A 48,585-nucleotide genomic window follows, 5' to 3' on the forward strand; every position below is an offset into this window, starting at 1 on the left:
GTTGGGGTCGAGCCCCTCCAGCGCGGCGATCGCGGGCGAACTCGGGCTCCGGTACTGCTTCGCGGCGTTCATCCGGCCGCAGTTCGCCGTCCGGGCCTTCGAGGAGTACCGCGAGCACTTCCGGGCGTCGGCGCTCGGCGGCGGCGTCGACGAGCCGACCGGGACGATCGCGGTGAACGCGATCTGCGCCCCGACCGACGAGACGGCGGCGCGGCGCCGGGCGGTGGCCGAGGCGACTTACAAGCGGATGCGGCGCGGCGAGGTCGCCACCAGACCCTCCGTCGAGGAGGCGATCGACGAACTCGGGGGCGTCCCGGCGCCGACGCCGGCGACGCTCGACGACGACGAGTGGCCCCGGGCGATCTCCGGGAGCCCGGAGACGCTCGCGGGGCTACTCGACCAGCTCGCCGACCGCGTCGGCGTCGACGAGGTGATGATCCAACACGTCGTCGGCGACCACGAGCACGCGCTTCGCTCGCACGAACTGCTGGCCGACGGCGTCGGGCTCGAATCGCGGTAAGGCGAGGTCGGTCGGCGGCCGCTCAGTCCTCGGTCCAGTACATCAGCGCCTCCTTTGGCTCCCCGCAGTTCGGACACTTCTCGGGGAGGCCGCCGTCGATCTCGCCCATCTCGCCGCACTCGGTACACCGCCACATCAGCTCCGCCTCGCCGAAGTCGTGGCCCGCGCGGGCGTGCTCGACGCTGAGTCCCTCGACGCCCTCGCGAGTCGTCACGAAGAACCCGCCCTCCTCGAACCCCCGGATCGTCCCGAGCTCGGTCCCGTCCTCGTCGTAGACGGTCGCGCCCAGATCGAGCCGCATGATCGCTTCCTCCGCCTCCGGTTCCCCCTCCTCGGCCGGCGTTTCACCTTCCCCACTCATGGGAGAGGCTACGCTCTCGGACCTGATAAACTTCCTCGCCCGAAAACGGATCGGCGACCGACCCGAACGCTCGACCCGTCGCGTCGAACCGAAAAAGACCGACTCCGAGGCGAGTCCGCCGGGCCTCAGGCGATCTCGTCGTACTGCTCGGAGAGCTTGTCCGCGGCCTCACCGAGCTGTTCGCGCTCGAACTCGGTGAGGTCCCACTCGACGACCTCCTCGACGCCGTCGGCGCCGAGCTTCAGCGGCACGCCGAGCGCCACGTCGTCGTGACCGTACTCGCCGTCGAGCTTGATCGAGCCCGGCAGTACCTCGCCGGTGTCGCGGACCACGGCCTCGACCATGTGGCCGACGCCGGTCGCCGGCCCCCACTCGGTCGCGCCCTTCTTCTCGATGACGTTCATCGCACTCTGCTGGAGCTCTTCGAGGATCTCCTCTTTCTCCTCGTCGCTGAACTCGGGGTCCTTGCCGTTCGCGCGGACCTTCGAGAACACCGGCACCTGAGCGTCGCCGTGCTCGCCGAGGATCGTCGCCTCGACGTTCCCGACCGGCTCGTCGAACCGCTGGCTCAGCACGTAGCGGAACCGCGCGGAGTCGAGCCGGCCGCCGAAGCCGATGACCTGCTCGCGGGCGCGGTCGCCCGTCTCGTAGAGGTGGCGGTTCAGCAGATCGACCGGGTTCGAGGTCGTGATGGTGACGAAGTCGTCGTTGTGCTCGGCGATCGAGGAGCCGATGTCCTCCATGATCGGAGCGTTGTCGCCCGCGAGGTCGATGCGGGTCTGGCCGGGCTGGCGCGGGATGCCGGCCGTGATGACGACCACGTCCGAGCCCTCGGTCGCGGCGTAGCCGCCCTGTCGGACCGTGGTGTTCGCGTCGTAGGCCGCGCCGTGGTTCACGTCGGCGGCCTGCCCGACGGTGTCGTCTTCCTTGTCCGGGATGTCGACCAAGACCAGTTCGTCGGCGATGTCACGAAGCGCGATGTTGTACGCCGCCGCGGCCCCGACCGTGCCGGCCGCGCCGACCACACTGATTTTCGTCATACCACCTGAGATACTGCCCGCAAATCGGTTAAGCGCTTCGAAACCTCGAAAAACAGAGAGGCCGGTTCCCGCGACGCGTCGGGCCTCGATCGGCGATGTCGGTCCCGCCACGGCCGCGAGCGCGACACTTTTCGGCCCCGACCGCCTTGTGGCACGTATGAGCACGGACGACGGCGACGACGACGGATTCGACAAGGAGGCCGAGCGCGAGAAGCTCCGAGAGAAGTACGGGAAAGACAAGCAAGATCGGGAGTCGACCCAGCGGATGAGCGAACTCCTCCTCCAGGGCGCGACGATGACGGGCAAACACTGCAACAACTGCGGAGACCCGATCTTCCGGTCCGACGGTCAGGAGTTCTGTCCGACCTGCCAGCACGAGGGCCAGCAGGCCCGGAACGCCGACGAGACCGAGCGTCCGGCGGGCGCGGACCGCGCCGACGCCCCGGGACCCGACGCCGGCGAGGTCGCATCCGGATCGGCCGGCGACCCCAGCGCGCAGTCGGGCGACGGCGAGCCGCGGGTCGAGATCGACGACGTTCGGGTCCCAGACGCCCACGCCGACCGGTCGGAGCTCCGAACCCCGCCGTCCCAGCGGGACCGAGACGCCGGCGCACGGGCGCCCGAGCGCGACCGGGATCGTGCCCGCGGGAGCGGTCGGGGCGCCGGCGACCGGGCGCAGGGCCGAGAGTCGACCCGAGATGCCACTGCGAGCGCGGGCGGTATCGACGCCGCGCGAGCCTCGCTGGTCCGAACGCTGAACGACCTCGCGCGGCGCGCGGAGGACGCCGACGACGTGGCCCGCACGCGGGACCTCCTCGGCGCGAGCCGCGAGGCCGCCGAGGCGCTGGCGGCGCTCGACCGGGCGAGTCGGTAAATAGGCTCGAAGAAAACGCGGTTATCGCTCGCTCGTCTCGGCGGTCCGGGTCGCCCGCGAGCCGAGCGAGTCCGGCTCGAGCGGGGCGTTCCGGAGGCGCGCGAACAGCAACTCGACGTCCCAAGTCTCGGCCACATCGGCGGACTCGTGCTGGGGCTCGCCGTAGAGGGCCTGTTCGTCGCGGGCGTCGCCCGGCTCGTGGCACGGCTCGCCGTACAGGCACTGCTCGTCGACCGGGCCGCGGTCGGGGTCGGCCCGCGAGCGCGCCGAACCGCTTCGGGAGGTGTCGAAGACCATACCTACCGTACCGTATCGGCGCCCTTAACTGGGGGACGCCGTTCCGACGAGTTTCGATCCCAAACGCGCGATTGAACCCCGACCGTTCGAACCAAGGCGCTGTTTCTACCCCCGGGGTCGGGCTGACCGTTCCGGAGAAACGAGTCGTTTCTCCCCCGGAGCGGGCCCCGACGGCCGGTCACTCGTCGTAGTCGCTACCGACGACCTCCCGAATGCGCTCGGCGGTGACCTCGCCGACGCCCGGGACCTGTTTCAGGTCGTCCTCACGGGCGGTCATCACCGCTTCGACGGTCCGAAACTCCTCTAGCAACGACCGGGCGGTCACGGGCCCGACGTCGGCGATCGAAGCGACCACGTACTCCTGCTGTTCGGCCAGCGTCTTGCTCGCCTTCTCGCCGTGGACCGACACCTCCCTGTCGTCGGTCTCCTGCTCGCGGGTGGCGATCACTTCGAGCAGGTCGGCGGTGTCGTCCTCGTCTCTGGTTCGGAGCACGCTCGCCCCGAAGTCGACCGCCAGCGACGACAGCGCGCCTCGGATCGCGTTCGGGTGGACGTTGCGCTCCTCGTAGAGTTCGCCGCCCTCGAGGATCAGGACCGGCCGAGCGTAGTGGCGCGTCGCGTCGCCGACCTGCTCGAACAGCGACCGGTCGCCGCCGGTCAGGGTGTCCAGAAAGTCCGATACGGACTTGCGCTCGACCACCACGCGGTCGCTGAGGACGTAGTCGCCGACCGAGAGGGTCTCGAGACGGGTCTCGATCCCCTCGCGGGTCGAGAGGTCCCGCGCGATCGTCGAGTCGAGTTCGCGCTGGTCGGCCACGATCTCGACCGTCCCGTCGTCCGGGGCGGCCGTCGCGACCGCGCCGGCGTCGGCTTCGTCTGTTCCGCCGTCGTCGGGGTCCGCGTCGTCTGGTCCGTCGGCGCCGGCATCGCTCGACTCGTCGCTCGAATCGAACGCCTGTAAGCCGGGCTCGACGTCGGTTCCCGAGGCTTCGGCCTCGCCGGCGTCGAAGTCCCCGAGCCGGCGCTGGGAGTCGTCTAACTCCGCTTCGACCTCGTCGGCGACGCCCTTGAGCTTCCGAAGTTCGTCTTCCATCTCGTCCTCGCGGCGCTTCGAGATCCAGAAGTACGCCTCGTCGCGGGTGTCCTCGGCGAGCAGGACCGCGACCTTCCCCTCGGCCTGCCGGCCGGTCCGGCCCTTGCGCTGGATCGATCGGATGGCGGTCGGGACCGGCTCGTAGAACAGCACGAGGTCGACCTCCGGTACGTCGAGGCCCTCCTCGGCGACCGACGTCGAGACCAGCACCTCGAACTCCCCGGCCCGGAAGCGATCGAGGGTCTCTTGCTGTTCGGTCTGGGTCATCCCGTCGCTTCCCTCCTTGTCGCCCTGCCCGACGAACCGCTGGGTGTCGAAGTGCTCGCCGAGGAACTCGGTGAGCGCCTCGGCGGTGTCCCGTGACTCGGTGAACACGATGACGCGCTCGCCGCCCTCGATCCCGAGCGTCTCGGCAATCCGGATCCGAGCCCGCGAGTACTTGGGGTGGAGGCCGTCGTAGCTCTCTGCTTTCCGCATCGACTCTTTGACTTTCGGCTCGCTCACGAACCGCTGGCTGGCCTTCGACGCGCCGGAGCTCCGGGCGGCGTTGCGCTGGCGCTCGAAGTACCGCCCGAGCGCCTCGACGCTCTGGGTCTCGACGTACGTCACCGCGGTCCGGAGCTTCCGGATCTCCGCCAGCGCCGACATCCCCTGATATCCCTCCGACTGGTCGTTGTCGATGAGCTGTTGGAGCTCCGCGCGCATCTTCTTGATGTCGGTCTCCGAGAGGTCCGCGCTCGTCTTGCGGGTGATGCCGAGCTCCTTGAGCTTCGCGAGTCGGTCCTCGACCACCTCGTTGAGCGCGTCCCGAATGTCGAGTATCTCGTCGGGAAGCTCGACGCGCTCCCACTCGACGTCGGTGTCGTGGGTGTAGGCGTCGACGTCGCTGTCGTCTTCGGTCATCACCTCGACGTTCTCGATGCCGAGGTTCTCACAGACGTCGAGGATCTCCTCTTCGTCGCCGCCCGGCGACGCGCTCATCCCGGTCACGAGCGGGTCGGCGGCGTCCTGGTGGTAGCGCTCGGCGATGTAGTTGTACGCGTAGTCGCCGGTCGCGCGGTGGCACTCGTCGAACGTGAGGTGGGTCACGTCCCGGATGTCGATCCGGCTCCCAACGAGGTCGTTTTCGACCACCTGCGGAGTGGCGACGACGATCCGGGCGCGTTCCCAGAGGGCGGCGCGGTCGTCGGGGCTGACCTCGCCGGTGAACATCACGATGTCGTCGTCGGGGATCTCGAGGGCTTCCCGGTAGAAGTCGGTGTGTTGCTGGACGAGGGGTTTGGTCGGCGCGAGAAACAGGCTCTTGCCCTGCGCGTCCGCGAGCCGCTCGGCGGTCACCAGCAGGCTCACCGTGGTCTTGCCGAGCCCGGTCGGCAGACAGACCAGCGTGTGTGCGTCCTTGGCCGCCCCCGCAAGCTGGAGCTGGTACATCCGCCGCTCGATGAACTCGGGAACGAGGAGCTCGTGGTCCACGTACTGCTGCTCGCCGGTGGTCGCCATTCGACCCACGGTTGGTCGGCAAGCGATTAAAGGGTTCGCCTATCGGGGTGAAAGTGAAACGAGCGGCCGGAGGCGCCTCAAAACGTCACTTCCGGCAGGTGGCGCAGCGACAGGTAGATCACGACCGACGACCCCACCGGAATCGTGAGGTTATCGTCGATGACGTAGCCCGCGACGACCGGCTTCGCGCCGTCGGCCAGCGTCGCCGCGAGCGCGCCGAGCACGGCCGCGACCACGGGAAGCCCCGAGAGGCTCGCGATCAGCACGCAGACCCCGAAAGTGAGCAAGAGCGTGTGGGTCGCTTTCACGCCGAGCTCGCCCGAACTCGCCAGCCCGCTGATCGGGTCCGCGATGGTGAGCATCAGCATCGCGGGGACGGCGACGCGGGGCTCGAACAAAAGCGCCGCCACGGTCATCCCGAACAGGTAGAGGGCGTAGCCCGCGAGGTTGTCGTGCTCGTACTCGCGGGTCAGCTCGTCGAAGATCCGCCAGTCGAGACCGACGAGCAGTCGGATCGTCTCCAGTCCGAGCGCGACGGCCGAGCTCGCCACCAGCAGAAGCTGAAGCTGGCGGTAGGAGACGAGGTCCAGCACGAACAGCGCCGGGTAGCCCGTGCCGCTGACGTGGACGAGCCGACGCTTGACCTCGCTCGATAGCGACACAGCTACTGGTCTGGGGTCGGGGCGTCCAGTTCGCCGAACGCGAGGTCGCCGGATCGGAGGTCCGCGAGCAGGTCGGGCAGATCGTCGACCGCGACCCGGACCTGCTCGGTCGAGTCCCGCTCGCGGAGGGTGACGGTGTCGTCGTCCAGGCTGTCGTAGTCGACCGTCACGCAGAACGGCGTGCCGACCTCGTCTTGGCGGCGGTAGCGACGGCCGATGTTACCGGAGTCGTCGTAGGTGACGTCGAAGCCGGCCGCCCGGAGGTCGGCGGTAACTTCGCGGGCGGTCTCGCCCATGCCGTCTTTGTCCATCAGCGGGAAGACGCCGACGAACGTGGGCGCGACCTCGGGTTCGAGCGCGAGCCGAGTCCGGGCCTCGCCCTCGATCTCGTCTTCCTCGTAGGCGTGGTCGAGGACGGTGTAGATGACGCGATCGACGCCGATCGACGGCTCGACGACATGGGGCAGGACGTGCTCGCCGGTCTCTTTGATCTCGTCGACGCTGAAGCCGGTCTTCTCGACCGGGATCGCGTGGGTCTCGCCGTCGACCTCGACGGTCACCGTCTCGGCGTCGAAGGCGGTTCGATCCCGCTCGGCGAGCGTCTCGAGGGCGTCGGCGACGTCGCCGGCCGCGCCGCCGAACTCCGGGCCGAGGTAGCTCATGTCGGGGTCGACGGTGGCGCGCTCGACGACCGTCGGCTCGTCGTACTGCTTGAACACCGTGAAGTCGTCGTCCGAGTGGTCGTCGTGCTTGCTGAGGTCGTAGTCGCTCCGATAAGAGTAGCCCGAGATCTCGATCCAGTCGCCGTCGACCTCCGACTCGGCGTCCCAGCAGTCCGCCGAGTAGTGAGCGAGCTCGCCCGGGAGGTGCTGGCGGAACCGGAACCGATCCATGTCGACGCCGATCGACTCGTACCACTGCTTGCCGACACCCAGATAGTAGGCGATCCACTCGTGGACGATGCCCTCGTCGACGGCCTCCCGGACCGTCTTGGTGAGGTACTCGCCGTCCTCGCGCTCCTGCTCGTCTGCGGGGTAGAGGGTGAGCTCCACGTCGGCGACCCGATCGAGCGGCGGCTCGTCGGCCTCGGGGTCGACGAAGTGTTCGAGCTCGGCCTGCGTAAACTCCCGGACCCGGATGATCGACTTCCGGGGGCTGATCTCGTTGCGATAGGCCTTGCCGATCTGGGTGATGCCGAACGGGAGCTGGTTGCGGGCGTACTCGGCGAGCTGGGGGAACTCCACGAAGATGCCCTGTGCGGTCTCGGGGCGCAGGTAACCCGGCGAGGAGCTACCCGGACCGATGTTGGTCTCGAACATGAGATTGAACTCCTCGACCGACTGGCCCGCCAGTTCGGCGTCGCAGTTCGGACACCGCAGGTCGTGGTCGGCGATGAGCGTCTCGACCTCCGGGATCGGGATGCTCTCGGCCTCCTCGATCTCGGTGTTGTCCTCGACGAGGTGGTCGGCGCGGTGGCTCTCGCCGCACTCGGGGCACTCGACGAGCATGTCGTCGAAGCCGTCGAGGTGGCCCGACGCCTCGAAGACGGGCTCGGGCAGTACGGTCGGCGCGTCGATCTCGCGGTGGCCCTCTCGCACCTGGAAACGCTCGCGCCACGCGTCCTCGACGTTCTGCTTGAGCGTCGCGCCCTCCGGGCCGTAGGTGTAAAAGCCCGAGACCCCGCCGTAGGCGCCGGCCGACTGGAAGAAGTACCCCCGGCGCTTGGCTAGCTCCACCAGGTCCCGACTCATCGCAGCGCCTCCAGCAGATTGATGTCCCGGACGATGCCGGTGAGCTCGTCGCCGCTCACCAGCGGGATCTGCTCGATGTCGTTGCGGAGCATCATCTGGGCGGCCTCCTTGGCGGTCTTGGTGCCCGAGACGGTCACCACGTCCGCGGTCATGAACTCCGCGACCGGCGCGGCCGGGATCTCGACGTTCCGGGTCGGGAGGTAGCGCTTGCCGACCGCCTTGATCGACTCCCACTTCCAGTCGTCGTCGTCGTCGGCGATCGAGTCGCCGGTGTCGGCCTCGCCCTCGACCACGCGGGCCACGTCGATGATGTCGACCTCGGTCAGCACGCCGTCCATCTCGCCCGCGTCGTCGAGCACGACGGCGTACGGGAGGTTGGCGTAGTAGAGTTCGCGCTCGGCGACCGTCAGCGGCACCTGATCGTGGGTGGTGTTGACGTCGCGGGCCGCGAGGTCGCCGACCGCGGTGGACCCCTCGGCGTCGCCGTCGGCGATCGCCCGGATCACGTCGGTGACGGTGACGATCCCCTCGAGCCGACCGTCGACCACCGGGACCCGGCGGGTCCCCGATTCGACCATCAGGGACGCCGCCTCCTCGATGGTCGCGTCCTGCGTCGTGGACGGGACCTCCCGCATCAACAGCGCGAGCTGGTCCTCGTCGGGGTTCTCGATGAGGTCGTCTCGGGAGATGAGTCCGCGGAACTGCTCGCCCTCGTCGGTGTGTTTGATCACGGGAACAGACGAGAACGACCGTTCCTGCAGGTATTCGAGCACGTCGTCGCGGGTGCCCGGAAGTTCGACAGTGACGACATCCGAGCGGGGCGTCATGGCTTCGCCGACGTTCATGTTCGCCGCGTACGGGTTGGGCCTTCTTGTAGTCTACGAACACGAGAGCGCCTCGACGCGCTCGCTCGGCGGGGCGGCTCGCGGAGAAACTGGGAGACAGGTCACTCGTCGTCGGACGAATCGGCGCCGAAGTCGACCTCGTAGTCCTCGTAGCGGTGGGGGTTCGGGAAGAAGTGTTCGACCTCGTCGTGGCGGAACGACGCGAGGTGGGTCTTGTCGAGCTTCTGGAGGTGGGTGTACATATCTTCTTCTTCGAGCGCGGTCTTGACCAGCCCCGGCGCGTGGCGCAGTTCGAAGTTGCCCGCGATCAGGATGGCCTGCTCGGTTTCGGGATCGAGCAGTTGGGTCACCATGAACACTCGGCCCTGCATCTCTTTGCGGAACACCCGGTACTGCGGGAACGCCCCCGTCTCGACGGTCTCTTCGATGTCGTCGGCCTTGTTGCCCGGAACGACGTGGACCAACCCGAACCGGTCGGTCGCGCCCGCGTCGGGGTTCGTCGGCGCGGTGTGACCCGCCGGAATCGTCAGCACGTCCCACCCCTCGTCTTCGAGGTCCTCGGCGATCGCGTTCATGTCCTCGACGGTCTGTTGCCACGCGTTGCTGTGGACGTCGGCGCTGGCCGCGATCCGCTCGGCGTAGTCGGGGCCCTCGTCGCCCGTCCCGGTTTCGGTCATGTGTACGCGTCTCGACCCGCTGGCGGTAAAAGCTGTTGTTCGAACCCGGGGTCAGGCCGCGACCCCGAACACCGTCTCCAGCGCGTAGGACCACCCGAGCACCGCGAGGCTCGCGAGAAACAGCTTCGCACCGGGCGACAGCCGGTCGTCGGGCGCCAGCGAGTACCGCGACAGCGGCGGAATCCGCTGGACGGCCGCCTGAAACCGGGTCTCCTCGCGGGAGCCGACGACCCGACCCGACGAGTCGTTCTCGACGACGCGGATCTCGCCGTCCTCGCCCGACTCGGTTCCCCACGGCGGGGCGGGTCGGAGCTTGAACGTCCCGTAGCCGAACAGGAGGAGGCCGACGACGAACATCACGAACTTCGCGGTCACCAGCGCTCCGCCGACCGCGACGCCGACCGCGACGCCGACGAGGAACACGACCGCGGCGACTGCGAGCGCGTACACCGCGGCGTCGAGGGCCTGTCGAGCGCGGTTCGGGGCGGTCTGAGACATCAGCGTTCGGTGTAGGGCGTGAACTCGTCGGGCTCCTGGTAGTCGGGCAGATGACGGTGACAGTTGCTCGTCCGGCCGGTGTCACTCACGACGTGCATCGACGGGTCCTCGGCGTCACAGATGCTCCCGAACTCGTCGGCGAGATATTCGCGGGCGGCGTGCTCGTCGTTTTGCTCGACGTGGTTCGCCGCGACCTCGACGTGTTCGCGGACGCGGCTCGGCACGTCGAGATCGCCGAACAGCTCGGTCCGGATCTCGTCGATGTCGGAGAACCGCGTCTCCATCCCGAGTTTCTCTTTGGCGATCTCCGTGAGGCTCTTCTCGGCGCGGGCGCGCTCGCGGAGCACCTCCCGGAACACCTCGATGGCGACCCAGAGGTCCGGGTCGATGTCCTCGTACTTTTCGGGCCGGATCTTCATCGGACACCGGGTCGTGAACGGACAGCCCGCCGGCGGGTCCCGCGGGCTCGGCGGCGTCCCGCGAAGCGTGACCCGCTCTTTGTCGGCGGTCGGGTCCGGCTCCGGAATCGCCGACAGCAGCGAGTGAGTGTAGGGGTTCTTCGGGTTGGCGAACATCTCCTCGGTCTCGCCGAGCTCCATGACGTTCCCGAGGTACATCACCGCGACCCGGTCGCAGATGTGGCGGACGACCGAGAGGTCGTGGGCGATGAACAGGTAGGTCAGCCCGAACTCGTCTTGGAGGTCCTCGAGGAGGTTCAGGATCTGGGCCTGCACGCTCACGTCGAGGGCCGACACCGGCTCGTCGAGCACCACGAACTCGGGTTCGAGCGCCAGCGCCCGCGCGATGCCGATCCGCTGGCGCTGGCCCCCCGAGAACTGGTGGGGATACCGGTAGTAGTGCTCGGGCTGAAGCCCGACCACGTCGAGCAGTTCCCGGACCCGTTCGCGGCGCTCCTGGGGCGTCTCCCAGTCGTGGACGTCGAGGGGCTCGCGGATGATCTCGCCGACCGTCATCCGGTCGTTGAGGCTGGACTCGGGGTCCTGAAACACCATCTGGCTGTTGCGCCGCCAGTTTTTGAGTTCCGTGCCCGACAGCTCCGTCACGTCGGTGCCGTCGAAAAGCACCTCGCCGGCGGTCGCGTCTTCGAGTTGGATGAGCGTCCGGCCGAGCGTGGTCTTCCCACAGCCGGACTCGCCGACCAGCCCCAGGGTCTCGCCGCGCTTTATCTCGAAGTCGACGCCGTCGACCGCCTTGACGGGGTTCGAGTCGATGATACCGCCGTCGTCGTAGTAGGTCTTCAGCCCGTTGACGTCCACGAGCGTCTCGCCCGTCTGGACGCCAACCGACTCCTGTCGTACTTGTTCGCTCATCGGTCGGTCACCTCCTCGCCGTCGCCGCGCCGCTCGTGCAGTTCGACCGCCTCGGCCTCCGAGACGTCCTCGGGGTACAGCAGGCAGGCGGCGGTGTGATCGTCAGCGCCGTCGGTGACCGCGACCGGCTCGGGGTGGACCCGCGTACACTCCTCGAACGCCTTCGGGCACCGGGGTTCGAACCGACAGTAGGTCGCGGGCTCGTTCGGCGTCGGCACGTCGCCTTCGATCGTTTCGAGCCGATCGGCGCCGGGCTGGTTGCCCGGGATCGAGTTCAACAGCCCCTCCGTGTAGGGGTGTCGGGGGTTCGCGAACAGCTCCTCGACCGGCGCGGTCTCGACGATCTCGCCGGCGTACATCACGTTGACGCGGTCCGAGATCTCCGCGATCACGCCCATGTCGTGGGTGATGAACATGATCGCGAGGTCCCGCTCCTCCTGGATGTCGTCGAGCAACTCCAGGATCTGGGCCTGGATGGTCACGTCGAGCGCCGTGGTCGGCTCGTCGCAGATCAGCAACTCGGGATCGCAGGCAAGCGCCATCGCGATGACGGCGCGCTGGCGCATCCCGCCGGAGAACTCGTGGGGGTACTCGTTGACCCGCCGGGCGGCGTCCGGGATGCCGACCGCTTCGAGCAGGTCGATCGCCTCCTCGGTCGCCTCGGCCCCGCGCATGTCCTGGTGGAGCCGGAGGGACTCTTTGATCTGGTTGCCGACGGTGTACACCGGGTTCAGGCTCGTCAGCGGGTCCTGAAACACCATCGCGATGTCGCCGCCCCGGATCGAGCGGTACTCCTTTTCGGACTTGTCGGTGAGTTCCTCGCCGTCGAACCGGATGGAACTGCCCTCGAGCACCCGGCCGGGCGAGTCGACGAGCCCCATGATCGAACGGGCGGTCACGCTCTTGCCCGACCCGGACTCGCCGACGACGCCGACCGTCTCGCCGCGCTCGATGTCGAAGCTCACGCCGTCGACCGCGCGGATGACCTCCTTGTCGGTGAAGAAGGCGGTCTGGAGGTTCTCGATCGACAGCAACGGCTCGGACTCGCCGCGAGTCGCCGTCGCGTCGGTTCGGGCCATCAGGCACCACCTCCGCCGGCCGCGACGGCCTCACTGCCCTCGCCTTCGCCCCCTTCGCTCTGGGGGTCGATCGCGTCGCGGATGCCGTCGCCCAGCGCGTTGAACGCGGTCACCACCAGCACGATGAGGATGCCGGGGATGAACGAGATGTGCCACGACGTCGTGGTGACGTACGACTGGCCGATGTCGATCGCCCGTCCCCACTCGGGCGTCGGCGCGCTGACGCCGAGGCCGAGGAACGACAGGCCCGCGACGCCGATGATGATACCCCCGAGGCTCATCGAGGAGTACACCAGCAGATACCCCAGGATGTACGGCGCCATGTGTTTCTGCATCGTTATCCGGGGTTTCTGTCCGAAGCTTTTGGCGGCGTCGATCCACTCCTGTTCGGCGATCTGGAACGCCGGACCGCGGACCGCGCGCCACAGGATCGGCCACCCGGTCGCCGCGAAGATGAGCGCCAACAGCAAGCCGCCGCTGTAGATGCCCGCGATCCACGTATCGGCGAGCACGACCGACAGCAACATCACGAACAGGAGCCGCGGCAGCGACATGATCGAGTCGCCGGTGATGACGACCGCGAGATCGACCAGCCCCTTGTAGTAGGCGGTCAGTAGCGCGAACGACGCCGCGATGAAACCGCTCAGCCCGATCGAGAGGAGCCCGATGAACAGCGACACCCGGGCGCCGGCCGCCATGAACGTGAACATGTCTTTGCCGGACGGTAACGTCCCGAACGGGTGGAACCGGCCGTACTCGTCGTACTGCATCACGCCGACGTTCTGGTCGGGGGTCCCCTGCGAGCGGGCGCCGAGGTTCGCCTGCCCGACCGTGACGTTGGCCAGTTCGCCGTTCTCGTCGTAGTAGTCGACCGTGTAGGAGTACGGGTCCTGAATGGTGCGTTCGACCGTCGTCGGGCCGAGCGCGGGAGCAAACATCGCCATGATCACGAACGCGAACACGATCACGGCGCCGAACTGTCCCCAGCGGTGGCCCCGAAGTCGGTCGATCATGTCGTCGCGGGGCGTCCAGTCGGCGTAGCGGTAGTGCTCACGGAAGACGAGATAGCCACGCCAGAGCCACCAGGTACAGACGATGGCGTAGACGTAGACGAGCGCGACCCGAATACCCCACGCGACCGCGGGCGACAGCCCGAGGAACGTCTCCTTCCAGACGCCGGCAGGCGTCTGGAACCCGTTGTTCGGGATGAGCTCTCGCGAGAGCAGGGTCGGGAGTTCCATACCGGGACCGAACAGGCCGGTCACGAAGTTGACGACCGCGCCGGCCTCCAGCGCGAACAGCAACAGCGCGCCCGCGAGCCACCGCATCGCCGGCCCGGGGTCGTCTTGAATCCGTTCGAGCAGCGTCGCTTCCTCTGGATCGTCTGTCACGCTCATATCAGGCACCTCCGTCGTAGCCGACTCGGGGATCGATTATCGTGTACAGCAGGTCCTGGACGATGTTGATGACGACGACGAGCAGGATGAACACGAACATCAGCGAGCCCACCAGCGGCATGTCGCCGTTCTGGATGCCCTGGAAGAACAGGTAGCCGATGCCGCTGATGTTGAACACCGTCTCGACGAGCACCGAGCCGCCGATGAGCAAGAACGCCTCGCCCGTGATGATCGGCACGAGCGGGATCAGGGCGTTCCGGAAGATGTGTTTCCACACCAGCGACCGCGGCGGGACGCCTTTGGCCTTCGCGGTCTCGATGAAGTTTGAGTTGACCGTCTCGAGGACCGCGGTCCGACCGATACGCATCTCGTTGCCCATCGACGCCGACCCGAGGACGATGGCGGCCGGCGCGATCTTCTTGAGCGCGGGGAAGAAGTGGTCGGGACTGGTGAGCAACGTCACGAGGTCGCCGGGAAGCGGCGGCGGTCCGGTCACGTTCGTCTCGTAGAGCCAGTTCTGCCAGCTGAATCCGAACAGGCTCTGGGACTGCGAGAGGACGCTCATCAGGATGACCGCCAGCCAGAAGTTCGGCATGGCGCGCCAGACGATGCCGCCGAACGAGGCGAGGTAGTCGCTGAACGTGTTGGGGTTCAGGCCGGCGTAGAACCCGAGCGGGATGCCGATGAAGACCGCGATGAGCACCGACCAGAACCCGAGCCAGATAGTTCGGGGCGCGTAGGAAGCCAGAAGCGAGTACACGTCGCGCTCGGGCTGGACGACCCACGATTCGCCGAGCTGGAAGGTGAAGAGGTCGACCATGTAGTCGATGTACTGTCGCCACAGCGGTTCGTTCAGTCCGAGTTGCTCTCGAATCCGGTTGTACGCCTGGGGATCACCCTGCGGGCCGATGATCGCCGACACCGGGTCGAGCGGTCCCGCCCGGATGACCAGAAAGGTGATCGAAGCCCCGAACACGAGCACCGGGACCGACAACAGCAGCCGCTTGCCGAAGTACTGCCAGCGACTCACGGCACATCACCGCCGCCCCCACGGCAATGAGTGTCGAGTGGTACGTGTCCACTTTGGACTGCGAGCATGCGTGATGAATTTGATGGTCCTCTCATTATGTCTTGCGTTTTCTGTATCCGAAATCGCGGCCGCAGACGGTTCTAAGCGGCCGAAAGCTGTCGAGCCGTGCGACGAAAGAAGCGCGTTCGAAACCGCGAGACCGGGTCAGTTGCGCTCGCCGACGCTCACGTCGTTGAGCAGCTGGCGGGTCGGACCCGCACCGCCGAACGGTTCGATGTCGACCCAGTCGTACCAGAAGCGGTCCTTGTAGTCGTGGAACAGCGTCAGCATCGCGACGTCCTCCCAGTTGGCCTCCTCCATCTCGATGGCGGCATCGTCGCGGGCCTGCTGGGCCTCGTCGGTCGGCTGGGGGTTGCTCGAGATGGTCTGCCAGGCCTCGGCCGCCCGGTCGGACGCGTCGGTCCCCTGCCAGTTGATGTAGGAGACGGGTGCGTCCGAGGAGGTGTCGGTTTGGGGCGGGTTGAGCAGCTGGAGGAAGTTGTCCGGCGCGGGCCAGTCCATGAGCCAGCCGAGCGTGTACACTTCGAGCTTGCCGTTGAGCCCCTGCTTGCGCAACGCCGCGAACGGCGCGACGTCGACGGTGACGTCGATGTACGCGCTGGTGAGCTTGTCGCGGAGCAGGCGTGCGGTCTCCTGGAAGACCGGCGACGACTCGTAGGCCGTGATCGTGACTTCGGCGCGGTTGTCCTCGCCGTAGCCGGCCTCCTCCATGATCTCGCGGGCCTTGTCGAGGCGGGTCTCGGTGCTACCGTACGGGTAGTCCTTGGCGTGTTCGTCGTAGCCGGTGGCGCCGCCGGGGAAGATCGCCGGCGGAACGAAGTGCGATGCGGGCTTGACGGTGCCCTTGAACACGTCCTCGGCGAGCGACTGGTGGTTGGCCGCGTACGCGAACGCCTGCCGGACGGGCTTGTCGACTTTCTCGACGTTGAATCCGAGGTAGTAGTTGCCGATGGTCGACGTCCGGACCATGTTCACCGTCTCGCCGTTGCGGATCTCTCCGTACGAGCCGAGCGTGGAGGACCCGCCGTTGGCGTCCCCGCCGTCGAGCGACATCTTCGACGGATCGAACTTGTTGGTGGGGATGGGGAAGTAGTCCGCGTTCTTGTTCATCGCGTAGTTGTACCGAGCGTTCGCGTCGGTCACGATGTTCCAATGGATCCCGTCGACCTTCGGGACGGTGCCGTGGTAGTCCTCGAAGCTCTGGGCCATGGCTTCGGTGTCGGGCGACCAGCTCTCGAACTGGAACGGACCCGCGCCGACGGGGTCTTTCCCGAACTCGCCCTGCTCCATCTCGCCCTCGTAGCCGTCGATGTCGCCCACGATTCCTTCGGGGACGACCGCGAAGGACGTGTACGCGATGACTTCGGGGACCGAGTGGAACGGCTCGGAGATGGTCATCTCGACGGTGTAGTCGTCGACGGCCTCGACCGCCATGCTCCCAGGCTTGTAGACCTCTCTTTCCTCGCCGTCGTCGGTGGTCTTGGTGGTCGTCTCGTGCTCGACGCCGATCGAGTCGAGGATGAAGTACGCGCGCTTGGAGGCGTCGGAGGCCGCGAGACGCTCCCACGAGTAGACGACGTCGTCGGCGGTGACGTCGTCGCCGTTGTGGAACGTCGCGTTCTCGTTGAGTTCGAAGGTGTAGGTCTTCAGATCCTCGGAGATCGAGTAGTCCGTCGCCAGACGGGGCTCGACGGTCGCCGTGGCGTTGGCGTAGTTCATCAGGGGCTCGTGGATCTGCTGAATGACCTGCCCCTCGGAGGTGCCCGTCGCCGCGATGGGGTCGAGCGTCGACATCGTGCTGTTCGTCAGCCGGAGGTACGTCCCGTCGAGGTCTTCGGCGACCTCCTCGGTCCCGTCGGTTTCGTTGCCGGCCGACTCGTCGGTCGTCTCGTCGCCGGTGTCGCCGGTACAGCCGGCGAGCGCGACAGCCGATGCCGCACCGCCCGTCGCCTGCAAGAAGCGACGACGGCTCAGATTGTCAGTATCTGTCATCCAACCGCTCCTTGAAAACCGACGCGGATAAATTTACCGTTTGGAATTAGATGTTGCTCTCAGTTTCCGTTCATAACGCGTCGCTGTCGTAGCTTTTCTGCGCTAACCGAGCGCGCGATCGTCGAGCCGACCAGATCCCGGTGCCGGCGCGTCGCCCCCGGACTCCGAAGCGCGGCCGACCGGCGTCGGCGCCGGGGTCGTTTCGGAGCGTTTATACGCCGTGATACCAAGTGTCACATATGGCCCCCAACACGGCCACCGCGTCCGAAGCTCTCGCAGAGCGCGAAGTCATGGCCTCGGTCGACGACGACGGACGGACGGAGCGACTCATCATCGCTGACACCACCGCAGATGGGGCGTGGCTTTCGATCCCGGTATCGGAGGGCGTCTCTCTCCGAGAGTGGGAGTAATCGGTCGGACCCGACAGCAGGGGGACGACGGCATCGGTCCCGCGGCGGTAACGCGCCAATACTCAACCTTTTTGCCGCAGGTGTTCGTTCTCGTGAGTATGAACTACCGGGAGGTCTCAGGGGATCGCGAGTTCGTCGCTCGACTGGGCCACGGCGAGGACTGGCGTTCGGAGATCGAGTCGCTGGCCGACGAGGCGGACGTCGACGCCGCGTGGTTCCTCGCCATGGGCGCGGTCCAGGACGCGACCGTCTGGTTCTACGACCAGACCGAACTCGAGTACACCGAAGTCGAGTTCGACGAACCGCTCGAAGTCGCCGCGTGCGTCGGGAACGTCGCGTGGCTCGACGGCGAGCGGTTCGCCCACACCCACGCCGTGCTCTCGCGCCGGAGCGGCCAGACGCTCGCGGGCCACCTCGACTCGGCGACCGTGTTCGCCGGCGAACTCTACATGCGGAGCTTCGAGAGCGACCTGACCCGCGACCACGACGAGCCCACTGACCTCGACCTCTGGCTATAATGCGGCCGGAAGACGAACGCTACTTCGAGCGGGTCGAATCCGACCTCGACGAGGCCTTCGAAGTCGCCCGCCGAGCGCGCGCAGACAGCGCCGACCCCAAGCCCGAGGTCGAGATTCCGGTCGCGAAAGACATGGCCGACCGGGTCGAGAACATCCTCGGCATCGAGGGCGTGGCCGGGCGCGTCCGCGAACTCGAAGGCGAGATGTCCCGCGAGGAGGCGGCGCTCGAACTCGCCGCGGACTTCGCGGAGGGACGGGTCGGCGACTACGAGTCGAAGGCCGGCAAGGTCGAGGGCGCGGTCCGGACCGCGGTCGCGCTACTCACCGAGGGCGTGGTCGCCGCGCCGATCGAGGGGATCGACCGGGTCGAACTGCTCGAAAACGACGACGGCACCGAGTTCGTCAACGTCTACTACGCCGGGCCGATCCGGTCGGCCGGGGGGACCGCACAGGCGCTGTCGGTCCTCGTGGCCGACTACACCCGGGCGCTCATCGGCGTCGACGAGTACAAGCCCCGAGACGACGAGATCGAGCGCTACGCCGAGGAGATCGGCCTCTACGACAAGGAGACCGGCCTCCAGTACACGCCCAAGGACAAGGAGTCGAAGTTCATCGCCGAGCACATGCCCATCATGCTCGACGGCGAGGCGACCGGCGACGAGGAGGTCTCGGGGTTCCGGGACCTCGAACGGGTCGACACCAACAACGCCCGGGGCGGGATGTGTCTCGTGCTCGCGGAGGGCATCGCGCTGAAGGCGCCGAAGATACAGCGCTACACTCGGAATCTCGAGGAGGTCGACTGGCCGTGGCTACAGGACCTCATCGACGGCACCATCGGAAACGACGACGGCGACGACGCCGAGAGCGAAGACCAAGACGACGCGGCCGGCGACGACGACGCCGAGGCCGAAGACCGAGACGACGCGGCCGGCCCGCCCCGCGTCGAGCCCGCCACGAAGTTCCTCAGGGACCTCATCGCGGGCCGTCCGGTGTTCGGCCACCCGAGCGAGGCCGGAGGGTTCCGGCTTCGGTACGGCCGGGCGCGCAACCACGGGTTCGCGACCGCCGGCGTCCACCCCGCCACGATGCACCTCGTCGACGACTTTCTGGCGACCGGCACCCAGATCAAGACCGAGCGGCCCGGCAAGGCCGCCGGCGTCGTGCCCGTCGACTCCATCGAGGGGCCGACGGTGAAGCTGGCGAACGGCGACGTGCGCCGGATCGACGACCCCGAACAGGCCCTCGAACTCCGCAACGGGGTCGAGGCAATCCTCGACCTCGGGGAGTATCTCGTCAACTACGGCGAGTTCGTCGAGAACAACCATCCGCTCGCGCCCGCCTCCTACACCGTCGAGTGGTGGGTGCAGGACTTCGAGGCGTCGGGCGCCGACGTGCAGGCGATGCGCGACTCGCCCCGCGTCGACCTCGACGACCCCGACGCCGACGAGGCCTTAGAGTGGGCCGGCGAGTACGACTGCCCGCTCCACCCGAAGTACACCTACCTCTGGCACGACATCACCGTCGATCAGTTCGAGGCGCTGGCCGACGCGGTGGTCGCGGGCGGCCTCGACGACGGGACGCTCGTGGTCGAAAACACCGATCCCGTCCGGGAGGCCCTCGAAAAACTGCTCGTCCGTCACTCGGAGGGCGACGAGCGCATCCGGATCCGCGAGTGGCTCCCGCTCGCGCGCTCGCTGGGGCTGAGCGCCGACCGCGAGCGGACGTGGGAGGAGCTCTCTACGACCGCCCGCGAGTGGGGCGAAGCCGAGTCGGGCGACAACGCGGTGAAGGCCGCCAACGAAGTCGCGCCGTTCGAGATCCGCGAGCGCGCCCCGACCCGGATCGGCAACCGGATGGGCCGCCCCGAGAAGTCCGAGTCTCGGGAGCTCTCGCCGGCGGTCCACACCCTCTTTCCCATCGGCGAGGCCGGCGGGAGCCAGCGCGACGTGGTGGCGGCCGCCGCACACGCCGAGGGGATGGCCGACACCCCCGGGGAGGTCGAGGTGCAGGTCGGCCGCCGGGAGTGTGCCGACTGCGGCGAGCACACCTTCAAGACGACGTGTCCGGACTGCGACGGCAACACCGTCCCGCACTTCACCTGTCCGGACTGTGGCTCAGTGGTGGAACTCGACGAGTCGGGGCGGGCGGTCTGTGACCGCTGTGAGGTCGAGGCCTCGTCGGTCGAGACCCGCGTCGTCGACGTGAACGACGAACTCCGGTCGGCGCTGGCGGCGGTCGGCGAGCGCGAGAACGTCTTCGACACGCTCAAAGGCGTCAAGGGGCTGTCGTCGTCGTACAAGACGCCCGAGCCGATCGAGAAGGGCGTCCTCCGGGCGAAACACGGCGTCTCCTCGTTCAAAGACGGGACGGTCCGGTACGACATGACCGACCTGCCCGTCACCGCGGTCCGGCCCGCGGAACTCGACGTGAGCGCCGACCGCTTCCGGGCGCTCGGCTACGAAGAGGACATCCACGGCGAGCCGCTTCGCCACGACGACCAGCTGGTCGAGCTCAAGGTTCAGGACGTCGTGCTCTCGGACGGCGCGGCCGAGCACATGCTCAAGACCGCGGACTTCGTCGACGACCTGCTCGAGAGCTACTACGGGCTCGACGCCTTCTACGAGGTCGAGGAGCGCGACGACCTCGTCGGCGAACTGGTCTTCGGGATGGCGCCCCACACCTCGGCGGCCGTGGTGGGGCGGGTCGTGGGGTTCACGAGCGCGGCGGTCGGCTACGCGCATCCGTACTTTCACGCCGCGAAGCGTCGCAACTGCTTCCATCCCGAGACGAAGGTCTGGTACGAAGACGAGTCAGGGGAATGGCACCACAACCCAATCGAGACCCTCGTCGAGGAACGGCTCGACCCTGAAACCGCGGACGAGGACAGTTTCGGCGCGCTCGTCCAGCACCTCGACGGCGACGTATTCGTCCCATCCATCACTGAAGGCGGCAAGCAGACTCTCCGGCGGATCGAAACAATCTCGGAACACCCCTCGTCCGACCACCTCGTGCGCGTCGAAACCAAAAGCGGCCGCGAACTGACCGTGACGCCGGACCACTCGATGCGACGCTGGAAAGACGGCAGCGTCGAGCGCGTCACGGCCCACCGTCTCACCGAGGGCGACGCGATACCCGCACCGAAGCAGGTCCCGGTCGACGGTTCGGTCGAGACGTACGACTTGCTCGCCGAGTTCCTCGACGCCAACTCTATCCCGAACGAAGACCTGACGATTCGCGGAATCGGGGAAGCCAACCTGAAGGAACTGCTAGCCGACGCAACCAACGCGGATAGCTACCTGAAGCCCGTCGCGGATCAGCTCGGCCTGAACGACTCGACGGTGTACAACTGGATATCCCGCGACAGCATCCCCGCGAGCGCACTCCTCAAATTTTTCAACCGCGAGACTGTTCTCGACCAGGTTCCCGACGGCGTTACGCTCGGTGTTCGACGCGATACCGCGGAGGTTTCTCGCTTTTTCGATGTCGACGAATCCGTCGGCACGCTGCTCGGCTACTACGCAGCGGAAGGCTTCACGCGGAAGGAGAAGGGATCATTCTACCAGACGACCATCTGCACGCCAGACGAGGCTCCTCGAAAGGAGCTGGCAGAGACGTTCGAGGAGACGCTGAACGTCGACGCATTCGAGGAGAACGAGTGGAAGGTCACGGTGTCCAGTCGCCTTGTGACGTCCCTGTTTGCGGATGTCCTCGACGCCGGTAGCCGCGCCCAGACGAAACGAATCCCGGACTGCATCCTTTCCGCGCCGGACTCCGTACTACGCTCATTCCTCGCAGCGTACTTCTCGGGCGACGGCAGCACCGCGAGCGACCGCGTTGAGGTGCGTGCGCACACCGTCAGCGATGACCTCAAGTCGGACCTCGTCGCGGCCCTCAAACGGTTCGGTGTCGGCGCGAAAACGTACCGGGAAGAGCGAACACCCAAGACCGGCGCGGTCGCAAATTTCTACGACGAGTCCAAATCATTCGAGACGTGGGTGCTGAAGATCACCTCGCAGAACGCGGTTCGGTTCGCAGACCGGGTGGGTTTCGATCTCGATCGAAAATCCGAGACGCTTGACGATGCTGTTGAAGATGTCGAAACTCGAACACAACGCCTCTTCGGTGACGGCGGCGACGTATGGCTTGACGAGATCGTCAGTATAGAGGTCGTTGAATCGTCCGTCGAACACACGTATTGTGTCACCGTCGAGGATACTCACACGCTCGTCGCGGACGACGTGTTCGTCGGCCAGTGCGACGGCGACGAGGACTGCGTGATGCTCCTCATGGACGGCCTGCTAAACTTTAGCAAGGAGTTTCTCCCCGACCAGCGCGGCGGCCAGATGGACGCGCCGCTGGTCATGTCCTCACGGATCGACCCCTCCGAGATCGACGACGAGGCCCACAACATGGACATCGTCCGGGAGTACCCACGGGAGTTCTACGAGGCGACCCGGGAGCTGGCCGACCCCGGCGAGGTCGAGGACGTGATGACCATCGCCGAGGAGAACCTCGGCACCGACCGGGAGTACACCGACTTCCACCACAGCCACGACGTGACCGACATCGCGATGGGACCGGACCTCTCGGCGTACAAGACGCTGGGGTCGATGATGGACAAGATGGACGCCCAGCTCGAACTCGCCCGGAAGCTCTACGCGGTCGACGAGACCGACGTCGCCGAGCGGGTGATCGAGTACCACTTCCTGCCGGACCTCATCGGCAACCTCCGGGCGTTCTCACGACAGGAGACCAGATGTCTCGACTGCGGCGAGAAGTACCGCCGGATGCCCCTGACCGAAGAGTGTCGGGAGTGTGGCGGCCGAGTGAACCTGACGGTCCACCAGGGGTCGGTCAACAAGTACATGGAGACCGCGATCCAGGTGGCCGAGACCTACGACTGTCGAGAGTACACCAAACAGCGCCTCGAAATCATGGACCGGCGGCTGTCGAGCATCTTCGAGAACGACAAGAACAAACAGGGGAGCATCGCGGACTTCATGTGAACCTTTTGCTGCGGGCGCGCCCCGAGCGGCGCGCCCTTGCAAAACGTTCATGAAAAGCGCGGCGTTCCTCCCTGCGGTCGTCACTTGGCCCGCTCGCTCGGGCTCTGCCCTCGCTCGCGATCGGACTCGCGGCGATCACCGCGACCGTACCGCGACCGCACTGCGACCGTACCGCGACCGCACTGCGATCGTACCGCCACAGCGCCGCGACCGCACTGCGACCGTACCGCCATAGCGACGCGACCGCAGGCGGTCTACCGCCCCTCCGCGAGCCGACTGCCGATCCGGGAGGGGAGACCCGCCTCCTCGACCGCGCGCTGGACCGCCTCGATGTCGTATTCCACGCGACGTTCCTCGACGGTCAGATCGTCGAGGTCCAGAATCGCGTAGGCGGCGCGGGGATCGCTGTCGCGGGGCTGGCCGACGCTCCCGGGGTTCAAGACGACGCCCTCGTCGTACACCTCGTGGTGCTGGACGTGGGTGTGACCCATGATCAGCGCGTCCTCCTCGCCGAGGAGGTCCGGACCGAACTCGTGGGGGCGAGTGTAGTGGTCGGGGTCCTCGGGATGGCCGTGGACGATCTTCACCCGATCGTCGAACTCGCGGCGCTCGTCGGGGAGCTCGGCGAGCCACGCGCGCTGGTCGTCCGAGAGGCGTTCGTCGGCGTGTTCGACGCCCGCCTTCGCCATCGCGTTGAACCGGAAGGCGGTGCCGGTGGCGACCGCCCGATCGTGGTTGCCCATCACCGTCGGGACGCCGCGGGTCCGGATCGCCTCGACGCACTCGGCGGGCCACGGGTTGTACCCGACCACGTCGCCGGCGCAGACGAGCGCGTCGACGTCGGGGAGGTCCGCGAGCACGGCTTCGAGCGCGATCTCGTTCGAGTGGACGTCCGAGAGAACGCCGACCTTCATGGTCGACCGATGGGTCGCCTGCGACTTAGTTCCCGTTCTCGATCGCGAGCGAGAAGCCGTCCTCGGCGCGGGCGAGCCCGGCCGCACACACCGCGTGTTCGAACTCGAGGTCGTAGACCTCGCGGGCGGCGTCGGCGGCCGTCGACGCCTCGAAGTCGAACGCCTCGGGCGCGTCCTTCTCGTAAGTCGCCACGAGCGTCGGCTCGTCGACCTCGCGGACCAACAGCGCGTCCCGGCGGACGGTTCCGACGAACGCCCCGTCGTCGCCGACGACGCCCGCGATGCGGGGCGTGTCGTAGTCGTCTTTCTCGTAGTCCAGCGCGAGCAGGCTCTCGGCGAGCGCGTCGCGCGCCGGGTAACCGAGATCGAGTTTCTCGGTGATCGGATCGACGTGCGAGCCGTTGCCGACGACCGCCGACTCGCCGGTCGTCCGGACGCAGTTGTACGAGACGTACGGGTTGTCAGTCTCGGGCGCGTCGGCGGTCGGCGCGACCGTCAGTGCCGCCTCGCGCTCGACGACGCGTCGGTTCGGGAACGACCGCGAGGAGACGCGGTAGGCCGCCAGTTCGGGCGCGACGATCAGAAACCGTCCGATGTACATACACGAACGTGCGTACTTTTCGGCCAAATACGTGTTGGTTCATGCACGGACGACGAACAGTTCGGGAACGGGAGGCCGCCCGACGAAACTGCGGTCGGCGCGGACCGAACGAGAGTGAGAAACCGTCGCAGGGCGGACCGAACGCGCAACGCTTACAATCCCCCGGCGACTACCCGAGAGTGCAGAGTCCCATGGGGTAGTGGCCAATCCTGAAGCCTTCTGGGGGCTTCGACCCAGGTTCGAATCCTGGTGGGACTATTCTTGGTTTCCCGTCGACTCCGAGCGAATTCTTACTTTCGAGTTTCGATCTCGGCATCGGGCGCCGTCTCGTCGGAGTTTCGCCTCCGAGGAGAGCGATACCGAAAGAGATTAAACAGCCGGTTCCGAAACCGACAAAGCGCAGAAATCGGATCGTACGGGCTCTTATACCCCCCTCGAAAGCCTCGGCTCCGTCTCTCGATTCAACCCCTTCGTTTCGACTGGAGACGAGGACCGGGCCCGCCACAGCTAGTTCGAGTTCGCGTTCGACTCGTCGTCGGTCGCGTCTCCGTCGAGCGCCCCGAGGTCGCGCTGGTCGTTGTACTCCTCGGGCCCCGCCGCCGCGCCGGTGATCTCGCCGTATATCGCTTCGCGGGCCTCGTCGGCGGACTCGAACCGCTCGTCGACCAGCCGATCGAACACGCTCCCGAGCGATTCGGTCTCGTTCGCGAGGTCGAGGGGCTGGTCGCCGTACTCGGCCGCCAGTTCCTCGCTGGTCGCGGGGTACTTGTGTTCGCCGAGCAGTTCGCCGGCCTCCCCGAGCATCGACTCGACGCTCTCGGTCCGCTCGCGCCGGCGTTCGCGGGCGCGTCGCTGCTCTTTCTCGGCGTCCGGATCGTAGTCGGACATGGATTCGGCTACGGTCGTGACGTCCCTAACCTTGCTGGCTGTCGAGCCGGCGAGCGCTCGGCGCGGCCGGCGTCGACGAAGGTCACTTCTCCACGTCGAGCAGGGCGACTCGCTCGCGGACGAGCTCCGCGAGCGTCGCGTCGGTGGCGGCGAGTTCGGCGTCCGAGACGTCGAAAAACTCCCGAACCGCCGGGGTGTCGATGCGGTCGGACGAAGCGGCGTCCGGGTCGGTCGAGGCCAGCAGGTCTCGGACCGCGTCGGCCGCGGCGGCCTCGTCGGCCGCCGGGTCGAGACCGTTCACGGCGACCGCCACGGGCGCGTCGCCCTCGCCGACCCCCAGACGAAGCGCGCGGTTGATCTGGCGTCGCCCCGCGGCGTACAGCAGTATCTCGACTGCGGGGTCGCGAGCGACGTTCTCGCCTCGCTTGAACGCGCGGTCGGCGTGCTCGACCGCCGCCCGGAGATGTGACTCGCCGACGACGAGGTCGGCGTCGACCGCTTGGACCGCACAGTCGTGCTCGTCGCCGATCGCCCTCAACCGGTCGAGAAAGCGATCGAGGTCCGCGATCTCGGCCCGGCCGTCGACGATCTTCATCGGTCGGCCCCCGTCATTCGAAATCACCGAGGCTCTGCTGGCCGCCGTCGCCGGCGTCCGCCGACGACTCGGTGTCGAGTTCGGTGTCGGCCTCCACGCCGGTCAGGTCGGGGTCCTTGCGGCCGACGTTTTCGAGGATGGTCTCGGCGGTCTTCGTGCGGCCCCGGACCGCCCCGAGAACGACCGACTTGTCGGCCTCCCGGAGGTCGGCTCGCGACTCGACGCCGGCCTCGTAAAGCCGCCGAGCGCGCTTGCGACCGACGTTCCGGACGCCCGCGAGGTCCAACAGCTCCTCGCGGACGCCATACTCGACGCGCTTGCGCGCCTCCCGGATCGCGGGCCCACATTCGAGGTCGAGTTCGCCCGCCAGTCGCTCGGCGGCGTTGAGCAGCCACTCGGCGGTCTCGACCTTCCCGCGGATGTCGCCCGGGCCGACGCCGTAGCGCTCGGCGATGGCGTCCTCGTCGGTCTCGGACGCCCAGTCTTCGAGCATCCGGGCGGTCTTGAGCGCCGAGAGCCAGTCTTCAAACGCGCCGTCGTCGAACTCCGAGGGCATCGAGCCGAGGAACTCCGTCTCGCGCTCGTAGGCGAGTTCGGTGTACTCCTCGCGGTCGCCCGACCGGAGGTAGAGTTCGTACATGTCGGGCGTGCGCGCGACGAGGTGGTAGAGCCCGAACGCTGTCGGGCGGTCCTCGGCGTCCCGTAGCCCGTAGATGATCTCGGCCGCGCTCATCGGGTCGACGTACAACTGTGAGACGCGGTGGCCGAGACCGGTCGCGCGCAGGCCCCCGTTCTCGCGTGCGAGAAACTCGTTGCGTTCGAGGTAGTCCAGAACGTTCTGTGTCACCGTTTCGAGCCGGCCCGTCTCGTCGGTCTGGGTGGCGTAGAGAGTGCGTTCGAGAAACGACACCAGCTCGTCTTCGGTGTCGGCGAACCCCGTCGCGACGGTCGCGAGGATGTGAGTCCGGAGCGCGGGCTCGGCCGCGAGTTTGGAGCGCACCGGCTCGGGGTCGGCCCAGACGTAGCGCTCGAACAACTCGTCGAGCTCGTCGTGGCTGTTGGCGATGAGCACCGCCTCGCCGTAGGGGTCCAGTCCCGGCCGGCCGGCCCGGCCGAACATCTGGTGGACCTCCAGCACGTCGAGGGGCGCCATCCCGCCGACGTCGCCGTCGTAGCGCCGCCAGTCCCTGACGATGACCCGACGGGACGGGGTGTTGACCCCCGCCGCGAGCGTCGGGGTCGCGGAGATGACTTTCACGAGTCGGTCGCGGAAGGCGTCTTCGACGAGCGCGCGGTGGTCGCTCGCGAGCCCGGCGTGGTGAAACGCCGCGCCCTTCGCGACGGCGTCGGCGAGGTCCTCGCTGGTCTGGGTGTCGCTCGCTTCCCGGATCTCGTCGGCGATCTCCGCGAGCCGGTCGCGCTCCTCGGGGTCGAGGTGGTCGCGGGTCACGTCCGCGAGTCGGCGCGCCGAGGCCTCGGCGTTGCGCCGAGAGTTGACGAACACCAGCGACGATCCCTCGTCGGTCAGGGTATCCTCGACGAGGGCGGCGGTCGCCTTCTCGTTGCCCCGCGAGATCTGGGTCTTCGAGCCGTCGTCGAAGTGGAGCGCCTGCCCGTAGAGGACCCCCGATCGGAGTTCGATCGGCCGCCACGTCGAGTCGACCAGCGTCGCGTCGAGCCAGTCGGCGATCTCGTCGGCGTTGCCGACCGTCGCCGAGAGCGCGACCGTCTGGAGGTCCTCGTTGAGCTTGCGGAGCTTCGCGAGGGTGACTTCGAGCGTCGGGCCGCGGTTGGGGTCGTCGACGAGATGGACCTCGTCGGCGACCACGCAGGTCAGGTCGTCGACCCATTGGGCGCCGTTCCGGACGAGCGAGTCGACCTTCTCGCTGGTGGCGACGATGATGTCCTTGCTCGCCAGCCAGTCGCCGTCGCTGTCGTAGTTGCCGGTCGAGACGCCCACGTCGATCCCGTACTGCTCGAACTCCTCGAACTCGGCCTTCTTTTCGCTGGCGAGCGCCCGGAGCGGAACGATGTAGAGGGCCTTGCCGCCGCGGGCGACGCTGGTGAGCATCGCGAGTTGCGCGATGAGGGTCTTACCGCTGGCGGTGGGGACGCTGGCGACCACGCTCTCGCCGTCGGCGACGCCGGCCTCGACGGCCTCGCCCTGTGGCGGGTAGAGCTCCTCGATGCCCTGCTCGCGGAAGTGGTCGGCGACGCCCTCGGGGAGACCGTCGATGTCGGCGATCTCGACGCTCACGGGGTCCACCTCCGGCGTCGGGGGACGAACGGGTTCATTACACCCGCTTTGGCGCGTCTCGTGGTTTAAACTGTCGGGTCGATGTGGGCGAGATTCGGGGGCCCGAAGGCGGATCGTGTGTCCGTACTCGGGCCTCGAACCGACCACCAACTCCGGGACCTGCACCGGGCACCTGAGGGCTCGGCGCGAGGTTGGGTCGCGGTGATTCATAAGCGACGGGAGTCGCTGGCGGTTCGTCGCCGCGAGTGTTCGGAGTCGTTGGTCCGCGGGTTCGGTGTCGCCGAAGACGCATACGGGAGTCCGCCATCGCTTTGGGGGTGCCCCCCAAACGTCGAACCATGCGAATCGAGTTCGACCGCGACACCTGCACCGGGATGTTCCAGTGTACCGCCGAGTGGGAGGCCTTCGAGGAGAACCGCGAGGACGGCAAGGCCGACCTCCGGGACGGCGAGGAGGACGAGCCGGACCTGTTCGTCCGCGAAGTGCCCGAGGACGCGGAGTTCGACGCCAAGATGGCCGCCCGCGTCTGTCCCGTCGACGCAATCGAGGTCTACGACGACGACGGCGAGCGACTCGTCCCCTGAGGAAGTTCCACGCGAAACGGGGGGGTCGAGGCCGTCCCAGCCGACAGTGACGACCCGAGCGTCGCGTTCCGAACCACCGACGGCAATGCGACTCGCCGAAAGCCGGCGGGTGCGTCGTCGCGAAAAATCGACCGTCGCTCGCACTCCTCACTCGGTCGTCCACATCTCGACGCCGTCCTCATCGTCGACGGCATCGGGATAGAGCTGTTCCTCCCAGCCGCGTGCGTCCCCGCGCACGTCCCAGTAATCACTCATAGACCTGTTTCAAAATTCGGCGCCAATCTATAAAAATCGTTGGGCGATCGCGACGATTGTCGCGCCGTCCGGGGGCGTCCGTCGCTACGCGAAGGTCTTCTCGGCCCACGTAACCGCGTAGTCGGCGCCGTGATCCCGGTACGTCTCGGTGTCGAGTGCGGCGAACGGCGCGGGGAGTTCGAGGCCGTGTTTGACCGCGCTACAGGCGAACTCCGCCGCCTCGGCGAAGTCGGTCTCCTCGCGGGCCATCGCACCGGGGAGCCCGTCGAGTCTCGGCTCGATCCGCTCGCCCGCGTCCTGCCACGCCTCGAACAGCCGGGGGCGCTCGTCGGCCCAGTCGGCGAAGATCTCGCGGGTGTAGAGACCCCGATAGGCGTCGTACAGCGCCGCCGCGATCTGGTAGACGCTCCCGGCGTCGAACGGGAGCGCCGCGTCGAGGTCGGCGTACCGATCGCCGAAGAACCCGAGGAAGTGCTCGGGGTCGTCCGATCCGACCTCGACGAGCGCCTCCGCGATCAGGAACTCGACGAAGTCGTCGGGCGAGCCCTGCACGCGGGCCTTCACGAACACCGTCGGCGGGACCGTCTGGCGGGTCCACGCCACGCTGCCGTCGCCGGGCATCCCGATCGTGAAGTCCGTCGAGGCGTACCGCCCGAGCAGTTCCGGAGCGTCCTCGGGGAGCCACGACTCGGGAAACGACGACGGATCGAGCGAGTCGACCAGCAGACCGAGATCCTCGGCCTGCGCCGGGGCGAGCGTCTCGAAGTCGGTCCCGCAGTCGAGGACGAGCGCCTCGGGGGCGTGAGCCGCCCGAACGGCCGCCACGTCCTCGGGGAGCGTCCGTTCGTCGAACATCACGCCAGAAGCCAGAGATTGACCAGTAGCGCGACCGCGAGGACCGAAGTGATTCCGACCGTCCCGACCACGATTTTGGTTGCCGTGCTCATGGTCGGGGGTTCGGCCGCGAGGGTTTAAAATGGGCCGGATTGAGGCGAACGAGCCGTCGGGGCGGCGCCCGGCCGAGTCAGTCCGCGCCGGTGCCCGCGCCGACGTCGGATTCGCGGGCAATCCGCTTCCACTCGCCGGTCCAGAACCGGAAGACGTTGACCGCCGCCCGGACGTACATGTCCCCGACGATGGAGACGTACACCGCGGTCAGTCCCAGCCCGAGGCCGGGCGCGAGCGTCCACGGCCCGACCGAGAACAGCGCGACCCCCGGCGCGACCGCGAGGAACGCGATCGGGAGCTTGAACAGATAGCTCCCCACGATCGTGCCGTAGAACGGCCAGCGGGTGTCGCCCGCGCCCCGCAGGCCGCCCCGCATCGTCCGCGAGACGCTGAAGCCCGCGACGCCGAGTCCGAACACCCGGATGAACGTCACCGTCAGGTCGACGTGTTCGGTGCCGAACGCGACCGCGAGCGGTCTGGCCGCCGCGACCAGCACGACCGCGATCAGCAACTGGGTTATCAGGGCGATCCGGAGAGTCTGCCAGCCGTACGCGTCGGCCTCCTCGTCGTTGCCCGCCCCGATCGACTGGCCGACGAGCGTCGAGGAGGCGGTCGAGTACCCCCACGCGGGCATCAGCGCGAGCAACATCACTCGCCGGCCGATGGCGTAGGCCGCGACCACCGGCGTCCCGAGGGTCGTGAGCACGACCAGAAACGGGAATCGTCCGAACGTCCGGGCGAGTCGGGTCCCCGCCAGCGGCAGGCCCACCCGGACGATCTCGGTCGCGATCGACCAGTCCCACTGCTTGCCCCCGAGCGGGAGTCGGACCGAGAACCGCCCCGAGAGGAGCACGCCGGTGAACAGGACCGCCGCGAGGGTGTTGGCGATGGCGGTCCCCCACGCCGCCCCGGCGACGCCGAGAGTCGGGAACGGACCCAGCCCGAAGATCAGGACCGCGTTCAGCCCGATGTTCGTCGGGAGGGTGAGCAGTCGGATGTACATCGGGGTCCGGGTGTCGCCGACGCCGGCGAGCGCTCGGGCGGCGATCATGCTCCAGAACCGGAACGTGACCGACAGCATGATGATCCGGAGGTAGAGCGCGCCGAGTTCGATCGTCCGGGGGTCGTCGGTCAGCAGCGCGATCATGCCGTCGGCGTACACCCACGTCGCGGCGGTGATCGGAACCGCGAGCAACAGCGCGATCCACAGCGACTGCTTGATCGCGAAGTTGGCCTTCTCGTGTTCGTCGGCGCCTTCGAACCGCGAGACGACGCTGATGGTACCGCTGGTCAGTCCCAGCGAGATGCCGAACGGGACGAAGAAGTACTGAAATCCGAGTTCGAGCGCCGCGACCGCAGTCGACCCCATCGCCTGTCCCACCATGAAGAAGTCCGCGACCCGGAGCAGTGTGCGCATCCCGCCGGTGACCATCACCGGAACCGCCAGATCGAACGCCTCCTCGCCCTTCTCGCGATCGAGCAGGCCGAGGCGCGCGAGCGCGGCCGGAAAGAGAAACGCGACGGCGCGCGCCCGGCGCTTGGCGTCGTCGAGCATCGGTCCGAGTGGTTCGAGTGGCCGGTGTAAACCGTTTTGGCATCACCGCGTCGGTTGCCGGTCCTCGCTCGGGGCCACAGCGCTGAAAACAGCTCCCCACACCCCGATGGTCGGCCCGCTCGCGACTACCGGTCGGGCTCTTCCCAGCCGTCGGGCACCTCGATGACGTACTTGCCGTCCTCTTGAAGCGCGATGATGTACTCCTCGCGCTCGTACAGCTCCATCAGGTTGAGTTCGTACTGCCCGGGCTCGACGATCCGGATACTCTCGAACTGGCTGTTGAGCTCCTCGCGGAGCTCTTCGAGCCCCGGCGAGTCGTCGTCGGGCGTATCGACGACCTCACCGGCCGGCGGCGTCTCGGGTCCGGCGGCCGGAGCGTCGGGGAGTTCGTCGTCGGAGACGACGTCGCTTCGCGCGCTCGCCTGCGCGGTGTCTTCGCCGGTCGCGGACCGCGTGGCGGCCTCGGGATTGGGCGACCCCGCGTCGGCCGTGTCGCGTCCCGGCGACTCGCGCCGGTCGGTCTCGGTGCCGGTTCCCACCCAGTCGCGGACGGTCGCGGCCGCCCGACCGACGGCGCCCGCGCCGTCGTCGCCCTCCGCGTCGCCCGCGGTCGGCCCGCGCTCGGACGCCGAGGCGTCCCCGACCGAGGATCGGGCGTCGGCCGCTTCGGGGGCCTTCTTCGGGGCGGTCCCGCCGGCGTCGCGGGGGGTCGCGTCGGCGCCCCCCGTTTCGGGTCCGGGATCGACCGCGCCCGACGGCCGGAACTGGAACTTGTTGCCGCCACAGTCCGGACACCCCGAGAGCATCTCCTTCGAGCCGTCGGCGAACGCGCGTCCGCAGTTGGTACACTGGTGGGGCATTATTTCCGGGAGACGAGCGCGCTGATGAGGTTCTCGTCCTTGTGGAGGGTCTCGATCTGGTTCGCGGGACCGATGACGGTGAGCTTCGCGGTCGACTCCTTGCCCATCAGCCGGTCGAGGAAGCTCTGGTCGGAAGTCTCCGAGCGGGGGTAAGTCTCGATCTCGATGCCGTTGAACTCGTCGGGGCTGATCTCGGTCATCGTCACCTCGATGAGTTTGCTCTCCTCGTCGGGGGACAGCCCCTGTTCGAGGATGACGATGTTGCCGTCGCGGACGCCGTCGAGTATCATCCGTATCTTCTCCATCGACGCCATCTCGGCCATCCGGTCGGCGCCGATGAGATCGATCTGGACGCCGCCTCCGCCGTCGTTGGGGCCGTCCTCTTTCACTTCCGGCATCGTATCACCCGAAGTACTCCGCGATTTTCTCGTACACTTCGTCCATGTTGTCGCCTTCCAGCGCCGACGAGGGGATCGTCTCGTGTTGAGGGAAGGCGTTGCGGATGCGCTGAACGCTCGAATCTTCGAGGTCTGTCTTGTTGGCGAGAATCAAGACCGGGAGGTCCTGGCTCTCGATGATGCCGATGAGCATAGTGTTTACCTGCGTGAACGGGTCGGTCGTGCTGTCGAGCACGTAGATGACCCCGTCCACGTCCTCGCGGAGCCAGTGCATCGCCTCCGCGACGCCCTCGGTCGCCTCCCGGGAACGTCGGACGGCGTCTTCCTTTTCCATGTCGTGGTCGAGGAACTCCTCGTAGTCGACCTTCGTCGTCACCCCCGGTGTGTCGACGATGTCGATCGTTACCTTCTTTCCGTTGCGCTCGATCTCGACGTTCTCCTTGCGGCGGGCCCGTCGGGTTTCGTGTGGAATGTGGCTCTCCGGACCGACGGCGTCGCCGGTCCAGTCGCGGGCGATTCGGTTCGCGAGCGTCGTCTTGCCGGCGTTGGGCGGCCCGTAGATGCCGATACGCTTCGGTTCCTGTGCGGAGAATAGCTTGTCAGTGACGCGGGATACGCTGTCTTTGAGATCCGTGAACAATCCCATCCTTTCCTCCCAGTCCTCCGCTATCGGTTAAGAGTACCGTCACGGGGGCTGTTGCGCGAACAACATTACCCCACTCACTTAAACCTACGTCAGACAACGTGGTGTCGAAAACCCGTATTCGGGATCTGACAGCGGTTCCGATACTATATCTCCATGATCTGTCGATAGTAGTTCGTTTAGCATGTCTCTGGCCCGGAGGGCTATGGGAGTGTATCGCCCGCACGCGAATCTCAGCCATATGAGGTACGTCGGAGATGGTTCGTCAGGTTGGGGTGCTGTGGATGGTTCGTCGGGCTGGAGTGCTGTGGATGGTTCGACAGAGAGGGCGCGTGAAGGGCCGGACTTTCGACGCGTCGTTTGCGACCAGCAGTGAACTCGATACCGTCTCGCTCCGGTTCGGTGGTGAACTCGAATCAGAGTCGACTCGCCCCCGAATTTCGAGTCGAGTCGGTCGGCGTTTCCAATCGAAACGTGGGGGTTGTGAGCCCGAGCCAATGGAGAAAGAGACGGGGTCGGGTTCGACCACTGAACGCGCTCGACCGTTCGATTCGACGGGTCGAGAGTTCGAAAGCTAGCGAACGTTCATACTATTCGTCCGTCGACGCCGACGGAGGAGGTCTTCGGGCGGCGTCGTTCCGACCACCCCCACCCCTTCGTTTCAAGTGGAACGGGCGAATCGCCGGGGTGGGGGTGCGGGTTCGGAGCGATCGGCGGATATAATTCACTATCCGAAACAACTAAAATATAGATTAGCTTTGGTTCGCGGATATTGTTTAAGCCATGTTGTAATAAATGCTCTGGTTCTAGAGACCCCCTCCCCGCCCCACCGCGTTTCTCCGTCTCCACCCGAAACGAAGGGGTGGGGGGTGGAGTGTTCCTCGCCACCATCTTCCGGGGTCGGTCCGAGCGATCGGGTCGGTCCGATAACTGCTCTCTCGGGTGAGTGTGAGACCACCGCGCGAATCGAGTCGCGGCTACTCAGGATCGGCCCGCGAACTATCGCTACGAAAATGACAGCTATATTTACAGTTAGGAGATAATACGTGTCCGAGACGGCGCTTGGAGTCCCACTTTTTCCGGCGAACTTCGTGCGATCTCCCCCGCCGGAGATCGTTTCGACCGCGAACTCGGTCGGCCACCGAGGAAAGAAGAAAGAGTTTAATACCCTCCTGGACCTTTGGTTCATTTGCATCAACTGGACGCGCCGGCGACTTCTCGCCTTCGGCTTCCCGGCTCTCTCGGCCGGTATCGCCGGATTTCGTCGTACGAAGCGCGTCTTCCACCTGAAACGTAGGGGTCGGAACGCACGCATGTCTGACGAAAACACGCAACCGACGGACGACGAGGTCGAGGTGAGTCCCGACAGTAGCTTCGAGAACGTCGACCTCGACGACGTCGTGCTCGACGACGAGGACGACGACCAGGGCCTGTTCGACGATCTGCTGTCGGGCGAGCCCATCTTCGAGAACAAGGAGGTCCTCCGGCCGTCGTACACGCCACACGAACTCCCGCACCGCAAAGACCAGATCAACAACATGGCGACGATTCTGGTCGCGGCGCTCCGGGGAGAGACGCCGTCGAACATCCTCATCTACGGCAAGACCGGGACCGGCAAGACCGCCAGCGCGAAGTTCGTCAGCAAGGAGCTAGAGAGCACCTCCCAGAAGTACGACGTCCCCTGCAACGTCGAGTACATCAACTGCGAGGTGACCGACACCCAGTATCGCGTGCTCGCCCAGCTCGCGAACAAGTTCATCGAGTCAAACCGGGAGTTCGTCACCGGTCGCATCGAGGAGCTGTCGGCGCTCCGCGAGGAGGCGACCGCCGACCCCGCCGCGCTCGCGGACACCGAGTTCGACTCGACGGCGGAGATATCCGCCCGGATCGAGGAGCGCGAGGCCGACCGCGAGGAGATGGAGTCGGTCCCGATGACCGGCTGGCCGACCGACCGTGTCTACAGCACCTTCTTCGACGCGGTCGACTACGAGGAACGGGTGGTCGTCATCATGCTCGACGAGATCGACAAGCTGGTCGAGAAGTCCGGCGACGACACCCTCTACAACCTCTCGCGGATGAACTCCGAACTGGACAACTCCCGGGTCTCGATCATCGGCATCTCGAACGACCTCAAGTTCACCGACTTCCTCGACCCCCGGGTGAAGTCCTCGCTCGGCGAGGAGGAGATCGTCTTTCCGCCCTACGACGCCAATCAGCTCCGGGACATCCTCCAGCACCGCGCCGACGTGGCGTTCAAGGCCGACGCGCTCAGCGACGACGTGATCCCGCTGTGTGCGGCGTTCGCCGCACAGGAGCACGGCGACGCCCGCCGGGCGCTCGACCTGCTCCGGACCGCGGGGGAACTCGCCGAGCGCGACCAGTCGGAGGGCGTGACCGAGACCCACGTCCGGAAGGCCCAAGAGAAGATCGAACTCGACCGCGTGGTCGAGGTGGTCCGGACGCTCCCGACCCAGTCGAAGCTCGTGCTGTTCTCGATCATCTCGCTCGAGAAAAACGGCGTCCACAACATCAACACCGGCGAGGTGTACAACATTTACAAGCGCCTCTGCGAGGAGATCGACGCCGACGTGCTCACCCAGCGCCGGGTGACCGACCTCATCAGCGAACTCGACATGCTCGGAATCGTGAACGCGGTCGTCGTCTCGAAGGGCCGGTACGGCCGCACGAAGGAGATCAGCCTCTCGGTGCCGATCGACGAGACCGAGGCGGTGTTGATGTCCGACTCGCGACTCGGCGACATCGAGAACGTCCAGCCGTTCGTACAGGCCCGGTTCGACAACTGACGACGCTCGTTACGCTCGACCCGAAACGGCGGGCTTTCACGGTCGAAACGTTGTCCACCCGAAACGGAGGGGCTACGCGGCCCCCGAGAAGTAAAGGCGCACCCATCCGAGCCACGGGATCCGGACCTCTGCGGTCCCGCGGACCCAGTCGGGTTTCACGACCGTCGAGATCCGTCTGGCCTGATCGTACTCGCCGTTGTTGTCCCCCTTCGTGATGAACCCGGCGTGGGGCGCCGGGCAGTTCGCGAGTTCCCCGCAGTTGTCGGCTCGCAGGTACTGCTTGTTGGCCTCGTCGTACCAGTTCTCGCCGCTCTCGACCCAGAACATCGCGCGGTGTATTATGGGCGTCCTTCCGGGGTCGCCGTTCTGCGTGTAGATGATCACGTCGCCGGGGTTGTTGAACTTCGAGTAGCCCGCCTCGGCGCCGGCCCGATACGTCACGATTCCGGTGTCGGCGTGCGCGACGTCGGGGGCGAGGCGGCCTTCCTCCATCACGAACACCAGATCGCCCTTGTACATCTGGGGTTCCATGCTCCCGCTCTCGATGGCGACCATCGGCGGCCAGACGCCGCTCGCGGCGAACAGCAACAGTCCGATCGCCACGACAATCGCGGCGCTACTCAGCAGTTCGCGGACGAACACGACCGCCCCGTGGTCGCTCCGGCGGAAGCGCCCGATCAGCGCGATCGGCCCGGTGTCGCTCGCCTCGCCGCCGTCCGAGCGCGGTCCCGGCGGGCCGTTCGACCGGGCCGCCGGCGCGTCCGAGCGCGATCCCGACTGAGCGTCCGGTCCGAGCCCGTCGTTCGACCCCGACGGCGACGCCGCAGTGTCGCCCCGGCTACCGTCGTCGGCGGACTCGTCCGACGAAGTGTCGTCGCGGGGAGCACTCATCGGCCCCACCTTACCCGTCCGAGGTTGTCAATTTTCCGGGTCACCGGCGCCGAACGCCCGGATCGGTTCGGCACGCTTTTGCTTCCGCCCCGAAATGTGGCGTACGTGCCGATGGAGACCCCGGCCCGCATCGTCAGCGAACTCACCAGCCGCGGGTACAACGCCGATCCCGAGGCGGTGACGCTGCTCGCGGGCGCCGACGAACCGGGGCTCGCGCTCGCGGCCGCGGTCGAACGCGCCCCCGACGACGCGCTGAAGCTCTCGGCCGACCACGTCCGTCGCGTCCTCGACGACGCCGGCGCGAACGCGAACGCGGACATCGCGAGCCCCGAACCGCCCGCCCCGAACACCTCTGCTTCTACTGGAGCGAAAAACAGCGCCAATCGAGAGACAGAACGACGAAGCGCAGACGAAACGAAGGGGGTAGAAAGCGCGGACCGAGACGCCTCTCGGCCCGAGCAGTTCGTCCGGGACCCCGACCTCGACGCGCGGTCGCTCGACATCGCGGGCGATGTGACCGGCGAGAGCACCGGAACCGGCGAGTACGAGGACTTCGTCTCGGTGTTTCGCGACCGGTACAAGCGCCTCTCCTCGCAACTTCGCTCGCGGGTCAACGTCCGACCGACGTCCGCGGTTCGGAAGATGCCCGGCGGCGGCGACACCGCCATCGTCGGGATGATCAGCGACATCCGCTCGACCGCGAGCGGTCACTGGCTCATCGAACTCGAAGACACCAGCGGGACGTACCCCTGTCTGGTGATGAAAGACCGGGAGTTCGCCGACGTGGTCGACGAACTCCTCTTCGACGAGGTCATCGCCGTCGAGGGCACGCTCTCGGACGACAACGACGACGGCGACGGCATCCTGTTCGTCGACTCGCTGTACTTCCCGGACGTGCCCCGGACCTACGAGCCCTCGACCGCCGACCGCCACGTCCAGGCCGCGCTCATCAGCGACGTCCACGTCGGGAGCCAGGAGTTCATGGCCGACGCGTGGTCGCGGTTCGCCGACTGGCTCCACACAGAGGAGGCCGAACGCGTCGAGTACCTCCTGCTCGCCGGTGACATGGTCGAAGGCGTCGGCGTCTACCCGGATCAAGACGAGGAACTCGACATCGTCGACATCTACGATCAGTACGAGCAGTTCTCCGAACACCTCAAGGAGGTGCCCGGGGATCTCGACATCGTCATGATCCCGGGCAACCACGACGCGGTCCGACTCGCCGAACCCCAACCCGGCTTCGACGACGAACTCCGGTCGATCATGTCGGCTCACGACGCCGAGATCACCGGCAACCCCTCGACGGTGACCGTCGAGGGCGTCGACGTCCTGATGTACCACGGGGTCTCGCTCGACGAGGTCATCGCCGAACTCCCCGAGGAGAAGGCGAGCTACGAGGAGCCACACAAGGCGATGTACCAACTCCTGAAAAAGCGCCACGTCGCCCCGCAGTTCGGCGGCAAGACCCGCCTCGCGCCCGAGGAGCGAGACTACCTCGTGATGGATCAGGTCCCGGACGTGTTCCACACCGGCCACGTCCACAAGCTCGGGTGGGGGAAGTACCACAACGTGCTCGCGGTCAACTCCGGCTGTTGGCAGGCTCAGACCGCGTTCCAGAAGTCGGTGAACATCGACCCAGACGCAGGCTTCGCGCCGATTCTCGACCTCGACACCCTCGACATGACCGTCCGGAAGTTCAGCTGATTCTCCGCGTCGCGACGCCTCCTCGGATCTCGGGTCGACCGTGTGGCGCGGTACCGAAGGCTCCACCCGAAACGGAGGGGTTCGGCCGCGATCCGCCTCGCGTGGCGATGGGAGCTGATCGTCTCATCCGTGGCGTCGCCGACGACTCCTCCGACGCCGCCCGACCAGATCCCGACCCGTCGATCGTCCTCACCCCGAGGGCGGGTCGAGCCGGTACTTCAGGGTGCGGCCCCCGTCGAACCGCGGACCGCTCCCGGCGGGTTCGAACCCCGCCGCCTCGACGACCGACGCCGTCCCCTCCTCGCGTTCGGGGACCAACACTTCGACGCTCATCCCCTCCTTGCGGGCGAATCGGATCGGCTCCTCGAGCAGGCGCTCGCGGGCGTCGGGCGACCCGCGGAGATACGTCACCCGGACGGTGCCGGGCATCGCGTCGAAGCCGACGAAGCCGACGATTTCGGTCTCGCCGTCGGCCTCCGTTTCGGCCACTCGGACCGTCCGGTCGTGGACCACGTTACGCATCACTTCCGCGGGCGCGTCGGCGAACTCGCCGAGCGCGTCGTCGTCGTCCTCGACCGCGTCTCGTACACGCACTGGTTTCGATTAGACGACCGCGAAGTTAAAGCCCGCGGGGACCCCGTCGCGATGGCCGGCGACGCGTAGTTTCTTCTCGGTCGGCTCCGTATCCGCGCGTATGAGTGACACGGACGACGCCCCCCGGCTCTGTGACTTCTGTCGGCTCCCCTTATCGTGTGGCCGCGAGACGCTGAGCCATCGGGGTGCTACCTACGAGTTCTGCTCGGAGGCGTGTCGGACGGCGATGCGCGAGACCGATCGGGTGTTCACCGAGTACCACGGCCACCGTCGGATGCGGACCGGCGTGTCGGGCCTCGACGCGGGCCTTCCTCAAGGACTTCCGCGCAACTCGTTCGTGCTGGTGTCGAGCGACGAGGGCGCCCGTAACGAGACGCTACTGGCCGAACTCGTCTGGCGCGCCCTAGAGCGCGACGAGCCCGCAGTCGTCGTCACCTTCACCGAGCCGCCGGTCTCGGTCGTCGAGAACTTCCTCGCGCTCGACTGGAACGTCCTGCCGTATCTGGAGTCGGGGCGGCTCCACATCCTCGACTGTTTCACGTATCGGGTGAGCGATCGCGACCGGATGTTCGACCGGATGAACGAGTGGACAAGCCACATCCGCCGGATCGCCCGGGACGTGACCGAGACGGTCAGAGACCCGAGCGACGTGAGCGAACTCCAGAACAAACTCGACGGGTGTCTCGAAGCGCTCGGGATGACCGACGCCGGCGTCGTGACGATCGACTCGCTGACGGAGTTCGGTACGCTCGTCCAGCCGATACGGGCCTACGACTGCGTGAAAGACGTCCGGGCCGACGTCTGTAAAGGCCGGTTCGTCCCGGTGTTCGCCGGGGGGACCATCACCGGCGAGGAGCGGACGTTCCCCCACGACCTCGGGTACGCGGTCGACGGCATCGTCGACATGCAGATGAACGGCTCGATCGTCCGAGACACCCTCATCAAGCGGCTCCGGATCCGGAAGATGAACGGCGTGCTGTCGATCCCGGAGTGGACCGCCTACGAGTTCACCGCAGGTCGGGGGCTGGTCACGTTCGACCCGATCGCGGAGATGGACGACCCCGCCGAGGGCGACGGTCCCGTCGATCCGGACTCCGACGCCCCCGGCCCCGCCGAGCGATCGCCCGCCGACGCAGAGCCAAACGCCCACTCGCCGGACGCTCCGGGCCCCCGTGAGGAGTGATTCCCGGCCGGCAAGCTTCTCGCACATGAAAGCAGTTATCTGCACGCCACAGCTACTCTCCCATATGTTTACTACCCGCACGCGAGGGCCGACCAGTCCACAGGTGATCGTATGCGCGTCGTAGCCAAGTTCGGCGGGACGAGCCTCGGCAGCGGCGATCGCATCAACCGGGCGGCCGACTCCATCGCGGACGCGGTCGCGCAGGGCCACGAGATCGCGGTCGTCGCGAGCGCGATGGGCAACACCACCGACGAACTCCTCGACGAGATCGAGTTCGAGGCCGACGATCCCGACCGCGCCGAGATCGTCAGCATGGGCGAACGCACCAGCGTCCGGATGCTGAAGGCGGCGCTCTCGTCTCGGGGCGTCGAGGCGGTCTTCGTCGAGCCCGGCTCGGGCCGGTGGCCGATCTACACCGACGGCCACGGCGAGGTCGACGCCGAGCGGACGAAGGCGGCGGTCGCGGAGCTCGCGGCCGAACTCGGCGACGTGGTCCCGGTGATCACGGGCTTTCTCGCCGAGGACGACGAGGGCAACGTCACCACGCTCGGGCGCGGGGGCTCGGACACGACCGCCGTGATGCTCGGCAACTACATCGACGCCGACGAGGTGGTCATCGTCACCGACGTGGAAGGCGTGATGACCGGCGACCCCCATGTTGTCGAAGGCGCGCGCAACGTCGGGAAGATCTCGGTCGACGAACTCCGGAACCTCTCGTTCCGCGGGGCCGAAGTCGTCGCGCCCAGCGCGCTCTCGTACAAGGACGAGACCCTCGACGTCCGTGTGGTCCACTACCAGCACGGCGACCTGCTCGCGGGCGGCACCGACATCATCGGGGAGTTCGAGAACCTCATCGACATGCGCGAGGAGCCCCTGGCCTGCCTCACGGTCGCGGGCCGGGCCATCCGGAACCAGCCGGGGATCCTCGCCGACCTCTCGACGGCGCTGGGCGACAGCGACATCAACATCGACGCGGCCGCCAGCGGGATGGACTCGATCACCTTCTACGTCGACGAGGACGTCGCCGAGCGCGCCGAGAACATCCTCCATCGCGAGGTCATCGACGGCGAGTCGCTGTCGAGCGTCACCGTCGACGACGAAGTGGCGGCCATCCGGGTCACCGGCGGGGAACTCCCCAACCAGCCCGGCGTCATCCGGAACTTCGTCGACCCCCTCTCGGACGCCCACATCAACATCCACGACCTCATCACCAGCGCGACCAGCGTCGCGGTGTTCGTCGACTGGGACGACCGCGAGGAGACCTTAGAGATCGTCCAACGGCAGTTTTAACACGACCTACGACTTTTTACAGCGGTCGCACGGAAAGACGCTTCGCGTCTTTCGAGCCTCGGCTCGCTTCGCTCGCCGAGACGCCCCGAGCGGCGCTCGCTTGCAAAATCTCGATCAAAAACACCGGGAGAGCGAAACTCTCCCGAGCCTGCGTTCTCCGCTCACGCAGACGCGGCGCTCCTCCCTTCGGTCGTCGCTTGATCCGCTCGCTCACGCCCGTTCGCTCGTGATGCGATTGCTCGTGCACGCGCTTGCGCGGTATCCCGTGGGTCGGCAGTCACGGTGAAAACGTGTGGACTGATGCGTCTTCGCACCCGTCTTCGTCCGGCGAGTGCGCGACGTTCTCCCAAACGCTTTTGAGCGATTGCGAACAACTTCCGGGTATGCCATACGAACCCCGACTCGGTGGGATCGACGGCCAGCCACGGCGACGCCACTCGGACGCGGGGTTCGACTTTTTCTTCGCGGCCTGAACTGAGAGCGGCGGACTCCCCCGTCGAGCGAGAACTCGCCGGCGACGAAACCGCTCGGGGCGTCCGACCCGGAGCCGCGCGCATCGGACGCGCTTCAGAAACGATAAACGGTCGCACAGGGTTGTACCCATCAAGAGCACACCACGCACGATGAAACTACCAGAGTCACAGGCCGCGGTCCTGCGGGCCGCGAGCGCCGACGAGTCGCGGAGTATCGAACGGTTGGCCGACGAGACGGGCCACAAGCCCGAGACGGTCACCGGCACCGTCTTCGAACTCGAAGACGAGGGGCTGGTCGCCGTCAAGGAGTCGATCGAGGAGACGGTGACGCTCACCGACGAGGCCCGCGAGTACCTCGATTCGGACCTGCCGGAGGTCGACCTGTACGAGACCGCCCTCGACGCCGGGGCCGACGCCGACCCGGTCGAGATGGGTCGCGTCATCGGACAGTCCGGGCTCGAAGGTCCGGCCGTCGACATCGCGCTCTCGAACTACGCCCGGAAGGGGTACGGCGTGATCGAGAGCGGCGAGATCACCGCCGACCCCGACGCCGACCCCGAGAGCGACGCCGAGGCCGGCGCACTGGCAGACCTCGACGCCGGCGAGGCCGTCGCCGACGAGGCGGTCCTCGACCAGCTAGACCGTCGCGAACTGATCGAGCGCGACGAGTCGACCGTCCGGACGGTGACGCTCACCGACGCGGGCGTGACCGCGCTGATGGAGGGCGTCGAGACCGCCGAGACCGTGGGCCAGCTCACCCCCGAGATGCTGACCTCCGGGGAGTGGCGCGACGTGGAGTTCGCCGAGTACAACGTCGAGGCCGACGCCCAGCGCGTCGACGGCGGCAAGACCCACATCCTCCGCCAGACCGCAAACAGGGTCAAAGACACCCTCGTCGGGATGGGTTTCGAGGAGATGGAGGGCCCTCACGTCGACGCGGAGTTCTGGATCAACGACTGCCTGTTCATGCCACAGGACCACCCCGCGCGGACTCACTGGGACCAGTTCGCGTTAGAGACCCCGCGCGAGATCGACGAGCTTCCCGAGGAGTTGGTCGAACGCGTCCGGGACGCCCACCGAAACGGCGTCGGCGAGGACGGCGAGGGCTACCACTCGCCGTGGACCGAGGAGGTCGCGAAGGGGGTCGACCTCCGTGGCCACACCACCTCGCTGTCGATGCGGTACCTCTCGGGCAACGAAGTCGGCGACCTCGAACCGCCCCAGCGCTTTTTCAGCGTCGAGAAGGTGTACCGCAACGACACCCTCGATCCGACCCACCTGCTCGAGTTCTTCCAGATCGAGGGGTGGGTGATGGCCGAGGACCTCTCGGTCCGGGACCTGATGGGCACCTTCGAGGAGTTCTACGCCCAGTTCGGCATCACCGACATCGAGTTCAAGCCCCACTACAACCCCTACACCGAGCCGAGCTTCGAGCTGTTCGGCACGCATCCGACGACGGGTGAGATGGTCGAGATCGGGAACTCCGGAATGTTCCGCGAGGAGGTGCTCGAACCCCTCGGAGTCGACTGTGACGTAATGGCGTGGGGGCTCGCGCTCGAACGCCTGCTCATGCTGATGTACGGCTTCGAGGACATCCGGGACGTCCACGGGACGCTCGCGGACCTCGAACTGCTGCGGGAGACGGAGGTGCTACACTGATGCCAGTCGTCGACGTGAACCCCGACGAACTCCGGGACCTGACCGGCCACGACGAGAAGAGCGACGACGAACTGATCGACGACATGTTCGGGCTCGGACTCGAGTTCGAGGGTCGGACCGAGGACGGCGACCTCCAGCTGGAGTTTGCGCCCGACCGCCTCGACCGGCTCTCGGTCGAAGGCGTCGCGCGGTCGCTTCGCTACCAGTACGGCGACGACCGCGGCGTCTACGTCCCCGGCACGAACGACGCCGACTGGACCATCGCGGTCGACGAGAGCGTCCCCGACGAGCGGCCGTACGTGACCGGCGCCGTGATCCGGGACGTGAGCCTCGACGAGGACGCGCTCGACTCGCTCATCCAGCTCCAGGAGAAGCTCCACGCCACGATGGGCCGCAAGCGCGCGAAGGGTGCGATCGGTATCCACGACCTGACGATGCTGAAAGGGGAAGCCGCCGCCGTCGAGGGGCAGTCGGCCGCCGGCAACTCCATCACCTACCGGGGCGTCGACCCCGACGGCGACCGGTTCGTTCCCTTGGACGCCGACGCGGAGATGACGCCCGCGGACGTTCTGGACTCGCATCCGACCGGCGAGACGTACGCCGACCTCGTGGCCGAGTACGACCGCTACCCCGCGATCTACGACGACATCGGGCTGTTCTCGTTCCCGCCGGTCATCAACGGCCGGCGGACCGAGGTCTCGACAGACTCGCGGGACCTGTTCGTCGAACTAACCGGCACCGACCAGTGGACCATCGACCGGATGTGCAACATCATCTGCTATGCGCTCGACGCCCGGGGCGCGAAGGTCGAAGCGGTCGAGGTCGAGTACCCCGACCGGACGCTCGTGCGCCCCGACTTCGAGGTCCGAGAGAAGACGGTGACCCACGACCGGATCGAGAGCCTGCTCGGGATCGATCTGAGCGCCGAGCGCGTGGTCGACCTCCTCGAACGGTCGGGCCTCGACGCCGACCCCGAGGAAGTCGGCGACGACGAGGTCGCCTACACGGTCGAGGTGCCGCCCTACCGGGTGGACGTGCTCCACCCCCTCGACGTCGTCGACGACGTGGGGCGGGCCTACGGTTTCAACGACCTCGAACCGCGCTACCCCGACGTGGGGACGGTCGGCGGCCGCCACGACCGCTCGAAACTCGAAGACGCCGCCCGCGAGGTGCTGGTCGGACTCGGCTTCGAGGACCTGCTGAACTTCCACATGATCAGCGAGCCGGAGAACTTCGACCGGATGCGGATCTCTCGGCCGGAGGGAAGCGACGCCGACCTCGACCACGTCGTCACGGGCGCCGCCGAGCCCGCGACCATCCTCGAACCGTACAGCGAGGACTACACCATGCTCCGGACGTGGGCGCTCCCGTCGCTCATGATGGTGCTCGAAAACAACACCCATCGGGGGTATCCGCAGGACCTCGCGGAGATCGGGCTCGCGGCCCGGGTCGACGACGCCGAGAACACTGGCGTCGCGGAACGCCGGACGGTCGCGGGCGTCCTCGCGCGCCACGACGCCTCCTACGAGGACGCGAAGGCCCGCTTGCAGGCGATCACGCGCAACTTCGACGCCGACCTCGAAACCCCGGCGACCGACCACCCGTCGTTCATCGACGGGCGCGCCGCGGCGGTCGTCATCGACGGCGAAGACGTGGGCGTTATCGGCGAAATCCACCCCGAAGTGCTCGTCGAACACGACCTCGAACTCCCCGTCGCGGCCTTCGAGTTCCGACTGGACGCGCTGGCGTAACGGCCTCGACCTCGTCAGTCGAGATCCGCGCCTACGGCGTCCTCGACGTTATCGAAGCCGTCGCGGTCCAGCAGTTCGAGGAGCCCCTCGTTGATGTCGCGCGCGATGGACGGGCCCCGGTAAACCAGTCCGGTATAGAGTTGAATCACACGCGCGCCCGCGCGGATCTTCCGGTAGGCGTCCTCGGCGGTGAACACTCCGCCGACGCCGACGACCGGGACGTCCGTACGGTCGGCGACGAACCGGACCATCTCGGTGGCCCGGCCCTCGATCGGCTTCCCCGAGAGCCCGCCCGTCTCGGCGCGGTTGTGGCTTCGGAGCCCCTCCGGTCGGTCTGTCGTCGTGTTTGTCGCGATAACGCCGTCGAGGCCGAGTTCGTTCACGAGGTCGAGGGCGTCCTCGACCGCGGGATCCGGGAGGTCGGGAGAGAGTTTGACCAGCAGGGGGCTCGCGCCCGCGTCGAGGAGTTCGCCGAGGATAGCCGCCATCGATTCGCGGTTCTGTAGCTCACGAAAGCCCTCGGAGTTGGGACACGAGACGTTGACGACGAAAAAGTCCCCGCCGTCGGCGACCGCCTCGTACGTTCGTCGGTAGTCTGCGGGCGCCGCCGCGGCGTCGACGTGCTCGGTCTTGGCGAGGTTGACGCCCACGGGGACGGGCGCGTCGGTCGCCGCGAGGCGGCCGCCGACCGCCTCTGCGCCTCGATTGTTCAGTCCCATTCGGTTGACGATGGCCTCGTCCTCGCGCAGACGAAACATCCGCGGACGAGGGTTGCCGTCTTGGGGCTCGGCGGTGACTCCGCCGACTTCGACGTGTCCGAAGCCGAGGGTTCCCAGCACCGAGGGCACCTGCGCGTTCTTGTCGAACCCGGCCGCGACCCCGACCGGGTTGGCGAACTCCTGACCGAACGCCGAGACGCGGAGGCGGTCGTCTTCGACCCGATAGCGAGTCGCGAGCGCGTCCGCGAGCGGCGTCCCCTGTGTGGCTTCGAGCCCGCGATGGACGAGCCCGTGTGCGGTTTCGGGCGGAAGGGAGAAAAGAAGCGGCTTCACGGCGTCGTAAGCGTTCATCGTCCGTCTACCCCGTCCGGAGCGGTAAAAATCCCCCGCTCGGCTTCAGAACTCGTGTTCGACCTCGTCTTTGTTGGCCTTCTGGATGATGATCTTGTCCTCGCGGACGCGAACGAACACCTCGTCACCGATGTCCATCCCGGCGACGGCCAGCTCGTCTTCGTGGAGATTGATGTGGACGTTGTGGTACTCGCCGTCCTCGCCTTTCGCCCCGCTCGGGCTGAGCTTCTTTTTCCGTACCATCGCGGTATCCTACCAGTTGGTTCGCCACAGAATGTACTTAAGTGTTTTCGACCGACCCATCTCGACGGGCCGCTTCGAGTTCGACCACTCGGACTGCTTATCGTTTCGGGGCGAAATCGCACAGACTGCGCGGTTCGGCCGAAAAAACACCCGACGGCGCCACCGTCGTATTTAATAGTTTCGCCGCGAACGACTCATATCGGCGATATATTTATAATGGGTCCTGTGCTGGGTTGGCATGGAGGAGAAAACCATGGTACGTGAAGATGGTAAGCGAAATTTCGCGCTGCGTGAGTCGGGCGACGAGTCGAGCGTGTTCTCCGGGAACACCCCCCGACAGGCGGCTCTCAAGGCGGCTCGCCGACTCGAACCGGCGCCGTCGGAGGACGACGCCGACCAGACGGAGATCCGTCTCCGCGAGAAAGGCACCGACAAAGTACACATCTACGAGGGCTGGGCGTGGCACGAACAGGCCCCCGACGACAAGCCCGACTGGATGCCCGACGAAATCACCGAGGCTAACGTCTCGAAGCAGGGTATCGAACACCTCGATGAGTAAGCCGGCGGGCAGCGACTCCGTATTTGTTTTCGCCGCGCAGTAGTGAACGCCCCGACGTCCCCCGAACGCGCACGAGATGCGAGCCGTTATAGCGCTGGTGGCGTTAGTGGGACACGCGCGGGCAACACACGCCGTGACGACGCGCACGACGCGCCGGACGATCGGTCGTTCTCCTCCCGCGCCACAGCTTTCGCCCTCGCTCAGCCGTCGCTCTACCATCGGCGCGCTATCTCTCGCACTGGCATGCCACGGTACTGCACCCCGAAGAAGTTCGGGTTCGACGGCCTTAAGTGTAACCCGGCATTCGTTAGGAATGCGAACGAGGTCCCGCGGTTTGGGCCTCCGGAACTCGGCGAGAACCGGCGCCTTTTTGAGGCGCCTCGGCCGACTTCCGCAAGACAACCGATCCAATGCCCTTAAGTGTAGTGGGCTACTCGGATAGAACGTCGACGGCGTCCCTCGATTCGGGACGGCCGAGGCGAGCTCGATCCGACGCCCTTAAGTGATACTGGGGCATTTGGATTGAATGTGCACGAGCCTTCGGGGGTCTTCCCGCCGAAGGCCGGCCCGGTTCGACGCCCTTAAATGAATAGGGCGGTTCGAATCGTAATGCAGCAAACGACACGACGTGATTCGGGACGCGTTCAACTCGCGTCGCGATCTCGGACCGAACCCGCTTCGATGGGTTTAAGACCGATCGAAGCAAACGTTCAGGTCCGAAGGAAATGAGGATTCCACCCCTGCGGTCCGCCGTACACGATGGGATCTGATGTTAGCCCTGGTAGTTCGGTGACACCCGACCAACGATTTGGTTTGGCGTCGTCGAACTGACGGACATTTAGCATTCAGTTGCTTCCGCCAGAGACCCACCGAACCCTTCGTGGTTCGGCAACCATTCCGGTTGATCCTGCCGGAGGCCATTGCT

General features: G+C 66.9%; 42 protein-coding genes and 1 tRNA gene (1 of these 43 running past the window's edge). 14 read left to right on the plus strand and 29 right to left on the minus strand.

All coding sequences use genetic code 11. The annotated features are described in order from the left end of the window. A protein-coding gene (locus EPY72_RS16950) for an LLM class flavin-dependent oxidoreductase (RefSeq protein ID WP_135807183.1) crosses the window boundary here: on the plus strand, nt 1–520 show its 3' portion. The gene continues 509 nt to the left of window position 1, outside the view; the window shows 520 of its 1,029 coding nt (coding positions 510–1,029); its start codon lies off the left edge, out of view; it ends in the stop codon at nt 518–520. 22 nt (nt 521–542) lie between these two features. Here EPY72_RS16950 and EPY72_RS16955 read toward each other — a convergent pair whose 3' ends face one another. Together EPY72_RS16955 and mdh are read right to left on the minus strand one after the other, a co-directional pair. Beyond that, nucleotides 543–881, minus strand: coding sequence for a DUF7130 family rubredoxin-like protein (locus EPY72_RS16955; protein ID WP_134672437.1), 339 nt, complete (start codon nt 879–881; stop codon nt 543–545). 125 nt (nt 882–1,006) lie between these two features. Continuing rightward, the gene (gene mdh, locus EPY72_RS16960; protein WP_135807184.1) at nt 1,007–1,921 is read right to left on the minus strand and encodes a malate dehydrogenase; all 915 of its coding nucleotides are present in this window, start codon (nt 1,919–1,921) and stop codon (nt 1,007–1,009) included. A 157-nt stretch (nt 1,922–2,078) separates the two neighbouring features. On the opposite strand from mdh, the gene EPY72_RS16965 reads away from it, so the two are divergent. Further along, complete coding sequence (locus EPY72_RS16965) at nt 2,079–2,795, plus strand: Sjogren's syndrome/scleroderma autoantigen 1 family protein (protein WP_135807185.1); 717 nt, start codon at nt 2,079–2,081, stop codon at nt 2,793–2,795. 21 nt (nt 2,796–2,816) lie between these two features. Here EPY72_RS16965 and EPY72_RS16970 read toward each other — a convergent pair whose 3' ends face one another. The 12 genes from EPY72_RS16970 to EPY72_RS17025 form a co-directional block, all read right to left on the minus strand. Continuing rightward, nucleotides 2,817–3,092 carry a hypothetical protein gene (locus EPY72_RS16970; RefSeq protein WP_135807186.1) on the minus strand — a complete coding sequence of 92 codons (276 nt, stop codon included), beginning with the start codon at nt 3,090–3,092 and terminating at the stop codon, nt 2,817–2,819. A 178-nt stretch (nt 3,093–3,270) separates the two neighbouring features. Further along, a complete protein-coding gene (locus EPY72_RS16975; protein ID WP_135807187.1) occupies nt 3,271–5,685 on the minus strand; it encodes a DEAD/DEAH box helicase in 2,415 nt (804 codons plus the stop codon). Between the two features lie 77 nt (nt 5,686–5,762). Continuing rightward, on the minus strand, nt 5,763–6,347 hold the full coding sequence (locus tag EPY72_RS16980; RefSeq protein WP_134672442.1) for a diacylglycerol/polyprenol kinase family protein: 585 nt from the start codon (nt 6,345–6,347) through the stop codon (nt 5,763–5,765). A gap of 2 nt (nt 6,348–6,349) precedes the next feature. Further along, nucleotides 6,350–8,098 (minus strand): glycine--tRNA ligase, encoded by a 1,749-nt coding sequence (gene glyS, locus EPY72_RS16985; RefSeq protein WP_135807188.1) that lies wholly within the window; start codon nt 8,096–8,098, stop codon nt 6,350–6,352. Beyond that, nucleotides 8,095–8,943 carry a CBS domain-containing protein gene (locus tag EPY72_RS16990; protein WP_134672444.1) on the minus strand — a complete coding sequence of 283 codons (849 nt, stop codon included), beginning with the start codon at nt 8,941–8,943 and terminating at the stop codon, nt 8,095–8,097. Before EPY72_RS16990 ends, glyS begins: the two co-directional genes overlap by 4 nt. A gap of 101 nt (nt 8,944–9,044) precedes the next feature. Beyond that, a complete protein-coding gene (locus EPY72_RS16995; RefSeq protein WP_135807189.1) occupies nt 9,045–9,620 on the minus strand; it encodes a DUF7529 family protein in 576 nt (191 codons plus the stop codon). Between the two features lie 51 nt (nt 9,621–9,671). Then, nucleotides 9,672–10,118: a DUF7555 family protein gene (locus EPY72_RS17000; protein ID WP_135807190.1), complete on the minus strand. Its 447-nt coding sequence runs from the start codon at nt 10,116–10,118 to the stop codon at nt 9,672–9,674. After that, nucleotides 10,118–11,449: an ABC transporter ATP-binding protein gene (locus EPY72_RS17005; protein WP_134672447.1), complete on the minus strand. Its 1,332-nt coding sequence runs from the start codon at nt 11,447–11,449 to the stop codon at nt 10,118–10,120. The genes EPY72_RS17000 and EPY72_RS17005 overlap by 1 nt, the downstream gene beginning before the upstream one ends. Continuing rightward, complete coding sequence (locus tag EPY72_RS17010) at nt 11,446–12,528, minus strand: ABC transporter ATP-binding protein (RefSeq protein WP_134672448.1); 1,083 nt, start codon at nt 12,526–12,528, stop codon at nt 11,446–11,448. The genes EPY72_RS17005 and EPY72_RS17010 overlap by 4 nt, the downstream gene beginning before the upstream one ends. Continuing rightward, on the minus strand, nt 12,528–13,925 hold the full coding sequence (locus tag EPY72_RS17015) for an ABC transporter permease (RefSeq protein ID WP_135807191.1): 1,398 nt from the start codon (nt 13,923–13,925) through the stop codon (nt 12,528–12,530). The genes EPY72_RS17010 and EPY72_RS17015 overlap by 1 nt, the downstream gene beginning before the upstream one ends. 1 nt (nt 13,926) lies before the next feature. Continuing rightward, a complete protein-coding gene (locus EPY72_RS17020; RefSeq protein WP_134672450.1) occupies nt 13,927–14,955 on the minus strand; it encodes an ABC transporter permease in 1,029 nt (342 codons plus the stop codon). Nucleotides 14,956–15,159: 204 nt separating this feature from the next. After that, nucleotides 15,160–17,007 carry an ABC transporter substrate-binding protein gene (locus EPY72_RS17025; protein ID WP_210423562.1) on the minus strand — a complete coding sequence of 616 codons (1,848 nt, stop codon included), beginning with the start codon at nt 17,005–17,007 and terminating at the stop codon, nt 15,160–15,162. 239 nt (nt 17,008–17,246) lie between these two features. Here EPY72_RS17025 and EPY72_RS19570 point away from each other — a divergent pair, with 239 nt between their 5' ends. From EPY72_RS19570 to EPY72_RS17035, 3 genes are all read left to right on the plus strand, one after another. Continuing rightward, nucleotides 17,247–17,417 (plus strand): DUF7556 family protein, encoded by a 171-nt coding sequence (locus EPY72_RS19570; RefSeq protein WP_167599513.1) that lies wholly within the window; start codon nt 17,247–17,249, stop codon nt 17,415–17,417. Nucleotides 17,418–17,515: 98 nt separating this feature from the next. Then, entirely contained in the window at nt 17,516–17,935 is a 420-nt protein-coding gene (locus EPY72_RS17030) for a PPC domain-containing DNA-binding protein (protein ID WP_135807192.1), read from the plus strand. Beyond that, nucleotides 17,935–22,941 carry a DNA polymerase II large subunit gene (locus EPY72_RS17035; RefSeq protein WP_135807193.1) on the plus strand — a complete coding sequence of 1,669 codons (5,007 nt, stop codon included), beginning with the start codon at nt 17,935–17,937 and terminating at the stop codon, nt 22,939–22,941. The genes EPY72_RS17030 and EPY72_RS17035 overlap by 1 nt, the downstream gene beginning before the upstream one ends. A 254-nt stretch (nt 22,942–23,195) precedes the next feature. On the opposite strand, the gene EPY72_RS17040 is transcribed toward EPY72_RS17035, so the two are convergent. Further along, complete coding sequence (locus EPY72_RS17040) at nt 23,196–23,855, minus strand: metallophosphoesterase family protein (RefSeq protein ID WP_135807194.1); 660 nt, start codon at nt 23,853–23,855, stop codon at nt 23,196–23,198. Between the two features lie 25 nt (nt 23,856–23,880). Then, nucleotides 23,881–24,456: an IMP cyclohydrolase gene (locus tag EPY72_RS17045; RefSeq protein WP_135807195.1), complete on the minus strand. Its 576-nt coding sequence runs from the start codon at nt 24,454–24,456 to the stop codon at nt 23,881–23,883. 185 nt (nt 24,457–24,641) lie between these two features. Here EPY72_RS17045 and EPY72_RS17050 point away from each other — a divergent pair. After that, a tRNA-Gln gene (locus EPY72_RS17050) sits at nt 24,642–24,714 on the plus strand. Nucleotides 24,715–24,963: 249 nt separating this feature from the next. Here EPY72_RS17050 and EPY72_RS17055 read toward each other — a convergent pair. The 3 genes from EPY72_RS17055 to EPY72_RS17065 all read right to left on the minus strand — a co-directional run bounded on the left by EPY72_RS17055 (nt 24,964) and on the right by EPY72_RS17065 (nt 28,196). Beyond that, nucleotides 24,964–25,344: a DUF5789 family protein gene (locus tag EPY72_RS17055; RefSeq protein WP_135807196.1), complete on the minus strand. Its 381-nt coding sequence runs from the start codon at nt 25,342–25,344 to the stop codon at nt 24,964–24,966. 82 nt (nt 25,345–25,426) lie between these two features. Beyond that, nucleotides 25,427–25,939, minus strand: a complete 513-nt coding sequence (gene cgi121, locus EPY72_RS17060) for a KEOPS complex subunit Cgi121 (protein WP_135807197.1) — start codon at nt 25,937–25,939, stop codon at nt 25,427–25,429. A 13-nt stretch (nt 25,940–25,952) separates the two neighbouring features. After that, complete coding sequence (locus EPY72_RS17065; protein WP_135807198.1) at nt 25,953–28,196, minus strand: ATP-dependent DNA helicase; 2,244 nt, start codon at nt 28,194–28,196, stop codon at nt 25,953–25,955. A 338-nt stretch (nt 28,197–28,534) separates the two neighbouring features. Here EPY72_RS17065 and EPY72_RS17070 point away from each other — a divergent pair, with 338 nt between their 5' ends. After that, nucleotides 28,535–28,780: a ferredoxin gene (locus tag EPY72_RS17070; protein WP_135807199.1), complete on the plus strand. Its 246-nt coding sequence runs from the start codon at nt 28,535–28,537 to the stop codon at nt 28,778–28,780. Nucleotides 28,781–29,119: 339 nt separating this feature from the next. Here EPY72_RS17070 and EPY72_RS17075 read toward each other — a convergent pair whose 3' ends face one another. From EPY72_RS17075 to EPY72_RS17095, 6 genes are all read right to left on the minus strand, one after another. Next, on the minus strand, nt 29,120–29,890 hold the full coding sequence (locus tag EPY72_RS17075) for a DUF7089 family protein (RefSeq protein ID WP_135807200.1): 771 nt from the start codon (nt 29,888–29,890) through the stop codon (nt 29,120–29,122). Next, on the minus strand, nt 29,890–29,982 hold the full coding sequence (locus tag EPY72_RS20200; protein ID WP_449272295.1) for a hypothetical protein: 93 nt from the start codon (nt 29,980–29,982) through the stop codon (nt 29,890–29,892). The genes EPY72_RS17075 and EPY72_RS20200 overlap by 1 nt, the downstream gene beginning before the upstream one ends. Nucleotides 29,983–30,059: 77 nt before the next feature. Next, entirely contained in the window at nt 30,060–31,538 is a 1,479-nt protein-coding gene (locus EPY72_RS17080; protein WP_135807201.1) for an MATE family efflux transporter, read from the minus strand. 125 nt (nt 31,539–31,663) lie between these two features. Next, nucleotides 31,664–32,398, minus strand: coding sequence for an OapC/ArvC family zinc-ribbon domain-containing protein (locus tag EPY72_RS17085; RefSeq protein WP_135807202.1), 735 nt, complete (start codon nt 32,396–32,398; stop codon nt 31,664–31,666). Further along, nucleotides 32,398–32,796: a DUF2073 domain-containing protein gene (locus EPY72_RS17090; RefSeq protein WP_134672463.1), complete on the minus strand. Its 399-nt coding sequence runs from the start codon at nt 32,794–32,796 to the stop codon at nt 32,398–32,400. The genes EPY72_RS17085 and EPY72_RS17090 overlap by 1 nt, the downstream gene beginning before the upstream one ends. A 4-nt stretch (nt 32,797–32,800) precedes the next feature. Further along, complete coding sequence (locus tag EPY72_RS17095; protein WP_134672464.1) at nt 32,801–33,442, minus strand: Era-like GTP-binding protein; 642 nt, start codon at nt 33,440–33,442, stop codon at nt 32,801–32,803. Between the two features lie 1,310 nt (nt 33,443–34,752). Here EPY72_RS17095 and EPY72_RS17100 point away from each other — a divergent pair. Then, nucleotides 34,753–36,243 carry a Cdc6/Cdc18 family protein gene (locus EPY72_RS17100; protein ID WP_135807203.1) on the plus strand — a complete coding sequence of 497 codons (1,491 nt, stop codon included), beginning with the start codon at nt 34,753–34,755 and terminating at the stop codon, nt 36,241–36,243. A gap of 72 nt (nt 36,244–36,315) precedes the next feature. Here EPY72_RS17100 and EPY72_RS17105 read toward each other — a convergent pair whose 3' ends face one another. Beyond that, a complete protein-coding gene (locus tag EPY72_RS17105) occupies nt 36,316–37,134 on the minus strand; it encodes a S24/S26 family peptidase (RefSeq protein WP_135807204.1) in 819 nt (272 codons plus the stop codon). Between the two features lie 105 nt (nt 37,135–37,239). Here EPY72_RS17105 and EPY72_RS17110 point away from each other — a divergent pair, with 105 nt between their 5' ends. Continuing rightward, nucleotides 37,240–38,838: a DNA-directed DNA polymerase II small subunit gene (locus EPY72_RS17110; RefSeq protein ID WP_135807205.1), complete on the plus strand. Its 1,599-nt coding sequence runs from the start codon at nt 37,240–37,242 to the stop codon at nt 38,836–38,838. A gap of 189 nt (nt 38,839–39,027) precedes the next feature. Here the strand turns inward: EPY72_RS17110 and EPY72_RS17115 are convergent, their stop codons facing one another. Then, the gene (locus EPY72_RS17115; protein ID WP_135807206.1) at nt 39,028–39,432 is read right to left on the minus strand and encodes a hypothetical protein; all 405 of its coding nucleotides are present in this window, start codon (nt 39,430–39,432) and stop codon (nt 39,028–39,030) included. 100 nt (nt 39,433–39,532) lie between these two features. Here EPY72_RS17115 and EPY72_RS17120 point away from each other — a divergent pair, with 100 nt between their 5' ends. From EPY72_RS17120 to pheT, 4 genes are all read left to right on the plus strand, one after another. Next, nucleotides 39,533–40,615, plus strand: a complete 1,083-nt coding sequence (locus EPY72_RS17120; RefSeq protein ID WP_135807207.1) for an ATPase domain-containing protein — start codon at nt 39,533–39,535, stop codon at nt 40,613–40,615. Between the two features lie 111 nt (nt 40,616–40,726). Beyond that, nucleotides 40,727–41,905, plus strand: coding sequence for an aspartate kinase (locus tag EPY72_RS17125; RefSeq protein WP_134672470.1), 1,179 nt, complete (start codon nt 40,727–40,729; stop codon nt 41,903–41,905). A gap of 623 nt (nt 41,906–42,528) precedes the next feature. After that, a complete protein-coding gene (pheS, locus tag EPY72_RS17130) occupies nt 42,529–44,037 on the plus strand; it encodes a phenylalanine--tRNA ligase subunit alpha (protein ID WP_135807208.1) in 1,509 nt (502 codons plus the stop codon). Beyond that, on the plus strand, nt 44,037–45,788 hold the full coding sequence (gene pheT / locus EPY72_RS17135; RefSeq protein ID WP_135807209.1) for a phenylalanine--tRNA ligase subunit beta: 1,752 nt from the start codon (nt 44,037–44,039) through the stop codon (nt 45,786–45,788). Before pheS ends, pheT begins: the two co-directional genes overlap by 1 nt. A gap of 14 nt (nt 45,789–45,802) precedes the next feature. Here the strand turns inward: pheT and EPY72_RS17140 are convergent, their stop codons facing one another. Together EPY72_RS17140 and EPY72_RS17145 are read right to left on the minus strand one after the other, a co-directional pair. Beyond that, the gene (locus tag EPY72_RS17140) at nt 45,803–46,858 is read right to left on the minus strand and encodes a quinone-dependent dihydroorotate dehydrogenase (protein WP_135807210.1); all 1,056 of its coding nucleotides are present in this window, start codon (nt 46,856–46,858) and stop codon (nt 45,803–45,805) included. A gap of 45 nt (nt 46,859–46,903) precedes the next feature. After that, a complete protein-coding gene (locus EPY72_RS17145; protein ID WP_134672474.1) occupies nt 46,904–47,101 on the minus strand; it encodes a hypothetical protein in 198 nt (65 codons plus the stop codon). Nucleotides 47,102–47,354: 253 nt separating this feature from the next. On the opposite strand from EPY72_RS17145, the gene EPY72_RS17150 reads away from it, so the two are divergent. Continuing rightward, nucleotides 47,355–47,660 carry a non-histone chromosomal MC1 family protein gene (locus tag EPY72_RS17150; protein ID WP_134672476.1) on the plus strand — a complete coding sequence of 102 codons (306 nt, stop codon included), beginning with the start codon at nt 47,355–47,357 and terminating at the stop codon, nt 47,658–47,660. Nucleotides 47,661–48,585 lie beyond the last annotated feature (925 nt).

This window comes from Halorussus marinus, assembly GCF_004765795.1.
Lineage (GTDB): Archaea > Halobacteriota > Halobacteria > Halobacteriales > Haladaptataceae > Halorussus > Halorussus marinus.

Bases quoted from the DNA above. Each gene is read 5' to 3' on its own strand.
- EPY72_RS16955 (WP_134672437.1), bottom strand. From the start codon at position 881: ATGAGTGGGGAAGGTGAAACGCCGGCCGAGGAGGGGGAACCGGAGGCG.
- mdh (WP_135807184.1), bottom strand. From the start codon at position 1,921: ATGACGAAAATCAGTGTGGTCGGCGCGGCCGGCACGGTCGGGGCCGCG.
- EPY72_RS16965 (WP_135807185.1), top strand. From the start codon at position 2,079: ATGAGCACGGACGACGGCGACGACGACGGATTCGACAAGGAGGCCGAG.
- EPY72_RS16970 (WP_135807186.1), bottom strand. From the start codon at position 3,092: ATGGTCTTCGACACCTCCCGAAGCGGTTCGGCGCGCTCGCGGGCCGAC.
- EPY72_RS16975 (WP_135807187.1), bottom strand. From the start codon at position 5,685: ATGGCGACCACCGGCGAGCAGCAGTACGTGGACCACGAGCTCCTCGTT.
- glyS (WP_135807188.1), bottom strand. From the start codon at position 8,098: ATGAGTCGGGACCTGGTGGAGCTAGCCAAGCGCCGGGGGTACTTCTTC.
- EPY72_RS16990 (WP_134672444.1), bottom strand. From the start codon at position 8,943: ATGAACGTCGGCGAAGCCATGACGCCCCGCTCGGATGTCGTCACTGTC.
- EPY72_RS16995 (WP_135807189.1), bottom strand. From the start codon at position 9,620: ATGACCGAAACCGGGACGGGCGACGAGGGCCCCGACTACGCCGAGCGG.
- EPY72_RS17000 (WP_135807190.1), bottom strand. From the start codon at position 10,118: ATGTCTCAGACCGCCCCGAACCGCGCTCGACAGGCCCTCGACGCCGCG.
- EPY72_RS17005 (WP_134672447.1), bottom strand. From the start codon at position 11,449: ATGAGCGAACAAGTACGACAGGAGTCGGTTGGCGTCCAGACGGGCGAG.
- EPY72_RS17010 (WP_134672448.1), bottom strand. From the start codon at position 12,528: ATGGCCCGAACCGACGCGACGGCGACTCGCGGCGAGTCCGAGCCGTTG.
- EPY72_RS17015 (WP_135807191.1), bottom strand. From the start codon at position 13,925: ATGAGCGTGACAGACGATCCAGAGGAAGCGACGCTGCTCGAACGGATT.
- EPY72_RS17025 (WP_210423562.1), bottom strand. From the start codon at position 17,007: ATGACAGATACTGACAATCTGAGCCGTCGTCGCTTCTTGCAGGCGACG.
- EPY72_RS19570 (WP_167599513.1), top strand. From the start codon at position 17,247: ATGGCCCCCAACACGGCCACCGCGTCCGAAGCTCTCGCAGAGCGCGAA.
- EPY72_RS17030 (WP_135807192.1), top strand. From the start codon at position 17,516: ATGAACTACCGGGAGGTCTCAGGGGATCGCGAGTTCGTCGCTCGACTG.
- EPY72_RS17035 (WP_135807193.1), top strand. From the start codon at position 17,935: ATGCGGCCGGAAGACGAACGCTACTTCGAGCGGGTCGAATCCGACCTC.
- EPY72_RS17040 (WP_135807194.1), bottom strand. From the start codon at position 23,855: ATGAAGGTCGGCGTTCTCTCGGACGTCCACTCGAACGAGATCGCGCTC.
- EPY72_RS17045 (WP_135807195.1), bottom strand. From the start codon at position 24,456: ATGTACATCGGACGGTTTCTGATCGTCGCGCCCGAACTGGCGGCCTAC.
- EPY72_RS17055 (WP_135807196.1), bottom strand. From the start codon at position 25,344: ATGTCCGACTACGATCCGGACGCCGAGAAAGAGCAGCGACGCGCCCGC.
- cgi121 (WP_135807197.1), bottom strand. From the start codon at position 25,939: ATGAAGATCGTCGACGGCCGGGCCGAGATCGCGGACCTCGATCGCTTT.
- EPY72_RS17070 (WP_135807199.1), top strand. From the start codon at position 28,535: ATGCGAATCGAGTTCGACCGCGACACCTGCACCGGGATGTTCCAGTGT.
- EPY72_RS17075 (WP_135807200.1), bottom strand. From the start codon at position 29,890: ATGTTCGACGAACGGACGCTCCCCGAGGACGTGGCGGCCGTTCGGGCG.
- EPY72_RS20200 (WP_449272295.1), bottom strand. From the start codon at position 29,982: ATGAGCACGGCAACCAAAATCGTGGTCGGGACGGTCGGAATCACTTCG.
- EPY72_RS17080 (WP_135807201.1), bottom strand. From the start codon at position 31,538: ATGCTCGACGACGCCAAGCGCCGGGCGCGCGCCGTCGCGTTTCTCTTT.
- EPY72_RS17085 (WP_135807202.1), bottom strand. From the start codon at position 32,398: ATGCCCCACCAGTGTACCAACTGCGGACGCGCGTTCGCCGACGGCTCG.
- EPY72_RS17090 (WP_134672463.1), bottom strand. From the start codon at position 32,796: ATGCCGGAAGTGAAAGAGGACGGCCCCAACGACGGCGGAGGCGGCGTC.
- EPY72_RS17095 (WP_134672464.1), bottom strand. From the start codon at position 33,442: ATGGGATTGTTCACGGATCTCAAAGACAGCGTATCCCGCGTCACTGAC.
- EPY72_RS17100 (WP_135807203.1), top strand. From the start codon at position 34,753: ATGTCTGACGAAAACACGCAACCGACGGACGACGAGGTCGAGGTGAGT.
- EPY72_RS17105 (WP_135807204.1), bottom strand. From the start codon at position 37,134: ATGAGTGCTCCCCGCGACGACACTTCGTCGGACGAGTCCGCCGACGAC.
- EPY72_RS17120 (WP_135807207.1), top strand. From the start codon at position 39,533: ATGAGTGACACGGACGACGCCCCCCGGCTCTGTGACTTCTGTCGGCTC.
- EPY72_RS17125 (WP_134672470.1), top strand. From the start codon at position 40,727: ATGCGCGTCGTAGCCAAGTTCGGCGGGACGAGCCTCGGCAGCGGCGAT.
- pheS (WP_135807208.1), top strand. From the start codon at position 42,529: ATGAAACTACCAGAGTCACAGGCCGCGGTCCTGCGGGCCGCGAGCGCC.
- pheT (WP_135807209.1), top strand. From the start codon at position 44,037: ATGCCAGTCGTCGACGTGAACCCCGACGAACTCCGGGACCTGACCGGC.
- EPY72_RS17140 (WP_135807210.1), bottom strand. From the start codon at position 46,858: ATGAACGCTTACGACGCCGTGAAGCCGCTTCTTTTCTCCCTTCCGCCC.
- EPY72_RS17145 (WP_134672474.1), bottom strand. From the start codon at position 47,101: ATGGTACGGAAAAAGAAGCTCAGCCCGAGCGGGGCGAAAGGCGAGGAC.
- EPY72_RS17150 (WP_134672476.1), top strand. From the start codon at position 47,355: ATGGTACGTGAAGATGGTAAGCGAAATTTCGCGCTGCGTGAGTCGGGC.